General features: G+C 68.7%; 59 protein-coding genes (1 of these 59 cut by a window edge). 56 read left to right on the top strand and 3 right to left on the bottom strand.

The genetic code is table 11. The features are described 5' to 3' along the window. Nucleotides 1–531: 531 nt before the first annotated feature. The 10 genes from rplJ (at nt 532) to tuf (ending at nt 16758) form a co-directional block, all read left to right on the top strand. Nucleotides 532–1116 (top strand): 50S ribosomal protein L10, encoded by a 585-nt coding sequence (gene rplJ / locus VFA06_RS08495; protein WP_324839885.1) that lies wholly within the window; start codon nt 532–534, stop codon nt 1114–1116. Nucleotides 1117–1161: 45 nt separating this feature from the next. Then, on the top strand, nt 1162–1551 hold the full coding sequence (rplL, locus tag VFA06_RS08490; RefSeq protein WP_349260110.1) for a 50S ribosomal protein L7/L12: 390 nt from the start codon (nt 1162–1164) through the stop codon (nt 1549–1551). 807 nt (nt 1552–2358) lie between these two features. Beyond that, entirely contained in the window at nt 2359–5829 is a 3471-nt protein-coding gene (gene rpoB / locus VFA06_RS08485) for a DNA-directed RNA polymerase subunit beta (RefSeq protein ID WP_349260116.1), read from the top strand. A gap of 133 nt (nt 5830–5962) precedes the next feature. Further along, nucleotides 5963–9835, top strand: a complete 3873-nt coding sequence (locus VFA06_RS08480) for a DNA-directed RNA polymerase subunit beta' (RefSeq protein ID WP_324839883.1) — start codon at nt 5963–5965, stop codon at nt 9833–9835. 165 nt (nt 9836–10000) lie between these two features. Continuing rightward, nucleotides 10001–10438 carry a hypothetical protein gene (locus VFA06_RS08475; RefSeq protein WP_324839882.1) on the top strand — a complete coding sequence of 146 codons (438 nt, stop codon included), beginning with the start codon at nt 10001–10003 and terminating at the stop codon, nt 10436–10438. Nucleotides 10439–10537: 99 nt separating this feature from the next. Further along, entirely contained in the window at nt 10538–12040 is a 1503-nt protein-coding gene (locus VFA06_RS08470; RefSeq protein WP_324839881.1) for a protein kinase domain-containing protein, read from the top strand. 440 nt (nt 12041–12480) lie between these two features. Then, nucleotides 12481–12855, top strand: a complete 375-nt coding sequence (gene rpsL, locus VFA06_RS08465) for a 30S ribosomal protein S12 (RefSeq protein WP_211469825.1) — start codon at nt 12481–12483, stop codon at nt 12853–12855. Further along, nucleotides 12855–13325, top strand: coding sequence for a 30S ribosomal protein S7 (gene rpsG, locus VFA06_RS08460; RefSeq protein WP_324839880.1), 471 nt, complete (start codon nt 12855–12857; stop codon nt 13323–13325). The genes rpsL and rpsG overlap by 1 nt, the downstream gene beginning before the upstream one ends. 51 nt (nt 13326–13376) lie before the next feature. Further along, complete coding sequence (gene fusA / locus VFA06_RS08455; RefSeq protein WP_324839879.1) at nt 13377–15485, top strand: elongation factor G; 2109 nt, start codon at nt 13377–13379, stop codon at nt 15483–15485. Nucleotides 15486–15564: 79 nt separating this feature from the next. Further along, nucleotides 15565–16758, top strand: a complete 1194-nt coding sequence (tuf, locus tag VFA06_RS08450; protein WP_324839878.1) for an elongation factor Tu — start codon at nt 15565–15567, stop codon at nt 16756–16758. 190 nt (nt 16759–16948) lie between these two features. Here tuf and VFA06_RS08445 read toward each other — a convergent pair whose 3' ends face one another. Beyond that, on the bottom strand, nt 16949–18073 hold the full coding sequence (locus VFA06_RS08445; protein ID WP_324839877.1) for a cellulase family glycosylhydrolase: 1125 nt from the start codon (nt 18071–18073) through the stop codon (nt 16949–16951). A gap of 135 nt (nt 18074–18208) precedes the next feature. Between VFA06_RS08445 and VFA06_RS08440 the strand changes: the two genes are divergently transcribed. The 9 genes from VFA06_RS08440 to VFA06_RS08400 all read left to right on the top strand — a co-directional run bounded on the left by VFA06_RS08440 (nt 18209) and on the right by VFA06_RS08400 (nt 29590). Further along, on the top strand, nt 18209–20080 hold the full coding sequence (locus VFA06_RS08440; RefSeq protein ID WP_324839876.1) for a protein kinase domain-containing protein: 1872 nt from the start codon (nt 18209–18211) through the stop codon (nt 20078–20080). 246 nt (nt 20081–20326) lie between these two features. Then, a complete protein-coding gene (locus tag VFA06_RS08435) occupies nt 20327–21076 on the top strand; it encodes a glycosyltransferase family 2 protein (RefSeq protein ID WP_324839875.1) in 750 nt (249 codons plus the stop codon). Next, the gene (locus VFA06_RS08430) at nt 21076–21726 is read left to right on the top strand and encodes a hypothetical protein (RefSeq protein WP_324839874.1); all 651 of its coding nucleotides are present in this window, start codon (nt 21076–21078) and stop codon (nt 21724–21726) included. The genes VFA06_RS08435 and VFA06_RS08430 overlap by 1 nt, the downstream gene beginning before the upstream one ends. A gap of 31 nt (nt 21727–21757) precedes the next feature. Beyond that, the gene (locus tag VFA06_RS08425) at nt 21758–22873 is read left to right on the top strand and encodes a glycosyltransferase family 4 protein (protein WP_324839873.1); all 1116 of its coding nucleotides are present in this window, start codon (nt 21758–21760) and stop codon (nt 22871–22873) included. Continuing rightward, a complete protein-coding gene (locus tag VFA06_RS08420; RefSeq protein WP_324839872.1) occupies nt 22870–25221 on the top strand; it encodes a hypothetical protein in 2352 nt (783 codons plus the stop codon). Before VFA06_RS08425 ends, VFA06_RS08420 begins: the two co-directional genes overlap by 4 nt. After that, nucleotides 25218–26384, top strand: a complete 1167-nt coding sequence (locus VFA06_RS08415; RefSeq protein WP_324839871.1) for a glycosyltransferase family 4 protein — start codon at nt 25218–25220, stop codon at nt 26382–26384. The genes VFA06_RS08420 and VFA06_RS08415 overlap by 4 nt, the downstream gene beginning before the upstream one ends. Beyond that, complete coding sequence (locus VFA06_RS08410) at nt 26381–26857, top strand: hypothetical protein (RefSeq protein ID WP_324839870.1); 477 nt, start codon at nt 26381–26383, stop codon at nt 26855–26857. Before VFA06_RS08415 ends, VFA06_RS08410 begins: the two co-directional genes overlap by 4 nt. Beyond that, nucleotides 26850–28370 carry a lipopolysaccharide biosynthesis protein gene (locus tag VFA06_RS08405; RefSeq protein ID WP_324839869.1) on the top strand — a complete coding sequence of 507 codons (1521 nt, stop codon included), beginning with the start codon at nt 26850–26852 and terminating at the stop codon, nt 28368–28370. Before VFA06_RS08410 ends, VFA06_RS08405 begins: the two co-directional genes overlap by 8 nt. A gap of 23 nt (nt 28371–28393) precedes the next feature. Next, the gene (locus VFA06_RS08400; RefSeq protein WP_324839868.1) at nt 28394–29590 is read left to right on the top strand and encodes a glycosyltransferase family 4 protein; all 1197 of its coding nucleotides are present in this window, start codon (nt 28394–28396) and stop codon (nt 29588–29590) included. Here the strand turns inward: VFA06_RS08400 and VFA06_RS08395 are convergent. Together VFA06_RS08395 and VFA06_RS08390 are read right to left on the bottom strand one after the other, a co-directional pair. Beyond that, complete coding sequence (locus VFA06_RS08395; RefSeq protein WP_324839867.1) at nt 29533–30684, bottom strand: glycosyltransferase family 4 protein; 1152 nt, start codon at nt 30682–30684, stop codon at nt 29533–29535. The genes VFA06_RS08400 and VFA06_RS08395 overlap by 58 nt on opposite strands. A 25-nt stretch (nt 30685–30709) precedes the next feature. Further along, nucleotides 30710–31930: a cellulase family glycosylhydrolase gene (locus tag VFA06_RS08390; RefSeq protein ID WP_324839866.1), complete on the bottom strand. Its 1221-nt coding sequence runs from the start codon at nt 31928–31930 to the stop codon at nt 30710–30712. A gap of 405 nt (nt 31931–32335) precedes the next feature. Between VFA06_RS08390 and rpsJ the strand changes: the two genes are divergently transcribed. From rpsJ to VFA06_RS08205, 37 genes are all read left to right on the top strand, one after another. Next, nucleotides 32336–32644, top strand: a complete 309-nt coding sequence (gene rpsJ / locus VFA06_RS08385) for a 30S ribosomal protein S10 (protein WP_034266131.1) — start codon at nt 32336–32338, stop codon at nt 32642–32644. A gap of 14 nt (nt 32645–32658) precedes the next feature. Further along, complete coding sequence (rplC, locus tag VFA06_RS08380) at nt 32659–33300, top strand: 50S ribosomal protein L3 (RefSeq protein ID WP_349260109.1); 642 nt, start codon at nt 32659–32661, stop codon at nt 33298–33300. Nucleotides 33301–33306: 6 nt separating this feature from the next. Further along, complete coding sequence (rplD, locus tag VFA06_RS08375; RefSeq protein WP_324839865.1) at nt 33307–33936, top strand: 50S ribosomal protein L4; 630 nt, start codon at nt 33307–33309, stop codon at nt 33934–33936. Next, nucleotides 33936–34268: a 50S ribosomal protein L23 gene (rplW, locus tag VFA06_RS08370; RefSeq protein ID WP_324839864.1), complete on the top strand. Its 333-nt coding sequence runs from the start codon at nt 33936–33938 to the stop codon at nt 34266–34268. Before rplD ends, rplW begins: the two co-directional genes overlap by 1 nt. A gap of 43 nt (nt 34269–34311) precedes the next feature. Continuing rightward, on the top strand, nt 34312–35148 hold the full coding sequence (gene rplB / locus VFA06_RS08365) for a 50S ribosomal protein L2 (protein WP_324839863.1): 837 nt from the start codon (nt 34312–34314) through the stop codon (nt 35146–35148). 12 nt (nt 35149–35160) lie between these two features. Then, a complete protein-coding gene (rpsS, locus tag VFA06_RS08360) occupies nt 35161–35442 on the top strand; it encodes a 30S ribosomal protein S19 (RefSeq protein WP_324839862.1) in 282 nt (93 codons plus the stop codon). Then, nucleotides 35435–35836 carry a 50S ribosomal protein L22 gene (gene rplV, locus VFA06_RS08355; RefSeq protein ID WP_349260108.1) on the top strand — a complete coding sequence of 134 codons (402 nt, stop codon included), beginning with the start codon at nt 35435–35437 and terminating at the stop codon, nt 35834–35836. Before rpsS ends, rplV begins: the two co-directional genes overlap by 8 nt. Continuing rightward, the gene (rpsC, locus tag VFA06_RS08350) at nt 35836–36684 is read left to right on the top strand and encodes a 30S ribosomal protein S3 (protein ID WP_324839861.1); all 849 of its coding nucleotides are present in this window, start codon (nt 35836–35838) and stop codon (nt 36682–36684) included. Before rplV ends, rpsC begins: the two co-directional genes overlap by 1 nt. A 3-nt stretch (nt 36685–36687) precedes the next feature. After that, complete coding sequence (gene rplP, locus VFA06_RS08345) at nt 36688–37107, top strand: 50S ribosomal protein L16 (protein WP_211468862.1); 420 nt, start codon at nt 36688–36690, stop codon at nt 37105–37107. Beyond that, the gene (gene rpmC / locus VFA06_RS08340; protein WP_324839860.1) at nt 37107–37328 is read left to right on the top strand and encodes a 50S ribosomal protein L29; all 222 of its coding nucleotides are present in this window, start codon (nt 37107–37109) and stop codon (nt 37326–37328) included. The genes rplP and rpmC overlap by 1 nt, the downstream gene beginning before the upstream one ends. Continuing rightward, nucleotides 37325–37612, top strand: a complete 288-nt coding sequence (gene rpsQ, locus VFA06_RS08335) for a 30S ribosomal protein S17 (protein WP_324839859.1) — start codon at nt 37325–37327, stop codon at nt 37610–37612. Before rpmC ends, rpsQ begins: the two co-directional genes overlap by 4 nt. Before the next feature lie 59 nt (nt 37613–37671). Continuing rightward, the gene (gene rplN, locus VFA06_RS08330) at nt 37672–38040 is read left to right on the top strand and encodes a 50S ribosomal protein L14 (RefSeq protein WP_034266103.1); all 369 of its coding nucleotides are present in this window, start codon (nt 37672–37674) and stop codon (nt 38038–38040) included. A 14-nt stretch (nt 38041–38054) separates the two neighbouring features. Beyond that, nucleotides 38055–38414, top strand: coding sequence for a 50S ribosomal protein L24 (rplX, locus tag VFA06_RS08325; RefSeq protein WP_324839888.1), 360 nt, complete (start codon nt 38055–38057; stop codon nt 38412–38414). Continuing rightward, complete coding sequence (gene rplE / locus VFA06_RS08320) at nt 38414–38989, top strand: 50S ribosomal protein L5 (RefSeq protein WP_324839858.1); 576 nt, start codon at nt 38414–38416, stop codon at nt 38987–38989. Before rplX ends, rplE begins: the two co-directional genes overlap by 1 nt. 2 nt (nt 38990–38991) lie before the next feature. Further along, complete coding sequence (locus VFA06_RS08315) at nt 38992–39177, top strand: type Z 30S ribosomal protein S14 (protein WP_211468866.1); 186 nt, start codon at nt 38992–38994, stop codon at nt 39175–39177. A 352-nt stretch (nt 39178–39529) separates the two neighbouring features. After that, nucleotides 39530–39928 (top strand): 30S ribosomal protein S8, encoded by a 399-nt coding sequence (gene rpsH, locus VFA06_RS08310; RefSeq protein WP_324839857.1) that lies wholly within the window; start codon nt 39530–39532, stop codon nt 39926–39928. 22 nt (nt 39929–39950) lie between these two features. Continuing rightward, nucleotides 39951–40490 (top strand): 50S ribosomal protein L6, encoded by a 540-nt coding sequence (gene rplF / locus VFA06_RS08305; protein ID WP_324839856.1) that lies wholly within the window; start codon nt 39951–39953, stop codon nt 40488–40490. A 2-nt stretch (nt 40491–40492) separates the two neighbouring features. Then, on the top strand, nt 40493–40876 hold the full coding sequence (rplR, locus tag VFA06_RS08300; protein ID WP_324839855.1) for a 50S ribosomal protein L18: 384 nt from the start codon (nt 40493–40495) through the stop codon (nt 40874–40876). Nucleotides 40877–40913: 37 nt separating this feature from the next. After that, nucleotides 40914–41543, top strand: a complete 630-nt coding sequence (gene rpsE / locus VFA06_RS08295; RefSeq protein ID WP_324839854.1) for a 30S ribosomal protein S5 — start codon at nt 40914–40916, stop codon at nt 41541–41543. Between the two features lies 1 nt (nt 41544). Next, on the top strand, nt 41545–41730 hold the full coding sequence (gene rpmD / locus VFA06_RS08290; RefSeq protein WP_211468871.1) for a 50S ribosomal protein L30: 186 nt from the start codon (nt 41545–41547) through the stop codon (nt 41728–41730). Next, nucleotides 41730–42194 (top strand): 50S ribosomal protein L15, encoded by a 465-nt coding sequence (gene rplO / locus VFA06_RS08285; protein ID WP_324839853.1) that lies wholly within the window; start codon nt 41730–41732, stop codon nt 42192–42194. Before rpmD ends, rplO begins: the two co-directional genes overlap by 1 nt. 196 nt (nt 42195–42390) lie before the next feature. Beyond that, a complete protein-coding gene (gene secY, locus VFA06_RS08280) occupies nt 42391–43719 on the top strand; it encodes a preprotein translocase subunit SecY (RefSeq protein ID WP_324839852.1) in 1329 nt (442 codons plus the stop codon). Next, nucleotides 43720–44370, top strand: coding sequence for an adenylate kinase (locus VFA06_RS08275; RefSeq protein WP_324839851.1), 651 nt, complete (start codon nt 43720–43722; stop codon nt 44368–44370). A gap of 75 nt (nt 44371–44445) precedes the next feature. Next, a complete protein-coding gene (map, locus tag VFA06_RS08270) occupies nt 44446–45261 on the top strand; it encodes a type I methionyl aminopeptidase (protein WP_324839850.1) in 816 nt (271 codons plus the stop codon). A gap of 161 nt (nt 45262–45422) precedes the next feature. Further along, nucleotides 45423–46043, top strand: coding sequence for a DUF1707 SHOCT-like domain-containing protein (locus VFA06_RS26045; protein ID WP_324839849.1), 621 nt, complete (start codon nt 45423–45425; stop codon nt 46041–46043). A gap of 229 nt (nt 46044–46272) precedes the next feature. Then, on the top strand, nt 46273–46494 hold the full coding sequence (gene infA, locus VFA06_RS08260; protein ID WP_211468877.1) for a translation initiation factor IF-1: 222 nt from the start codon (nt 46273–46275) through the stop codon (nt 46492–46494). 41 nt (nt 46495–46535) lie between these two features. Then, a complete protein-coding gene (rpmJ, locus tag VFA06_RS08255; RefSeq protein WP_015883600.1) occupies nt 46536–46649 on the top strand; it encodes a 50S ribosomal protein L36 in 114 nt (37 codons plus the stop codon). A 268-nt stretch (nt 46650–46917) separates the two neighbouring features. Further along, complete coding sequence (gene rpsM / locus VFA06_RS08250) at nt 46918–47298, top strand: 30S ribosomal protein S13 (protein ID WP_324839848.1); 381 nt, start codon at nt 46918–46920, stop codon at nt 47296–47298. A gap of 57 nt (nt 47299–47355) precedes the next feature. Beyond that, nucleotides 47356–47769 (top strand): 30S ribosomal protein S11, encoded by a 414-nt coding sequence (rpsK, locus tag VFA06_RS08245; RefSeq protein ID WP_324839847.1) that lies wholly within the window; start codon nt 47356–47358, stop codon nt 47767–47769. Between the two features lie 20 nt (nt 47770–47789). Further along, a complete protein-coding gene (gene rpsD / locus VFA06_RS08240) occupies nt 47790–48416 on the top strand; it encodes a 30S ribosomal protein S4 (RefSeq protein WP_324839846.1) in 627 nt (208 codons plus the stop codon). A gap of 132 nt (nt 48417–48548) precedes the next feature. Beyond that, nucleotides 48549–49571, top strand: coding sequence for a DNA-directed RNA polymerase subunit alpha (locus VFA06_RS08235; protein WP_324839845.1), 1023 nt, complete (start codon nt 48549–48551; stop codon nt 49569–49571). A gap of 171 nt (nt 49572–49742) precedes the next feature. Further along, a complete protein-coding gene (gene rplQ / locus VFA06_RS08230; protein ID WP_349260107.1) occupies nt 49743–50351 on the top strand; it encodes a 50S ribosomal protein L17 in 609 nt (202 codons plus the stop codon). Nucleotides 50352–50485: 134 nt separating this feature from the next. Next, nucleotides 50486–51313 carry a tRNA pseudouridine(38-40) synthase TruA gene (gene truA / locus VFA06_RS08225; RefSeq protein WP_324839844.1) on the top strand — a complete coding sequence of 276 codons (828 nt, stop codon included), beginning with the start codon at nt 50486–50488 and terminating at the stop codon, nt 51311–51313. 273 nt (nt 51314–51586) lie between these two features. Continuing rightward, nucleotides 51587–52030: a 50S ribosomal protein L13 gene (gene rplM / locus VFA06_RS08220; protein ID WP_324839843.1), complete on the top strand. Its 444-nt coding sequence runs from the start codon at nt 51587–51589 to the stop codon at nt 52028–52030. A 46-nt stretch (nt 52031–52076) separates the two neighbouring features. Continuing rightward, the gene (rpsI, locus tag VFA06_RS08215; RefSeq protein ID WP_349260106.1) at nt 52077–52580 is read left to right on the top strand and encodes a 30S ribosomal protein S9; all 504 of its coding nucleotides are present in this window, start codon (nt 52077–52079) and stop codon (nt 52578–52580) included. Between the two features lie 135 nt (nt 52581–52715). Continuing rightward, nucleotides 52716–54059: a phosphoglucosamine mutase gene (glmM, locus tag VFA06_RS08210; RefSeq protein WP_324839842.1), complete on the top strand. Its 1344-nt coding sequence runs from the start codon at nt 52716–52718 to the stop codon at nt 54057–54059. Between the two features lie 118 nt (nt 54060–54177). Then, nucleotides 54178–54254: the start of a class I SAM-dependent methyltransferase gene (locus VFA06_RS08205; RefSeq protein ID WP_324839841.1), read on the top strand. Its footprint extends 574 nt past the window's final position; the window shows 77 of its 651 coding nt (coding positions 1–77); its start codon is at nt 54178–54180; its stop codon lies off the right edge, out of view.

The following is a 54254-nucleotide window of genomic DNA, read 5'->3' as shown; positions in this document are numbered from 1 at the left end:
GTGGACATGCACATGTCGGACTGGGGCAAGCCGGTGTCGATCACCGCGCCGCCCGCCGACCAGGTCACCGATATCAGCTCCATGATGGGCAGCGGCAGCACGAGCTGAGAGGGCTGACAGCGGGGACTCGCACGGTGCGCGCCGGCCGCCGGGCCGGGACCGAACCATCCGCTTCGTACGAAGCCGATTTGGTCCCGGACCGGCGGTCGCGTACATTGGGAGCAATCCGATGACCGCTGGTCGCGCCAGCCTGCCCGGTTCACGCCGGACGGACTGACCGCCGAAGGTCCTGCCGATGACCCGCTCTGCGGCGTCATCGAGCAGGCGGCCCGCGCAGGTGTGTGGAGTGGTTCCTCGCGTCCGACCGTGCCCGCTGGGCAGGCTGTGACGCGGTTCGCCCCGTGCGCTTGCGCCGGGGCTTTTCCGTTTCCCGGCAAGCCTTTCGCTGCTACGCGGCGATTCGCCCGACCGGCGCGACGGGCCTTCGCGGGGCCGGCGGTCGAGTAAACCGACCGTCCCGGAAGGAGGGCCATGGCGAAGGCTGAGCGTCAGGCCGCCGTCGAGGAGATCACGGAGCAGTTCCGTGGCTCCAACGCGGCGCTGCTGACCGAGTACCGCGGGCTCACCGTGAAGCAGCTCAAGGAGCTGCGTCGCTCCCTGGGCGCGGACACCCAGTACGCCGTCGTGAAGAACACCCTGACCAAGCGGGCCGCCGACGCGGCGGGCATCGCCGGTCTTGACGAGCTGCTCGCCGGCCCCTCCGCGATCGCCTTCATCAAGGGCGACCCGGTGGAGGCGGCCAAGGGGCTGCGTGACTTCGCGAAGGCGAACCCGCTGCTGGTGATCAAGGGCGGGGTGATGGACGGCAAGCCGCTGTCCGCCGCCGAGGTCACCAAGCTCGCCGATCTCGAGTCGCGCGAGGTTCTGCTGGCCAAGGCGGCCGGCGCGATGAAGGCGACGCTGGCTAACGCCGCGGCGCTGTTCCAGGCGCCGCTCTCGCAGTTCGCCCGCACCGCGGACGCGCTGCGCGCCAAGGTCGAGCAGGGTGGCTCCGCTGTGTCCGACGCGCCCGCTGAGCCGTCCGACGCGGCGCCGTCCGACGCGCCCGCCGAGTAGTCCCGCCCCACCCCCCGAAGCCGTATCACCGAAAGGAACGCCGTCATGGCGAAGCTGAGCAACGAAGAGCTCCTTGAGTCCTTCAAGGAGATGACGCTGATCGAGCTGTCCGAGTTCGTGAAGCTGTTCGAGGACACCTTCGACGTCAAGGCCGCCGCTCCGGTCGCGGTCGCCGCCACCGGTGGCGCCGGCGTCGCCGACTCGGCCCCCGCCGAGGAGGAGAAGGACGAGTTCGACGTCATCCTCGAGTCCGCGGGCGACAAGAAGATCCAGGTCATCAAGGTCGTGCGCGAGCTGACCTCGCTGGGCCTCAAGGAGGCCAAGGACCTGGTCGACGGCGCGCCCAAGCCGCTGCTCGAGAAGGTCAACAAGGAGGCCGCGGACAAGGCTGCCGCCGCCCTCAAGGAAGTCGGCGCCGGCGTCACGGTCAAGTAACGCTGTCAACGGTTTGGCTGGTCCGGCGAGCACGTTTCGCCGATCGTTAAACACCCCTGTGGGGGCGCGATCCATTTCGGATCGCGCCCCCACGGTTCTTTTTGTGCGCCCCCTCTCGCGTGCCGCACTTCATTTCCATACACTGATGGCTCTGTGCACCCGAAAGAGCCAAAATGTTCACTCACGCGAGTGAGTGTGCGCCGGGTCCGTCGTTCGGTCGATCATGCAGGTCGGCCCCTGACCGGCCGGTAGACACTCCTGGCGTCCGGTAACTCTTGACGAAAAGCCCTGGGCGCGCGATTCTTCGGACGTCTGGTTGCACCGCGACCGGCCCCCCAAGGCAGCGCAAAGCCGGGGTCGGCCGCGGGTCGAGTCGGACCGGGCGAGGACTTGCGTTCGAGTTCTTGTCGGCGGCGAGGAGTAACTTGCTCCCTGTGCGCGGCGGCCTTCCGAGGGCCCCGTTCGACGCACGCAAGTGGAGCGCCCGAGGCGGCTTAAGTCGCGCGGGAACGGGCACAGGGGCGTTGAGGACCGCCCCACTGCGGCCCGGTAGCCGCTGACCTGGGACTTTGAGAAGTCCCCGAGCCGGGCTCGACAGCAGTTGGCCTTTCGGCTACACTGCTCGTTTGCGCTGCCTTCTGTCCTCCCCGCACGCTCCGGAATCGGCCGGTTACTCCTCCACCGACCAAGCCGACCGACCTTCGAAGCGTCATTCCTGCGGGGCAGTGAACGACCCCCCGGCGGCGCGCAGTGAGTCCGAGCCCTCGGAAGGACCCCGTCACCTTGGCCACCGTCGCCTCGCACGCCGTGAACGGTAATAACCAGAACGCTTCAAGCACCGCCCCCCGCAGGGTCTCCTTCGCCAAGATCCGCGAGCCTCTAGAGGTTCCAAACCTCCTCGCACTGCAGACGGAGAGTTTCGACTGGCTGGTCGGTAACCAGGCCTGGAAGGACCGGGTCGCCTCGGCCCAGTCCCAGGGTCTCGACGTGCCCACCGCCTCGGGCCTTGAGGAGATCTTCGAGGAGATCTCGCCCATCGAGGACTTCTCCGGTTCGATGTCGCTGACCTTCCGCGACCACCGCTTCGAGCCGGCCAAGTACTCCATCGACGAGTGCAAGGAGCGCGACTTCACGTACGCCGCTCCGCTGTTCGTCACCGCGGAATTCACCAACAACGAGACCGGCGAGATCAAGTCCCAGACGGTCTTCATGGGCGACTTCCCGCTCATGACCAACAAGGGCACCTTCATCATCAACGGCACCGAGCGCGTCGTCGTCTCGCAGCTGGTCCGCTCGCCCGGCGTGTACTTCGAGCGCGCCGTCGACAAGACCAGCGACAAGGACGTCTTCAACGCGAAGGTGATCCCGTCCCGGGGCGCCTGGCTCGAGCTGGAGATCGACAAGCGCGACACCGTGGGCGTGCGCATCGACCGCAAGCGCAAGCAGAACGTCACCGTCCTGCTCAAGGCGCTCGGCTGGGACGACGCGAAGATCCTGGAGGAGTTCGGCGAGTACGAGTCGATGCGGCTGACCCTGGAGAAGGACCACACCGCCACCCAGGACGACGCGCTGCTCGACATCTACCGCAAGCTGCGCCCGGGCGAGCCGCCGACGCGTGAGGCCGCGCAGAACCTGCTGGAGAACCTGTACTTCAACTCCAAGCGCTACGACCTGGCCAAGGTCGGCCGCTACAAGATCAACAAGAAGCTCGGCGTGGACCAGGGCCTCGACCAGGGCGTGCTGACCGTGGACGACATCGTCGCCACGATCCGCTACATGGTGAAGCTGCACGCGGGCGAGACCGAGATGGCCCCGGCCCGCGAGGGCGCGCCGACCATCGTGGTCGAGGTGGACGACATCGACCACTTCGGCAACCGCCGCCTGCGCACCGTCGGCGAGCTGATCCAGAACCAGGTCCGCACCGGCCTCGCGCGCATGGAGCGCGTGGTGCGCGAGCGGATGACCACCCAGGACGTCGAGGCGATCACGCCGCAGACCCTGATCAACATCCGGCCGGTCGTCGCCTCCATCAAGGAGTTCTTCGGCACCAGCCAGCTGTCCCAGTTCATGGACCAGACCAACCCGCTCTCCGGCCTGACGCACAAGCGGCGTCTGTCCGCGCTGGGCCCCGGTGGTCTGTCCCGCGAGCGGGCCGGCTTCGAAGTGCGTGACGTGCACCCCTCGCACTACGGCCGCATGTGCCCCATCGAGACCCCGGAAGGCCCGAACATCGGCCTGATCGGCTCGCTCGCCTCCTACGGCCGGATCAACGCCTTCGGCTTCGTGGAGACCCCGTACCGCAAGGTCGTCGACGGCCGGGTCACCGACCAGGTCGACTACCTGACCGCGGACGAGGAGGACCGGTTCATCATCGCCCAGGCGAACTCGACGCTGACCGCGGACAACACCTTCGCGGACGACCGCGTCCTGGTGCGCCGCCGCGGCGGCGAGGTGGACTACCTGGCCGGTAGCGAGATCGACTACATGGACGTCTCGCCGCGGCAGATGGTCTCCGTGGCCACCGCGATGATCCCGTTCCTCGAGCACGACGACGCCAACCGGGCCCTGATGGGCGCGAACATGATGCGCCAGGCGGTCCCGCTGCTGCGCAGCGAGGCCCCGCTGGTCGGCACCGGCATGGAGTACCGCGCCGCGGTGGACGCCGCCGACGTGGTCGCCGCGCAGAAGCCGGGCGTCGTCACCGAGGTGACCGCCGACTACGTGACCACCGCCAACGACGACGGCACCCAGACCACCTACCGGGTGGCCAAGTTCCAGCGCTCGAACCAGGGCACCTCCTTCAACCAGAAGGTGATCGTGGACGAGGGCGCCCGGGTCGAGGCCGGCCAGGTGCTGGCCGACGGCCCGTGCACCCAGCAGGGCGAGATGGCGCTGGGCAAGAACCTCCTGGTGGCTTTCATGCCGTGGGAGGGCCACAACTACGAGGACGCGATCATCCTCTCCCAGCGCCTGGTGCAGGACGACGTCCTGTCCTCGATCCACATCGAGGAGCACGAGGTCGACGCCCGTGACACCAAGCTGGGCCCGGAGGAGATCACCCGGGACATCCCGAACGTCTCCGAGGAGGTGCTCGCAGACCTCGACGACCGCGGCATCATCCGGATCGGCGCGGACGTGGTGCCCGGCGACATCCTGGTCGGCAAGGTCACGCCCAAGGGCGAGACCGAGCTGACCCCGGAGGAGCGGCTGCTGCGCGCGATCTTCGGCGAGAAGGCCCGCGAGGTGCGTGACACCTCCCTCAAGGTGCCGCACGGCGAAGAGGGCAAGGTCATCGGCGTTCGCATCTTCGACCGCGACGAGGGCGACGAACTGCCCCCGGGCGTCAACCAGCTGGTCCGGGTGTACGTGGCGCAGAAGCGCAAGATCACCCACGGTGACAAGCTGGCCGGCCGGCACGGCAACAAGGGTGTCATCGCCAAGATCCTGCCGCAGGAGGACATGCCGTTCCTCGAGGACGGCACCCCGGTGGACATCATCCTCAACCCGCTGGGTGTCCCGTCCCGAATGAACCCCGGCCAGGTCATGGAGACCCACCTCGGGTGGGTGGCCAAGACCGGCTGGAAGGTCGAGGGCGACGACGAGCCGTGGAAGGCGCAGCTGCGCGCGATCGGCGCGGACGAGGCCGAGCCGGGCACCAACGTGGCCACCCCGGTCTTCGACGGCGCCCGCGAGGACGAGATCACCGGCCTGCTCGGCAGCACCCTGCCGAACCGGGACGGCGTCCAGATGGTCGGCAGCTCGGGCAAGGCGCGGCTGTTCGACGGCCGCTCCGGCGAGCCGTTCCCGTACCCGATCTCGGTCGGCTACATGTACATCCTCAAGCTGCACCACCTGGTGGACGACAAGCTGCACGCCCGCTCCACCGGCCCCTACTCGATGATCACGCAGCAGCCCCTGGGCGGTAAGGCCCAGTTCGGCGGTCAGCGGTTCGGCGAGATGGAGGTGTGGGCGCTTGAGGCCTACGGAGCCGCCTACGCGCTGCAGGAACTGCTGACCATCAAGTCGGACGACGTGCTCGGCCGCGTGAAGGTCTACGAGGCCATCGTCAAGGGCGAGAACATCCCCGAGCCGGGCATCCCCGAGTCCTTCAAGGTTCTGATCAAGGAAATGCAGTCGCTGTGCCTCAACGTCGAGGTGCTGTCCTCGGACGGCAACTCGATCGAGATGCGCGACACGGACGAGGACGTCTTCCGTGCCGCGGAAGAGCTGGGTATCGACCTGTCCCGGCGGGAGCCGAGCAGCGTCGAAGAAGTCTGAGTTTCGGCCGGCCCGGCCGCCTGCCCGCGAGGACGGGCGGCCCGCCGGCCCGAGGCTCCCGAATCATGGATTCACTTGTTCCCGCCGCGGGACTTCCTCCTCGAAGCGGGACGAACCATAAGGATTGACATACGTGCTTGACGTCAACTTCTTCGACGAGCTCCGCATTGGACTTGCCACTGCGGAGGACATCCGCCAGTGGTCCTTCGGCGAGGTGAAGAAGCCGGAGACCATCAACTACCGCACCCTGAAGCCCGAGAAGGACGGCCTCTTCTGCGAGAAGATCTTCGGTCCCACCCGGGACTGGGAGTGCTACTGCGGTAAGTACAAGCGGGTCCGGTTCAAGGGCATCATCTGCGAGCGCTGCGGCGTCGAGGTCACTCGCGCCAAGGTGCGCCGCGAGCGGATGGGCCACATCGAGCTGGCCGCCCCGGTCACGCACATCTGGTACTTCAAGGGCGTCCCCTCCCGCCTCGGCTACCTGCTCGACCTGGCGCCGAAGGACCTGGAGAAGGTCATCTACTTCGCCGCCTACATGATCACCTGGGTCGACGACGAGCGGCGCACCCGCGACCTGCCGTCCCTGGAGGCCAAGGTCTCGGTGGAGCGCCAGCAGCTCGAGCAGCGGCGCGACGCCGAGCTCGAGTCCCGGCAGAAGAAGCTGGAAGAGGACCTGGCCGCCCTCGAGGCCGAGGGCGCCAAGGCCGACCAGCGGCGCAAGGTGCGCGAGTCGGGCGAGCGGGAGATGAAGCAGATCCGCGACCGGGCGCAGCGCGAGCTCGACCGGCTCGAGGAGGTCTGGACCCGGTTCAAGAACCTCAAGGTCCAGGACCTTGAGGGCGACGAGATCCTGTACCGCGAGATGCGCGACCGCTTCGGCCTGTACTTCTCCGGAGGCATGGGCGCCGCGGCGCTGCAGAAGCGGCTTGAGACCTTCGACCTGGAGGCCGAGGCCGAGTCGCTGCGGGAGGTCATCCGCACCGGCAAGGGCCAGAAGAAGACCCGTGCGCTGAAGCGCCTCAAGGTCGTCTCGGCGTTCCTGCAGACCAACAACTCGCCCAACGGCATGGTGCTGGACTGCGTCCCGGTCATCCCGCCGGACCTGCGCCCGATGGTGCAGCTCGACGGTGGCCGGTTCGCCACCTCGGACCTGAACGACCTGTACCGCCGCGTGATCAACCGGAACAACCGGCTCAAGCGTCTGCTCGACCTCGGCGCGCCCGAGATCATCGTGAACAACGAGAAGCGGATGCTGCAGGAGGCCGTGGACGCGCTGTTCGACAACGGCCGCCGCGGACGTCCGGTCACCGGCCCCGGTAACCGGCCGCTCAAGTCGCTGTCCGACATGCTCAAGGGCAAGCAGGGCCGGTTCCGCCAGAACCTGCTCGGCAAGCGCGTCGACTACTCGGCCCGTTCGGTCATCGTGGTCGGCCCGCAGCTCAAGCTGCACCAGTGCGGCCTGCCCAAGGCGATGGCGCTCGAGCTGTTCAAGCCGTTCGTGATGAAGCGCCTGGTGGACCTGAACCACGCGCAGAACATCAAGTCGGCCAAGCGCATGGTCGAGCGGGCCCGCTCGGTCGTGTGGGACGTGCTGGAAGAGGTCATCACCGAGCACCCGGTGCTGCTCAACCGCGCGCCCACGCTGCACCGCCTGGGCATCCAGGCCTTCGAGCCGCAGCTGGTCGAGGGCAAGGCGATCCAGATCCACCCGCTGGTGTGCACCGCGTTCAACGCGGACTTCGACGGCGACCAGATGGCCGTGCACCTGCCGCTGTCCGCGGAGGCGCAGGCCGAGGCCCGCATCCTGATGCTGTCCTCGAACAACATCCTGTCGCCGGCCAACGGCCGCCCGATCACCGCGCCGACCCAGGACATGGTGCTGGGCCTGTTCTTCCTCACCATGGACCGCGAGGGCGTGGCCGGAGAGGGCCGGTCCTTCGGTTCCGTGGGCGAGGCGGTCATGGCCTTCGACGCCAAGGAGCTGGACCTGCAGGCGCCGATCGACCTGCGCCTGATCGAGGCCGTCCCGCCGCGCGGCTGGGTGGCCCCGGACGACTGGGAGTCGGGTCAGCCGTTCCGGCTGAAGACCACGCTGGGCCGGGCCCTGTTCAACGAGGCCCTGCCGCTGGACTACCCGTACGTCAACGAGCCGGTCTCCAAGAAGCAGCTGTCCGCCATCGTCAACGACCTGGCGGAGCGCTACCCGAAGGTCCAGGTCGCGATGACCCTGGACAACCTGAAGGCGGCGGGCTTCTACTGGGCGACCCGCTCGGGCGTCACGATCGCCATCGAGGACATCGTGGTGCCGCCGAGCAAGAGCCAGATCCTCGAGGGCTACGAGTCCAAGGCGGACAAGGTCCAGAAGCAGTACGAGCGCGGTCTGATCACCAAGGACGAGCGCCAGCAGGAGCTGATCTCCATCTGGACCGAGGCGACCAACGAGGTGGCCAAGGCGATGGAGGCCAACTTCCCGCGGGAGAACCCGATCTTCATGATGGTGGACTCGGGCGCCCGAGGAAACTTCATGCAGATGCGGCAGATCGCCGGTATGCGTGGCCTGGTGTCGAACGCCAAGAACGAGACCATCGCGCGTCCGATCAAGGCGTCCTTCCGTGAGGGCCTGACCGTGCTGGAGTACTTCATCTCCACGCACGGTGCCCGAAAGGGTCTGGCGGACACCGCCCTGCGTACCGCGGACTCGGGTTACCTGACCCGGCGTCTGGTGGACGTCTCGCAGGACGTCATCATCCGCGAAGAGGACTGCGGCACCGAGCGCGGCATCACCATGGCGATCGCGACCGTGGGCGCCGACGGCACGCTGCGCCGCGCTGAGGACGTCGAGTCCTCGGTGTACTCGCGCAACCTCGCCGAGGACGTGGTGCTCGAGGGCAAGACGCTGATCCAGGCGGGCGCCGACCTCGGCGACGTGGCGATCGGCGAGCTGATCAAGCACGGCGTCTCGGAGGTCAAGGTCCGCAGCGTCCTGACCTGCGAGTCGAAGGTCGGCACCTGCGCGATGTGCTACGGCCGCAGCCTGGCCACGGGCAAGCTGGTGGACGTCGGCGAGGCGGTCGGCATCATCGCCGCGCAGTCCATCGGCGAGCCCGGCACCCAGCTGACGATGCGTACCTTCCACACCGGTGGTGTGGCCGGCGACGACATCACCCAGGGTCTGCCGCGTGTCATCGAGCTGTTCGAGGCGCGCACCCCGCGCGGTGTCGCCCCGATCGCCGAGGCGGCGGGCGTGGTCAAGATCGAGGACACCGAGCGCACCCGCAAGATCGTGATCGTGCCGAGCGACGGTAGCGAGGAAGTCGCCTACCCGGTCTCCAAGCGGTCCCGGCTGCTGGTGAGCGAGGGCGAGGTCGTGACCGTGGGCCAGAAGCTGGTCCAGGGCGCGGCGAACCCGCACGACGTGCTGCGCGTCCTCGGCCAGCGGGCGGTGCAGGTGCACCTGGTCCAGGAGGTCCAGAGCGTCTACCGGTCGCAGGGTGTGTCGATCCACGACAAGCACATCGAGATCATCGTCCGGCAGATGCTGCGCCGGGTGACGATCATCGAGACCGGCGACTCGGAGCTGCTGGCCGGCGACCTGGTCGAGCGCGGCAAGTTCGAGGAGGAGAACCGCAGGGTCATCTCCGAGAGCGGCCAGCCGGCCTCGGGCCGTCCGCAGCTGATGGGCATCACGAAGGCGTCGCTGGCGACCGACTCGTGGCTGTCCGCGGCCTCCTTCCAGGAGACCACCCGGGTGCTGACCGACGCCGCGATCCACGGCAAGTCGGACTCGCTGGTCGGCCTGAAGGAGAACGTGATCATCGGCAAGCTGATCCCGGCCGGCACCGGCATGCACCGCTACCGCAACATCAAGGTGGAGCCGACCGAGGAGGCCAAGGCCCAGATGTACTCGCTGGCGGGCTACGACGACCTGGACTACGCGCCGTTCGGCGTGGGTTCCGGCCAGGCCGTCCCGCTGGAGGAGTACGACTTCGGCGGCTACGCCGGCTGACGCCTGCAGCGCGCTGACACGCGCCCCCGGCCACGGATCGCTCCGTGGCCGGGGGCGCGGCGTTTCAGGGGGCAGTTCACGCCCCGACGGGATCGGCGCCGCGCCAGGGCCGGCGACTGCTGATCCGGGACGTACAGCGCGGCTGGTTGGCGCTATGGTCACCTCATGAGCACCGAGGGCGATTACGAGCTGGGCCGCCCGCGTTATCAGGGTTCTGGAGCGCCGGGGGAGCAGGGGGCCGGCGGCCGGGGCCCGGCTCCGGGTGTCCTTCCGGGCGGCGCCGGTTTTCCCGGGCCCGGGCGGGGCACCGGATCCGCCTCGGACACGGTCGTGCGCAAGACCGCGCCGGCGGCGGTGGCGGCGATGGCCTTCGCGGCCGTGGGCTGGCTGCTGCCGGTCTTCGGCGGGGTGCTCGCGATCCGGCGGGCCAGGGTCGCGCTGCACCAGATCGAGGCCGCGGGCGGCGAGCTCGACGGAGTGCCGCTGGCGGTGTGGGCCAGGCGGCTCGGCTGGGTATACGTGGTCGGCTGGAGTGTGGCGCTGGCCTATATCGCGCTGCGGATCTACATCGACGTCACCAACGTGATGGTCACAGTGAAGTAGCAGAAACGCGCATCCGGGAGACCGGGGCGTTACTCACGCGTCACACGTGGCACGATGACTCGCGACACACGCTCGAACTTGGTCCTTGGAGGCGCGCGGATGACGCTCGGCCGGCCTGGTGATCTCCTGGCAGACCGGTACCGGCTGGACCGGTTCGTAGGCGGCGCGGGCTCCGTGGAGCGCTGGCGGGCATACGACGAGCGGCTGGCGCGGTCGGTCACCGCACGGCTTGCGCCCGCTCCCGGCGGCGCGGCGGAACAGGACGAGTCGACGGCGGCGGCGCAGGCGGCACTGACGCGCGTGGCGCAGCTCAACCATCCGGGAGTCGCGGCGGTCTACGACGTGGGCACCGCGGACGGTTTGCGTGACGGCGCGGTCAGCTACGCGATCTCCGAGTGGACCGAAGGCCGCACGCTCGGTCAGATCATGGCGAGCGGCCCGCAGCCGTGGCCGCGTACCGCGGACTGGGGCCGGCAGATCAGCGGCGCGCTGGCGGCGCTGCACGGGATCGGGATCGCGCACGGCGCGCTGAGCCCGGAGAGCGTGGCGATTCACGACGACCGTCAGGTCAAGATCCTCGATGCGGGCCTGGATTCGACGGAGACGCCGGAGCTCACGCAGGAGGATCTGCCGCCGCACGCGCCGGATGACGTGTACGCGCTCGGGTTTCTGCTGTGGGAAGCGACGGTCGGTGCTGCGCCGGAGTACGTGATTCCAGGCGCGGATGCCGAAACGGCCAACGGGGCGAAGACACACGCCACCGCGACGCAGGACATCGCAGCCCAGGCCGGTACGGCCCAGGACGGTACGACGGAGAGCCCTGAAGCGAAAAGCACTGCGGCAGAAGACACGGCAGACACGGCGGTAACGGAGCCTCGGGAAACCGGTACCGAGCCAGCCTCCGCCGGTATCGACCGGCAGCCGCTCCTCGACACCGGTGCGCCCGCAGAATTCGCCGCCCTGTTGTCGCAGATGCTCGCCGCCGACCCCGCGCTGCGTCCCACGGCGGCTGAGGCCGAGCAGCGGTTCGTCCCGTTCGCCGCCACCGAACGCGTCAGCGACACCCTTCCCGGTGTCGCCGCGGTCTCCGCTCCGACGCAAGTGCTCGGCCCACCCATCGCCGGTCCCGGAGCCGCGGTCGCTGCGGCCGCAGCTGAAGCGGCGCAGGAAGAACGGGATCGCAGGCGCGGGGCGATGCTCGGTCTAGTGCTTCTCGTTGCTCTCGTGCTCGCCGGGCTGGGTTTCCTGCTGGCGAATCTGGGCTCGCACTCCACTAACCCAAGCGTCGTGAACACCGCGATCCCGTCGAGCAGTCCGGGAATGGTGACGCTGCCGAACGGCTCGCTGAGCCCGGCGCCGAGCCACACGTCGAGCGGTGGCGGCCAGGCCAGCGGCTCCGCGCCGAGTACGTCGGCCAGCAGCAGCCCGACCGGTCAGGCGTCTACGTCGGCGCCCGCGTCTCCGAGCGCCCCCGCCAGCCCGAGCGCGCAGCCCTCGCCGAGCAACAGCGCGGGTGCGCCCAGCACTCCTTCCATCCCTGGAGGATCTAGCGCCAGTGCAGGTCCGACGGCGCATATCTCACCCCTCGCCATCGCGCAGTGACGGCAGCGGGAAACGAATTTGTCCACGCACTGCGGCATGCGAGAATAGAACGGGTGTGGGCGAAGCACCCGATGTGATGCCGGGCAGATGGTCGTTTTGACCGGAGGCACGGCGCGTCGGTACGCTCTCACCTTGTGCCTGGGGTGTCCCCGGCTGTCCGTGCGCGCAACTAGCTGTATGACGCTAGTGACTCGCGACCAGTCCCTCATGGACCGCACGGAGCTCTCACGGGAGGAACGACCCACGACGTACGGGTCGGGTCTCCGAGAGAGCAGCCACGACACACCCGACCGCGTGGGTCGGAGAATCCGGACATCGCGCCGAAAACCGGGTGCAGCGCAAACACAACAATTTCGCCAGAGGACCGCCTGGCCGCCGTCCTGTCCGAGAGGACATGACGCCCGGCCGAAGGCTTGGCACGAACGGAATACGGAGTAGCAGTGCCCACGATCCAGCAACTGGTCCGCAAGGGCCGGCAGGACAAGGTCACCAAGACCAAGACTCCTGCGCTCAAGGGCAGCCCGCAGCGGCGCGGTGTGTGCACCCGCGTCTACACGACCACGCCCAAGAAGCCGAACTCGGCCCTGCGGAAGGTCGCCCGCGTGCGCCTGTCCAGCGGCATCGAGGTCACCGCTTACATCCCCGGCGTCGGCCACAACCTGCAGGAGCACTCGATCGTGCTCGTGCGTGGCGGCCGAGTCAAGGACCTTCCCGGCGTCCGCTACAAGATCATTCGCGGTTCCCTCGACACCCAGGGTGTCAAGAACCGCAAGCAGGCTCGTAGCCGCTACGGCGCCAAGAAGGAGAAGAAGTAATGCCGCGCAAGGGCCCCGCGCCGAAGCACCCGGTCGTCGTCGACCCGGTCTACAACTCCCCGCTGGTCACCTCGCTGGTGAACAAGGTCCTGCTGGACGGCAAGCGCTCCACCGCCGAGCGTATCGTCTACGGCGCCCTGGAGGGGTGCCGTGAGAAGACCGGCACCGACCCGGTCATCACGCTCAAGCGCGCGCTGGAGAACGTCAAGCCGGCGATCGAGGTCAAGTCCCGCCGGGTCGGCGGCGCGACCTACCAGGTCCCGGTCGAGGTGCGTGCGGGCCGTTCGAACACGCTGGCGCTGCGCTGGCTGGTCACCTACTCCCGCGCCCGGCGCGAGAAGACGATGACCGAGCGCCTGATGAACGAGCTGCTGGACGCCTCCAACGGTCTGGGCGCCTCCGTCAAGCGACGCGAGGACACCCACAAGATGGCCGAGGCCAACAAGGCCTTTGCCCACTACCGCTGGTAGTCCGGGACCGGCAGCAACCCTTTACCGACTCGCGAAAGTAGCAGAGCCACCATGGCCACGAACGCCGCGCTCGACCTCGCCAAGGTCCGCAACATCGGCATCATGGCGCATATCGACGCCGGTAAGACCACGACGACCGAGCGCATCCTGTACTACACCGGGATGAGCTACAAGATCGGTGAGGTCCACGACGGCGCCGCCACCACCGACTGGATGGAGCAGGAGCAGGAGCGGGGGATCACCATCACCTCCGCCGCCGTCACCTGCCACTGGAAGACCGACGAGGTCGACCACACCATCAACATCATCGACACCCCCGGCCACGTGGACTTCACCATCGAGGTCGAGCGCTCGCTGCGCGTCCTCGACGGCGCGGTCGCGGTCTTCGACGGCGTGGCCGGCGTGGAGCCGCAGTCCGAGACGGTCTGGAACCAGGCCAACCGGTACGGCGTGCCCCGCATCTGCTTCGTCAACAAGCTGGACCGCACCGGCGCGGAGTTCCACCGCTGCGTCGACATGATCGTCTCGCGGCTCAACGCCGTGCCGCTGGTCATGCAGCTGCCGATCGGCGCCGAGGCGGACTTCAAGGGCGTCATCGACCTGGTGACGATGAAGGCCCTGGTCTGGAACGCCGAGGCGAAGCTGGGCGAGATGTACGACGTCGTCGACATCCCGGCCACGCACACCGAGGCGGCCGCCGAGTGGCGCGACCGGCTCGTCGAGACCTCCGCGGAGGCCGACGAGGAGCTGATGGAGCTGTACCTGGAGGGCAAGGAGCCCACCGTGGAGCAGCTCTACGCGGGCATCCGGCGGGCCACCCTGGCCTCGTCGCTGACCCCGGTCTTCTGCGGCACCGCGTTCAAGAACAAGGGCGTGCAGCCGCTGCTCGACGCGATCGTGCGCTACCTGCCGTCCCCGCTGGACGTCGAGGCGATCGAGGGCCACGCGGTGAATGACGAGGAGACCGTCATTCAGCGCAAGCCCTCGGACGCCGAGCCGCTCTCGGCGCTGGCGTTCAAGATCATGACCGACCAGCACCTGGGCAAGCTCACCTTCGTCCGGGTGTACTCCGGCCGGCTCGAGTCGGGCGCCTCGGTGCTCAACTCGGTCAAGGGCCGCAAGGAGCGCATCGGCAAGATCTACCGGATGCACGCCAACAAGCGCGAGGAGATCCCCTCGGTCGGCGCGGGCGACATCGTCGCGGTCATGGGCCTTAAGGACACCACGACCGGCGAGACGCTCAGCGACCCGGCGCACCCGGTGGTGCTCGAGTCGATGAACTTCCCGGCCCCGGTCATCTCGGTCGCCATCGAGCCGAAGACCAAGAGCGACCAGGAGAAGCTGGGCACCGCGATCCAGCGCCTCGCGGAGGAGGACCCCTCCTTCCAGGTGCGCACGGACGAGGAGACCGGCCAGACCATCATCGCCGGCATGGGCGAGCTCCACCTGGAGATCCTGGTGGACCGCATGCGCCGCGAGTTCAAGGTCGAGGCCAACGTCGGCAAGCCGCAGGTCGCCTACCGGGAGACCATCCGCAAGGCCGTGCCGAAGGTCGAGTACACGCACAAGAAGCAGACCGGCGGCTCCGGCCAGTACGCCCGCGTGATCATCGGCGTCGAGCCGATCGAGAGCGGCGAGGGCTACGAGTTCGTCAACGCGGTCACCGGCGGTCGCATCCCGCGGGAGTACATCCCGTCCGTGGACGCGGGCTGCCAGGAGGCCATGGAGTTCGGCGTGCTCGCGGGCTACCCGCTGGTCGGCGTCAAGGTCACCCTGCAGGACGGCGCGTACCACGAGGTCGACTCCTCCGAGCTCGCGTTCAAGATCGCCGGTTCGATGGCGTTCAAGGAGGCTGCCCGCCAGGCCAGCCCCGCGATCCTCGAGCCGATGATGTCGGTCGAGGTCACCACGCCGGAGGACTACCTCGGCGACGTGATCGGCGACCTGAACTCCCGCCGTGGCCAGATCCAGGCCATGGAGGAGCGGTTCGGCTCCCGGGTCGTCAAGGCCCTGGTGCCGCTGTCGGAGATGTTCGGCTACGTCGGCGACCTGCGGTCGAAGACCTCGGGCCGGGCCTCCTACAGCATGCAGTTCGACTCCTACGCCGAGGTTCCCAGGAACATCGCGGAGGAGATCGTGAAGAAGGCGCGCGGCGAGTAGCCCAAGCCGATACCACCGTTAAGCCGCCGGTCGCTCAGCCTGAGCGATCCGGCACCGCAACCGTCCACAGGAGGACATCGTGGCGAAGGCGAAGTTCGAGCGGACTAAGCCGCACGTCAACATCGGCACCATCGGTCACATCGACCACGGCAAGACGACGCTCACCGCGGCGATCACCAAGGTGCTGCACGACAAGTACCCGACGCTCAACCAGGCCTCTGCCTTCGACCAGATCGACAAGGCCCCCGAGGAGCGTCAGCGCGGTATCACCATCTCCATCGCGCACGTCGAGTACCAGACCGAGGCGCGGCACTACGCCCACGTCGACTGCCCCGGTCACGCGGACTACATCAAGAACATGATCACCGGTGCCGCGCAGATGGACGGCGCGATCCTGGTGGTGGCCGCGACCGACGGCCCGATGCCGCAGACCAAGGAGCACGTGCTGCTGGCCCGCCAGGTCGGCGTGCCGTACATCGTGGTCGCCCTGAACAAGGCCGACATGGTGGACGACGAGGAGATCCTCGAGCTCGTCGAGCTCGAGGTGCGCGAGCTGCTCTCCGAGTACGAGTTCCCGGGCGACGACGTGCCGGTCGTGCGCGTCTCCGCGCTCAAGGCGCTCGAGGGCGACCCCGAGTGGGCCGAGAAGCTGCTCGGTCTGCTGGACGCGGTCGACGAGGCCATCCCGCAGCCGGAGCGCGAGATCGACAAGCCGTTCCTGATGCCGATCGAGGACGTCTTCACGATCACCGGCCGCGGCACCGTGGTGACCGGCCGCATCGAGCGCGGTGTCATCAAGGTCAACGAGACCGTGGACATCGTGGGCATCCGCGAGCAGAAGCAGACCACGACGGTCACCGGCGTGGAGATGTTCCGCAAGCTGCTCGACGAGGGCCAGGCGGGCGAGAACGTCGGCCTGCTGCTGCGCGGCACCAAGCGCGACGACGTCGAGCGCGGCCAGGTCGTGGTCAAGCCCGGCTCGATCACCCCGCACACCGACTTCGAGGGCCAGGTCTACATCCTGTCCAAGGACGAGGGTGGCCGGCACACGCCGTTCTTCAACAACTACCGTCCGCAGTTCTACTTCCGGACGACCGACGTGACCGGCGTGGTGACCCTGCCCGAGGGCACCGAGATGGTCATGCCGGGTGACAACACCGAGATGTCGGTCCAGCTGATCCAGCCGATCGCCATGGAGGAGGGCCTGCGCTTCGCTATTCGCGAGGGCGGTCGCACCGTTGGCGCCGGCCGGGTCACGAAGATCGTCAAGTAGTACGCAAGCGCCGACGGGGCGGGCCGCCCTCCAGACAGCACAGTGCGGTCGCACCGTCGGCGCCGGCCGGGTCACGAAGATCGTCAAGTAGTCTCGGCGATCCGGGAGTAACCTCCGAGCGATAAGCGCGGCGGCCCGGGACTCGAAAGAGTCCCGGGCCGCTTCGTGTCTGCGCTCTGCTATGGCTTCGTCAGCCCACGTACGCCTTGATCGCGTCCCGGAACGCGGCGAGCGACGGCCGCGCGGTGCCGTCCGCGCGACGCAGCCCGAAGTACAGCCGCTGGTCCGGCAGATCGATGTCGGAGAACCAGAACAATGCTCTGACGTGTGAGTTCCGGGTGGCCGCGGTGACCAGTTCGGTCGCATAGACAGCCTGCTGCGACTCCTGGCTCCGCGTCGCCGGCATCGCTGCGTCCGGGTCGCTCGCGGCATCCGAGACGGGGGCTCCCGCCTCGGTCAGCCAGATCGGCATCGACGGCTGCTGATACTGATCGAGTATCGACGCCAGGCTGTCCGGCCCGGTGCTGATGTCGCCGAACGCCCTCGCGGCCGCGGGCGCGGCGGGGAAGCTGTACGGGTGATACCCGACGGCGCTCGCGTAAGGCAGGAAGTTCGAGCGCGCGAGGTCCAGCAGGAAGTCCCGAGCGGAGAGGTCCTTGCCGCCGGAATCGGCCACGGCCAAACCGCCGACCACGATGCGCACCCTGGGCTGCACCGCGCGCATCGCGATGGAGGTGGCCTTGAGCAGCGCGCCGTAACCCTCCGGATCGGGACCACCGGACCAGTACGAGCCCAGATTCTCCTCGTTCCAGACCTCCCAGGCGCCCACCACGTCCGCGGAGTACCGCTGTGCGGCCTGGGCGGCGAAGGCGGCGAACTGAGTGTCGTCCGCGGGCGGGCACCAGATCTGCTTGGCGCAGCCGTGGACGCGGGCCCAAGCCGGCGGCTGGTCCAGGATCGCCAGGACTTTCAGCCCCCTGGCTTTCGCGTAGCTGACCGTGCGGTCGAAGGAGCGCCAGTCCCACTGGGTGGGGCTCGGCTGGATCCGGTACCAAGCCAGATCGACCCTGATCCAGCCGGCTCCGACCGCGCCCGCGTCGTCCAGGCCGCTGCCGATCGCGGACTCCGACTCGTCCGGCAGCGCGTCCGCGTAGTCGACCCCGAACACGAAACCGCTGTCCGTCGACTGCACGATGTGCACGGCCTGCGGCTGCGGCCTGTCTGGCAGGGCCGAGACCGCCATCGCCACCGAGCCGACCGCGATGATGAAGGCGGCGACCAACCACGGAGCCAGCCGTCTGGCGGACAGGGACATGAGGGCCAGCCTAACGGGTGAGATCACGGCTGCGGCGTCGAGATCACAAGGCGGTACCGGGCCGCCTACAGGCAGGTCGGGGTACGGTACGCTACGCCCAGTGGCGGCCGGTTTGTGATATGGGGGAGGGGAAAAGTGAGCGGCGAGGTCGGCGCGGGATCCCGGCTGGGTAGTTTGTACGTGCTCGACCAGCGGCTCGGCGGCGGCTCGATGGGGACGGTCTGGTCCGCGCACAACACGGAGACCGGCGAGGCGGTCGCCGTGAAGATCCTGTCCGACACCATGGGTCAGAGCTCTGATCTGGTGGGGCGGTTCCTGCGCGAGCGAAGTGCACTGCTGAGCGTCCGTCACGCGCACCTGGTCGAGATCAGGGACGTGGTGATCGAGAACGAGCGCGTCGGTCTCGTGATGGAGCTGGTCGAGGGGATCGACTGCGCGCGGCTGCTCGAGCGGGACGGGCCGCTGTCGCTGTACCACGCGGCCCGGCTCGGCGACGAGGTCTCGCAGGCGCTGATCGCCGTGCACGCCGCGGGAATCGTGCACCGGGACCTCAAGCCGGCGAACATCCTGATGGAGAGCGCCACCTCCCGGGCCAAGCTGGTCGACTTCGGCATCGCCTGGATCGCCGGGAATCCCAGGCTGACCGCGTCGAACTCGGTCATCGGCACCCCGCACTACCTGGCGCCCGAACTGCTGACCGGCGGCGCCGTCAGCCCGGCAGCCGATGTCTACTCGCTGGCGATCTGCCTTTACCAGTTGCTCACCGGCGTGCTGCCCTTCGACGGGGAGCACTACGCGCAAATCCTCTACAAGCACCTGCACGAGGCGCCGCCTCCGCATCCCGCGATCCCGCCGACCATGTGGGGTCTGTTCGAGGCGATGCTCGCCAAGGATCCGGCGCAGCGCCCGAGTATGCAGTTCGTGGCCGGGCAGTTGGCGATGTTCGCGCGCAGTGAGGCGCCGCTCCAGCTGCCGCAGGAGCCTGTCGCGGTACCGGATCAGCAGGCCGCGCCGGAGGCTGTGCCGGTCCCGGCACCCTCGTATGAGAGTTCGCCGCTGTACAGCTCGGTACCGCCGCCGTTTGGGGAGTATCCGGCACCGGATGCATCAGGCTCATGGCACGGTGACGCCCCGGCGCCGCCGATCGATTACTCGGCCCAGCCCGGCTACTCGACGCCGCCGCCCTTCACCTACGCACCGCCCCAGGAAGAGCGCCGGCCGCGAAAGCGCCTTATCGTGATCGCGGCGGTGTGTGCGGTGGCCCTCGCCGGGATAGGGGTCGGAGCCTGGGCGCTGACCGGCGGTGGCGGCGGCAACAAGCCGGTGGCCGCGAGCAGCGCGAGCGCCACCGCGAGCGCGGTGGTTCCGGTGGCGCCACAGCCGGTGACCCATCACTGGAAGCTGTGCTGCGGCTGGCTCCAGGAGGACGCCGGAACGACCAGCGCGACGAACAACGGCGTGCTGCTCAACGACACCAAGAGCGGCGACGCGGTGTTCAACGGCAAGGCCGAGACCCAGATCGTCGTCGACGGCCCGGTGATCAACACCTCGCAGAGCTTCACGATCGCGTTCTGGATGCACCTGCAGGGCACGACCAGCACGCCGTCGGGCCGCGAGACCGTGGTGGAGCAGCGCGGCACCGAGGGCTGCGCCGCCTGCGTCGAGTTCGATCCCGGCACGAAGCGGCTGGCCTTCGAGATGCAGCGCGCTGATACGATCGGCGCCGCCACGACGAAGGTGGAGGCCATCGCCGAGACCACCGCGGCCAACTGGCACCGGGTCATCGCGTCCTACGACGCTCAGAAGCACTCCATCTCGTTCTATCTGGACGGCGCGCTCCAGGGGACGAAGCCTTTCGACGCGACCTGGATGCCGACCGGGCCGCTGAGCTTCGGCAGCGGACTTGAACAGGGCGTGACCACCAACTGGTACGCCGGCAATCTGGCGGACATGTGGATCTGGAACCGGGCGATGACTCCCGGACAGGTCGATCAGGCCGCGAAGTAAACGAGAAGGGCTTCCGAGTAACGAGTCTGCTACAGCAGGACGTTGATGATCTTCGCGCCGGTGTGATGCGATAAGGTGACTTCCGTCGACGCCGTTGTCGGCACCGGAATCGGGGCGATCCCGGGGAAGCGCGCGGCGGGGTCGGGTGGCTTCGCGCACCCGACGGGGTCTCGCCGCGGTACGCATCAACAGCAGATCATACGGCGGTTCTGGATCGCAGCGCGCTTTCGCACGCCTGCTCGATCGATGGATGGCAACACGGTGGGGACACTTTCGATCGTCATTCCCGCGCTCAACGAGGCGGACAACATCGGACCGGTGCTCGGCTCGATACCCTTCGAGCGCTTGGACCAGGCGGGCTGGGCCGCCGAGGTCGTGGTCGTGGACAACGGTTCCACCGACGGCACGGGGCAGCGAGCGGCCGCGCTCGGCGCCAAGGTGGTCCACGAGCCGCAACGCGGCTACGGCAACGCCTACCGGGCCGGGTTCCAAGCGGCCACCGGCGACGTGATCGCCACCGGTGACGCCGACTGCACCTATCCCTTCGACATGCTGCCCGAACTGCTCACCGTCCTGGTCGAGCGCGATGTCGAATTCATCACCACCGATCGGCTGCACCCGGCCAACCGGGAGGCGATGAAGAACTCTCATTTCGTCGGCAACCACATCCTGAGCGCGGTCAGCAGGCTGCTGTTCGGGCACGGATTCCGCGACTCGCAGTCCGGAATGTGGGTGTTCCGCCGTTATGTCTGGGGCGGGCTCGACGTGCGTTCGCCGGGTATGGCATTCTCCCAGGAGATAAAGAACGACGCGGCGCGCGCCGGCTACCGCGTCCTCGAGGTGCCGATCGAGTACCGGATGCGCGGGGGCGAAGTAAAGCTCAACGCGGTGGTGGACGGTGTGGCCAATCTGGCCGGCCTATTCGCGCACCGCTTCCGCAGGCCGGTACGGGGCCTGGCGACGGGTGAAGAGCTAGCGGAATCGATGAAGGTGTAGTGGAGTCCAGAACCAGCCCCTCCTCCGGCCGGCAAGCCGTGGCGCGCTCAGAGAACGAGGAGCCGCCATCGGTCCGGGCGCGGGAAGAGGCCGGGGTCTGGACGCCGGAAGCCGAGCACGAAGCGGAAACCGAAGCGGACGCCACCGCTGAAGAGGTCGAGACCGGCGCCGCCGGCGAGCCTCCGGCGCCGTGGTTCCTGCGCAGTCGCGGCCGTTCCACCGCGGCGGTGGCCGCGGTCCTCGCCGTCGTCGCAGCCCTCCTCGGCATCAGCAGGCTCGCTCCAGTGCATACCGTGCTGAGGCAGTCGTTCACCGAGATCAGCTCGCCCAACACGCAGTTTTACCTTAATGGCAACCCGTGGATCTCAGGCCAGTTCTTGAACGTGCCGCTCGGCGTCATCGTGCAGAACGACCCGAGCGTCACGAACTACCGGATCCACGTGTGGACAGTCGACGGCTCGGGAAAAGCCGACGCCTCGACCACGGTGACGCTGCCGATCCGGGACGGAAGGGGCACGGCCAACTACCAGTTGCCGATTCCGGTGGAGGCGCAGCTGGTGTGGGCCGCGGTGGAGGGCACGCCGTACTCGCTGCACTACCGCTTCGCGGGGAGCGCCTTGCCGAGTGCGCACGCGAGCAGCACCCGCTGAGCGGGGACCGGAGCCGGTGGGGAGGTGGCAGATGACTGAGGCAGTGACCCGGGGCACCGGGCGGGGCGTGGTGCAGATCACTCCTTACTACCCTCCCGCGCTCGGCGGTCTTGAGCGGGTCGCGCAGGCATTGGCCGAGACGCTCGCCGAACGCCGCGAAGTCGAGGTGCTCACGACGGTGACGCGCGCGCAGCCCTCCGCCGATCGCGAACGCGGCCCGGTGCGGGTGCGCAGATTCCGCGCCGTTGAAGTGGCGCACACCCCGGTCTCCCCGGGTCTTTTTCTCGCGCTGCTGCGCAGGAAGGGCGCAGCGGTTTGGCACGTGCACTGCGCCCAGGCTCTGATCGCCGAGCAGGTCATGATCGCCGCACGGCTGCGACGGCAGAAGTACGTGCTGCACTTCCATCTCGACGTCGGCAGTTCGGGCCCGCTCGGGAGACTGCTGCCCCTTTACAAGCGGCACGTTTTCGCGCGGGCGATACGCGGCGCGGCCGCGGTCATCGCGCTCACCTCGGCCCAGGCCACGTTCGTCAAGGAAACCTACGGCGTTCCAGCCGACCGCATTCACGTCGTGCCCAACGGCGTCGACAGCCGGTACTTCCTCCCGCCGCGCCGGCCCACGGACTGCGGACCGCTGCGTCTGCTGTTCGTCGGCCGGCTGGAGGCGCAGAAGAACGTGGCCCGGCTGATCGACGCGCTCACCCTGGTGAAGGAGAAGGTGCAGCTGCGGGTCGTCGGTGACGGTGCGCTGCGTGCGCAGCTCGAACAGCGCGCCGCGCAGTGCGGGCTGCCGGCCGAATTCGCCGGTCCGCTCTTCGGCGATGACCTGCTGCGCGCTTACGCCGAGGCCGACGCGTTCGCGCTGCCGTCAGACCGCGAAGGCATGCCGTTGGTCGCGCTCGAGGCGATGGCGGCGGGGCTGCCGGTGATCGCGACCGAGGTGCCGGGCAACATCGAGCTGATCGCGGGGCGCGGACTGCTGGCCGCCGCGGAACCCGGCGCGCTCGCGGCGGCGATCGACGCGGTGGCCGCCGATCCCGGGCTGCGCGCCGAACTGGCCCGGCGGTGCGCGGACGCGGCCCGCGAGTACTCGTGGGACGTGGTCACCGATCGCGTTGAGCTGATCTACGACGAGGTCTACCGATGACCGCCTTGCGCGGTCGGCGAGTAGTGCTGCTCTCCACCGCCGTGTGCGCCCTGGTGATCCTGCTCGCTCCAGCCGTGCGGATCGTCCAGGACGCCGCGGGGCTGTGGCTGATGATCGGTGCGCCGGCCTGCGTCTACTTCGGCACTGCGCGGCGCGTCGTGTCCACCGCGGACGGCGCCGCGCTGCTGGCCGTCGGCTTCGCGATCCTGCACGACCTGTTCGTGCTGCTCGCCCTCGATCTGGCGCTGCCGCTGCTCGGCGACCACCGTCCGTTGGAACTGGTGCCGATCACCCTCGCGCTCGCCGCCGCGGCGATCATCGTCGGCGCGTTCGCGCCGGAGGCCGAGCCGGTGCCGCGGGAGCGCTACTGGTGGCACCGCCGCGGCTTCGGCCCGGTGCTGGCGCTCGGTGCCCTCGTGCTCGTGTTGTCCGTGGCCGGTCCGATCAGGCTGAATAACGGCCTCGGCTCCGGCGTGAGCATGACCGCGATGGTGGTCATCGTCGCGTTCCTGTTGCTGCTGCTGTACCGGAGCGGCTACGCGATCGAAGCGATCGAGCTGGGCATCTACTTCGCGGCGGCTGGAATCCTGCTGCTCACCTCGCTGCGCGGGTGGCTGATCACCGGCCACGACATCCAGACCGAATACGCGTATTTCTCCGACGTGCTGGCCAGCGGCCATTGGCAGCCCGGGGGAATTCGCAACGCCTATTACGCCTGTCTGAGCGTGACGCTGCTGCCAGTCGCCTTCGCGCATCTGACCGCGGTCTCGGGTGTGGACATCTTCAAGGTCGTCGAGCCGCTGCTCTTCGCGGTGACGCCGGTGCTGCTGTTCCGGGGCGTGCGCAACGTCGCGTCGCACCGATTGGCAGTGCTCAGCGCGATCTTCTTCATCATCTTCCCGACCTTCTCCACGGACCTGCCGTATATGTCCCGGCAGGAGATCGCGTTCCTCCTGGTCGGCTGCGCCGTACTGCTCATCACGGATCAGCGGGGACCGCTGCCGGGCCGGCGGATCGCTTTCGGCGCGCTCACCCTCGGTGCGGTGGTCTCGCACTACTCCACCGCGTACATCATCGTCATGATTTGCTTCATCGCGGTGGCCGCCGAGGCAGCGTTGCGGCTCTGGTCGACACTGCGCTCGAACGTGCGGTCCGCACGCGGCGCAGAGCGCGAGCGTCCGACCGCGGCACGGCGCAGCAGCCGGCAGCGGCGCGCCGCACGGGTGACCGGACGGCGACACGGTCTGTTCGCGCCCTGGTGGCTCGTGCTGTTCGCGGGAGCCGCCGCGTTCATCTGGGCCGGGCCGGTCACCCACACCGACAGCCAGGTCCAATCCACCTTGTCGTCCGCGATCTCGCAGCTAGAGGGCCATGCGTCGTCAGGCCTGCTCGCCGCAAAGCAATCCGACGCGCAGCTGCTCGCCGGGTACAAGCAGTCCGCCGTCGACATCACCGCGGCAGACCGCGCCAAGTCGGCGTACTGGCCGCTCTCACTCGTCGATCAATATCAGACCCCGGTCGTGGGTACCCAATACCAGCCGCTCACCGCGGCGGGGCGGCGGATCCAGTCCGCGAGTATCAACGTGACGACCGCGAACGTGATCGCGCGCAGCATCGACGATCGCGCGTACGAGCTGTTCATCGTCGTCGGGCTGCTCGGCGTGTGGTTCGCCGGGCGCCGGCTGTTCACCCCGACCAGGGATCAGGTGCTGCTCGCGGTCGGCGCGATCGGCATGCTCGGCGTCTTGACCGTGGTGCCGCAGCTGTCGATCGACTACGGCGTGCTGCGCGCGTTCGCGGAGGGCATGTTCTTTCTCGGGCCGTTCATGGCGGCCGGCCTAGTGTGGATCTGCCGCGCGCTCAGACGCTGGTCGAGGCCGGCTGTCGGCGCCGTCGTGGCCGTGATCGCGTCGACCATGACGGGTGTGGTCCCGCAGTTGACCGGCGGGTACTACGGCATCCTGTCGATGGCGAACGAGGGACAGTACTACGACATCCACTACCCGACCCGGGCGCAGCTCGCCGGTGCTCAGTGGCTCAACGCCCTCGTGACCTCGACGGGCCAGCGCACCGGAACCGAGCCGATGGTCCAGGCGGACTACTTCGCCGCCGACAACCTGCGCACCGCCTTCACCGGCCCGGTGCTGCCGGACATCCTGCCGCAGTGGCTGCGCCCGGGCAGCTACGTGTTCGTCGGCCCGACCATGATCCGCTCGGACGAGGTCTCGAATCGGATCAACGGGCAGATCGTCACCTACCGGTATCCGGATCAGCTGCTCGATACGCAATACAACAAGATCTACGCCAGCGACGGTGCGCAGATCTACGGCGCGGAGATGAACAATTGACCGACGAGCTCTTGGCCGCGCCTGCCTTCCCCGGACGAATACTGCTCGTCTGCCACTACTACGCGCCGCACGTCGGCGGGATCGAGAGCGTGGTGCAGGCCGAGGCGCAGCGCCTCGCCGCGCTCGGTCATGACGTCACCGTGCTCACCAGCGCCGACCGCAGCAGCGTCCGCGACGAGGGCGGCGTGCGCGTGGTGCGTGTCAGAGCATGGAACGGCTTCGAGCACCGCGTCGGCGTGCCGTTCCCGGTGTTCTCCCCGCGTCTGCTCGCCGTGGCCGTCAGGCTCGCGCGCCGCGCGGACATCGTGCACGTACACGACTGCTTCTACCTCAGCTCGTGGAGCGCCGGCCTCGCGGCTCGGCTCGCGGGCAGGCCGCTCGTGCTCAGCCAGCACGTCGCCGTGGTCGAGCACACTTCCATCCTGGTCCGCGCGATCCAGAACCTCGTGTACGGCACGATGGGGCGCCTGCTCGTCCGGCGTGCCCGGAGAGTCTTCGTCATCAACGAATACGTGGCCAGATTCGTCGCGGGACTTGGCGCCGGCCCGCAGAAGGTCGTCGTCCTGGCCAACGGCGTGGACCAGGAGCGCTACCGGCCGGCGGGCGACGAGGCCGAGCGGGAACTGCTGCGGAAAGAGCACAACCTGCCGCTCGACCGGCCGCTCGCGCTGTTCGTCGGCCGGCTCGTGCCGAAGAAGGGCATAGACATCGCGCTCGCCGCGCGCACCGGCGAGTTCGACCTCGTGGTCGTCGGCTCCGGAGACGCGGCGGCGCTCTCCGGGCTTCCGGGCGTGCACGTTCTCGGTGCCCTGCAGCCGGACCGGGTGGCGGAACTCTTCCGTGCCTGCGACGTATTCGTGCTGCCGACGACCGGCGAGGTGTTCCCGCTCGTGGTGAAGGAGGCGATGAGCAGCGGGCTGCCGGTGGTCACCACCGACGAGCCGGACTACCGGGCACCCGGCATCGAACACGCCGCGCTGGCGCTGGTGCCGCGCGATGCGGCGGCGGTCGGCGCCGCGATCCGCCGGACGATCGCCGACGAGCAGGTGCGCAACCGGATGAGCGAGTGCTCCCGAGCGTATGCGCAGGCGCACTTCTCCTGGAGCGAGCACCTGGAACTGCTGCGCGAGCACTACCGCGCGGCCGCGGAGAGCTCGCCGTGAACCCCAGAATGCGCGCCGCCGCCGAAGTCGCGCTGGTCCACGGCCTCCTCGGCTGGATCTACATCGCCGCTTACGCCGCCGCCTTCCCGCAAGAGCTCAGCAGACACGTCGCAGACCTCGTGCCGCTGCGCCGCGACACCTTCGGCGCGCTCGCTTTCGCCGCCTCGGCGCTGGCGGCGATCACGCTGCAGGCACGGACCGGACGGCTCTGGATCCGCCGGAGCGAACCGGTGCGCGGCCTGTGGCACGCGGTGCTCAACGCGGTGGCCGGATACGGCCTGCTGGTCTGGGTCTATCTGTGTGTCAACTCGATGACGCATCCGTGGACGCTGTCCAAGCGGTTAACGCATTTCTTCCCCTGGCCGAGCGAAGGCGGCACCGCGGTGGCGAGCTACGCGGCCTCCGCGGTCGCGCTCTTCCTGGTGCGCCGTGCCCAGCCCCTCGACCACGCCCGAGGCGACGGCCATGTCTAGGCACTCACGCGCCTCGTTGCAGATCACCGAGAACTCACTGTTCCTCATGGCCTCGACCGGGGTCACCGCGGCGCTCGGCTATTGCTTCTGGATCCTGGTCGGCCGGGAGTACAGCCCCGAGCGCGTCGGCCTTGCCACCTCGCTGATCAACACCATCTCGCTGATCTCCTACCTGTCGCTGTTCGGATTCAACTCCGTGCTGATCCGCCATCAGGCCGCCGGCCGGGCCCGCAACCGGCAGGTCACGCTCAGCCTGCTGATCTCGGGCGGCGGCGGCTGGGCGCTCGGCGGCGCCTTCCTGCTGCTGCTGCCCTGGATCAGCCCGAAGCTGCTGTTCATCCGGGAAAACCCGTGGTATGCGCTGTGCTTCGTCGCGTTCTGCGCCTTCGCCGCGGTCAACCTGCTGACCGACTCGGTGTTCATGGCGGCGCGGCTGCCGCAGTACAACCTGCTCGTCGACGGCTTCGTGCAGAGCCTGTCCAAGCTGGCGATGCCGATCTTCCTGGTGTCCCTCGGCGCGGCGGGGATCGTCGCGTCCACCGGGGTCGGCTTCGCCGCGGCCGTGCTGGCCTCGCTCATCGCCATGTGGGTGCGGCTCGGCTTCCGACCCGATTTCGGCTTCGGCGGCACCCGGCTGCGTGAGCACGCGCGCTACTCGCTGGCCAGCTACGGCTCGTCGCTGCTCAACCTGCTGCCGCAACTGGTCTTGCCGCTGCTCGCGCTCCAGCGGCTCGGCAGCGGGGCCGAGGCGTACTACTTCATGGCTTTCCAGATCGCGAACATGCTGTACACCGTGTCCCACTCGATCGGGGACGCCACCTTCTCCGAGGCGTCGCACGATATCTCGCTGCTGGGCGAATGCCTCAAGCGCTCCGCTCGCCTCAACGTGGCCGTGCTGATTCCCGCCGTCGTCGTGGTCATCCTCGGTGCCGACCTGATCCTGGGCCTGTTCGGACAGGCGTACGCCGACCACGCCCGGGGCCTTCTGACGCTGCTCGCCGCCGGTGCGCTCGCGGTCGCCCTGAACAACTGGAGCAGCAACGCCCTGCGGGTCGTCGGCCGCATGCGCCCGTTCGTGGTCAGCAACCTGTTCTTCGCGGTCGTCTCGATCGGCATGGCCGCGGCCCTGGCCTCGCGCGGCCTGCTCTGGGTCGGCGCGGCCTGGGTCTGCGGAAACCTCATCTGTGGGCTCGTCGCCCTCGCCTATGTGCCGTGGGGCGGCGCACAGTCCGCGGCCAGTCCCGCAGCGGACGGCGTAGACACGCGCGAGGCGGAGTCCTTCGGCGTGTTCGAGGACACCGTGCCGCTCGTGCTTCCGTGGGTCACGGCGGACACCCGCCGGATAAGCGGCGCGCGTGCCGCGCGGTCGGCGACCACGGCGCAGGACACGGGCGCAGTCGCGACCGCGGTCGGCACCCGGCCGGGGACACGGCTGCTCCTGGGTGGCGATATGGCGGTACGTCCGCCGATCGCCGTGCCCAGCGCAGACGAGCGATCCGGATCGAGCTGGTAGGTCAAGGGAGCGGTTGAACCGGAATGCGCATCGTGCACACCGTCAACGTCGGGTTCTGCGCCGGCGGCGCGGAGAAGTTCGTCAGCCTCGTCGCCGCCGAGCAGGCCCGGCGAGGCCACCAGGTTCGCGTCGTGGCGACCGATGTGCTCGAACCCGGATCCGATCAACCGCTGTTCGCGGACGCCTTGCTGCCCGCACCGAGCGGCGGGCCGGGCCGCCTGCTCGGCTACTTCTGGAACCGCGCTGTGTACCGCGCGATGCGTGAGCTCGTCGGCCAGTTCCAGCCGGACGTCGTGCATCACCACACGATCGGGGAATTCAGCCCGTCGGTCCTCGCCGCCTGCCGGGGACGCGCGCAGGTCATGTCCGCCCACGGACCGGAGGATTGGACGCTGGGCCTGCTCAAGTGGAACCTCGCCACGGCCACGCGGCCTGAAGGCCTCAGCGGCGCGGATCGGCTGCGCTATGCGCGGCTGCGCTGGATCCAGCGCCCGGCATACCGCGCGCAATGGCGGCACCTCAGCGCATTCCTCGCCGTCAGCCGCTTCATGGCGGAGACGATCGCGCCGGACGCCGGTGCGATCCCGGTTCGGGTGGTGCCCAATTGCACCGAACCAGGCTTCGAGCCAACGCAGATCACTGATGCGTATCGAGTTCTGTACAGCGGACGCCTGGAACAGGTCAAAGGCGTGCACTGCCTCTTGGACGCATTCCGCAAGACGCTGGCCGATCACCCCTCCGCCCAGCTGGTCATCGCGGGTGACGGGACCCGGCGCGCACAGCTCGAACAGGCGGCGAGCGATCTGGTGGCCGCAGGCGCCGTCCGCTTTGTCGGCTGGCTGTCCCAGGCTTCGCTGGCTAAGGAGATCGCGCTCAGTTCGTTTGTCGTCGTGCCCTCGCTGTGGCCCGAGGTGTTCGGGCGCGCAGTCCTCGACGCTTTCGCAGCCGCCCGGCCGGTGATCGCCTCCAGCGTCGGCGGCCTACCCGAACTGGTCGACGCGAGCCGGGGCGCCCTGGTCGCCCCCGGGGACGTCGACGCGCTGGCCGCCGCGATGAGCGCGCTGATCGGCGACCAGCCGGCGCTTGAGCGCTTGGGTGAGGCGGCCCGCAGTTTCACGCAGCGGTTCAGCGTCGAGGCAGTCGTGGCGGAACTCGACGAGAACTACGCGCGGGCGATCGGCTCCCGGTCCTCGGCCAGCCCGGCGAACAGCTCGCGGTAGCGGTCGATCTGCAGCGGCCAGGCGAACACCGCCTCGGCGCGCGCCCGACCCGCCGCGCCGAACTGCGCCGCGAGCGGTGGATCCGTCAGAATCTTGCGACAGGCCGCGGCGAGCGCCGGAACGTCTCCAGGCGGGACCACGAGCCCTGCCTCGCCGTTCACGACGTAGCCGATGCTTCCGACGTCCGAGGCCACCACCGGGGTCGCGCAGGCCATCGCCTCCATGAGGACCATCCCGGTCAGCTCGGCATCAGTCAGCGAGGGCAGCACCAGCACTGCCGCGCCCTGCACCGCGCGCACGAGTTCCTCTCCGGCCAGCGCTCCGGTCGCCTCGACCCGTTCGCGCACCCCGAGCCGTTGCGCCAGCGCGAGGTGATCCGCGACCGCGTCGCCCGAGCCCACCAGCTTCAGGCGAAGATCTGGCAGGTCCGTCAGCGAGGCGAACGCCTCGACCAGCACGTCGACGCCCTTCCACGCGGAGGTGCGATCCATCCGGCCGACATAAATCAGCTCGCGGCGCCGCGCGTCGGCGGGGCCGGGGGTGAACCGCTCGACGTCGACACCGGGGACGATCATCCGCGCCCCGGGCAGCCCGGCGGCGAGCGAGGTGGGACCGGCCGGCACCGGGACATCGCAGCGCGCGAAGACGCGGGGGAGCACCCGGCGCTCGTAAACCGCGATGACCCGGTTGGCCAGACCGGAACCGGTGGCGCCCTTATGCATGGTGCCGGCGTGGTAGGTGAACGCCACCGGCCGTTCGCCGCTCACGAACACCGCGACATCGCCAAGGCCGGGCACCGGCGCGTGCGCGTTCACGACCGCGGCGCCGGTTCGCCGCAGCCACCGCCGCACCTGGAACGGCCACAACGGGCTCAGCGGAGTGTTAGATACGCGCACCCAGACGCCGAGCCGAATGACGCGGACGCCGTTCTCCAAGGCGACCTGTGTCCGCTTCCCGCGGTGCCGGGTGGTGATCACCACCGGCTCGAAGTCCGCATCAGCCGCCAACGCCTCGGCGAGTCGTGCTACATAGCGCTCCACGCCGCCGATCCTGGGCGGATAGTGGGGCGTGACCAGGGCGACCGTCGTCGTCACGTGAACCGCCTGAACCGTAGCCGCATCAGCTGACACTGCACCCGCAGGCCGCGATGGCCGCCTTGAGCGTGTTGAACACCGGCCGGGCCTTGCCAGTCTCGTCCCGCAGCCCCCAGTACAGATGCGCCGGCAGGATGTCCTGGTCGGCGAACCAGAAGTCGGCCGCCACGTTCGGGTTGGTGGAGACCGTTTTGATCAGGTCGGTGGCGTAGGCGGCCTGGCCCTGCAGTTGAGCCGCCGTGGCCTTGGTCCCGAACGGCAGCAGGGCGCCGTCGTACTCGGTGTCGCCGGACTCCGTGATCCAGATCTGCACCTTCGGATTGCCGCTGGTCTGCAGAATGCGCAGCAGGTTGTCCGGGCTGCCGGAGATGTCCGCGAAGTCGCCGGCCAGGCTCGGCGGGGTCGGCGCCGAGAACGGGTGGTAGCTGATGGCGTTCACGTTCGCCAGGCTTCCGCCGATACCGACCACGCCGCTGAGGAACCTGTTCTGCGACTCATAGCCCGTCGCCGGGTCGTCCGGCACGGCCGCGAGGCCTCCCATGAGAATGAGAGCGCCGGGGTCCGCGCCGCGGATGGCACTCGACACGGTGGTGAGCATCTGCGCGTAGGCGGCCGCGTTCGGTGTAGGCCACCAGTTGCCGGCGATGTTCGGTTCGTTCCAGATCTCCCAGGCGCCGACGCCGCGGGCCTTGTAGCGTCGCACGGCCGCCGTGGCGAACTTCGCGAAGTCGGTGTTGCTGGACGGTGGGCAGATGGTGGTGTCGTGGCTGCCCCTCTTACAGGCCGCGGTGGTGTCCCAGTACGCGGTGGCGTCGAGGATCGCGTCGATCTTCAGGCCGAGCGACTGCGCCGTGTCCGCGACGACGTCGAACTTGCCCCACTTATATGTCTGGGCGTTGTTCGGCTGAATCGTCTCCCACGGAAGGTCCACGCGGATCCACTTGGTGCCCTCCGTCACGGCGTCCTGAAGACTGGTCCTGACGGCGCTCGGGCTCTCGTTCATCAGCGTCGAGCCGTAGTCGAGCCCGAACTTCATCGGATGCGCGCCGGCGGCCAGCGGCGCGCCCGTCGCTCCGCTGCCGGTCGGCGTGCCGGGCGCAGTGCCGGACGCCCCGGTGGCCGGCTTGAGGCTGGAGTTGGCGGTCAGCCCGAACTCGCCCGCGGCGCCGGCGCCTAGTGTGACGGCGAGGGCCGCCGCGGCGACGAGCCAGTGCCGGCGACCGCGCTGGAGGAGGGCTTTCGACACGGCGGCCATACTATGGCGGATGCCGGTGCCCGCGCGCTCGCGGCCGCGGCGGGGCGGCCCGCGTGGCCGGTGCCGATTTGGCCTCGGGCAGGGCACTCCGGCATACTGTTTCAGTTGCTCGGCGAGGGTTGCCCTTTCGCCGGGCGCCCGGAGTGAAGTACCAGCCACTCGCGAAGTCTCGCCAGAAGGCGTGCCAGCTGCGCGGTGGACCTCCAGGGCCCGCGCTCATCAGCAATGGTGGCCGGCAGGGTTGTGCCCTGCTGCCGCGCCCTCGTGTGCGGCAGCAGCGCGACACGCCCGACCGCGTGGGTCGGAGAAAACCGGACAGACGGCTCCGAACAGAGGCATCCCCGCCCCCGCGGGGAGGTCGAAGCGGTTTACGAAGAGAAGGAATTCGAAGCAGCCATGGCGGGACAGAAGATCCGCATCAGGCTCAAGGCCTACGACCACGAGGTCATCGACTCCTCGGCGCGCAAGATCGTCGAGACGGTGAGCCGCACTGGTGCGCAGGTCGCGGGCCCGGTGCCGCTGCCGACCGAGAAGAACGTGTACTGCGTCATCCGCTCGCCGCACAAGTACAAGGACTCGCGCGAGCACTTCGAGATGCGCACCCACAAGCGGCTCATCGACATCCTCGACCCGACCCCCAAGACCGTCGACTCGCTCATGCGGCTCGACCTGCCGGCCGGCGTCGACATCGAGATCAAGCTCTAAGGAACCTGCCGATCATGAGTAAGCAGATCAAGGGCCTCCTGGGCGAGAAGCTCGGCATGACGCAGGTCTGGGACGCGGACAACCGGGTGGTCCCGGTGACCGTCGTCAAGGCCGGGCCGTGCGTCGTGACCCAGGTGCGCGACACCGAGAAGGACGGCTACGCCGCGGTCCAGATCGCCTTCGGCGAGATCGACCCGCGCAAGGTGAACAAGCCGCGCAAGGGCCACTTCGACAAGGCCGGCGTCACCCCGCGCCGCCACCTGGTCGAGCTGCGCACGGACGACGCCGCCGACTACGCGCTCGGCCAGGAGCTCACCACCGAGGTGTTCGAGGTCGGTCAGCGCATCGACGTCGTGGGCACCTCCAAGGGCAAGGGCACCGCGGGTGTCATGAAGCGGCACAACTTCCGCGGTCTGGGCGCCGCCCACGGCACCCAGCGCAAGCACCGCTCCCCGGGTTCGATCGGCGCCTGCGCCACCCCGGGCCGCGTTTTCAAGGGCGTGCGGATGGCCGGCCGGATGGGCAACGCGCGGGTGACCGTGCAGAACCTGACCGTTCACGCCATCGACGCCGAGAAGGGCCTGCTGCTGATCAAGGGCGCCATCCCGGGCCCCAACGGCGGCGTCGTGCTCGTGAAGACGGCTGCTAAGGGCTGATAAGAGATGACGACTACTCTGACTGTCGATCTCCCCGCGGAGATCTTCGACGTCCCGGCGAACGTGCCGCTGATCCACCAGGTCGTGGTGGCCCAGCTGGCCGCGGCGCGTCAGGGCACGCACAAGACCAAGACCCGTGGCGAGGTCTCCGGCGGCGGCAAGAAGCCGTACCGGCAGAAGGGCACCGGCCGCGCCCGCCAGGGCTCGACCCGTGCGCCGCAGTTCGCCGGCGGTGGCGTGGTGCACGGTCCGGTCCCGCGTGACTACTCGCAGCGCACCCCGAAGAAGATGAAGGCCGCCGCCCTGCGCGGTGCCCTCTCCGACCGGGCCCGCAACGGCCGGGTGCACGTGATCGACGCGTTCGACGTGGCCGAGAAGCCGCACACCAAGACCGCGCTCGGCGCCATCAGGGAGCTGACCGACCGCAAGCACGTGCTCGTCGTGCTCGGCCGCGAGGAGCTCAACGCCTGGAAGTCGCTGCGCAACCTGCCCGAGGTGCACCTGCTGCACGCCGACCAGCTCAACACGTACGACGTGATGGTCAGCGACGACGTGGTGTTCACCAAGGCCGGATACGACGCGTTCGTGGCCGGCCCGGCGAAGAAGACCGACGCCGCGGAAGGAGACGAGGCCTGATGCCCGCGTACGACCGCTACAACGCCGCGCGCGACCTGCTGATCCGGCCGGTGGTCTCGGAGAAGAGCTACGCGCTGCTCGACGAGAACAAGTACACGTTCATCGTGCAGAAGGACGCCAACAAGACGCAGATCCGCCAAGCGGTCGAGCTGCTCTTCGACGTCGAGGTCACGGGCGTGAACACGATCAACCGCAAGGGCAAGCGCAAGCGCACCCGCGCCGGTTGGGGCAAGCGCCCCGACACCCGTCGCGCCATCGTCTCGGTCGATCCGAATCCGAGGGACGCGAGCAAGAAGAGCCGGATCGACATCTTCGGAGGCCCGGTCTCCTAAGGGAGATCGGACACCGAGGACACGCAGAGGAATCTGAGAAGCCATGGGCATCCGCAAGTACAAGCCGACGACCCCCGGTCGCCGCGGCGCCAGCGTTGCCGACTTCGCCGAGATCACCCGGGACTTCCCCGAGAAGTCCCTGGTGCGCCCGCTGCACTCGAAGGGCGGCCGTAACGCGCAGGGGCGCGTGACGGTCCGTCACCAGGGTGGCGGCCACAAGCGCGCTTACCGCGTCATCGACTTCCGTCGGGACGACAAGGACGGCGTGCCGGCGAAGGTCGCGCACATCGAGTACGACCCGAACCGCACCGCGCGCATCGCGCTGCTGCACTACGCCGACGGCGCCAAGCGCTACATCATCGCGCCGGCCCGGCTCAAGCAGGGCGACCGGGTCGAGTCGGGTCCTGACGCCGACATCAAGCCGGGCAACAACCTGCCGCTGCGCAACATCCCGACCGGTACGGTCATCCACGCCATCGAGCTGCGGCCCGGCGGCGGCGCGAAGATCGCCCGCTCGGCCGGCGCCAGCGTGCAGCTGGTCGCCAAGGACGGCCCCTACGCGCAGCTGCGCATGCCGTCCGGCGAGATCCGCAACGTCGACGCGCGCTGCCGCGCCACCGTCGGCGAGGTCGGCAACGCCGAGCAGAGCAACATCAACTGGGGCAAGGCCGGCCGCATGCGGTGGAAGGGCAAGCGCCCGACCGTCCGCGGTGTCGCGATGAACCCGATCGACCACCCGCACGGCGGTGGCGAGGGCAAGACCTCCGGTGGCCGCCACCCGGTCTCGCCCTGGGGCAAGCAGGAGGGCCGCACCCGCCAGCCGGGCAAGGCCAGCGACAAACTCATCGTCCGCCGTCGCAAGACGAACAAGAAGCGCTAGGAGGAGGTCTAGATGCCGCGCAGTCTCAAGAAGGGTCCCTTCGTGGACGACCACCTGCAGAAGAAGGTGGACGCCCAGAACGAGAAGGGCACGCACAACGTCATCAAGACGTGGTCCCGGCGCTCCATGATCGTCCCGGACATGCTGGGCCACACGATCGCCGTGCACGACGGCCGCAAGCACGTCCCGGTGTTCGTCACCGAGTCGATGGTCGGCCACAAGCTCGGCGAGTTCGCCCCGACCCGCACGTTCAAGGGTCACGTGAAGGAAGACCGGAGGTCCCGCCGTGGCTGAGAACAAGGCCAAGGACCTGCCCGAGAACCAGGCACTGGCCCAGGCCCGGCACGTCCCGATGACCCCGATGAAGGTGCGTCGCGTGGTCAACGAGGTGCGCGGGCTGCCGGTGGACAAGGCGCTGGACTACCTGAAGTTCGCGCCCTGGGCCGCCGCCGGTCCCGTGGCCAAGTGCGTCGCGTCGGCCGCGGCCAACGCGCGCCACAACAAGAACCTGTTCGGCGACCTGTACATCGCCGCGGCCTACGTGGACGAGGGCCCCACCCTCAAGCGGTTCCAGCCGCGCGCGCAGGGCCGGGCGTACCGGATCCGCAAGCGCAGCAGCCACATCACGGTCGTGGTCGAGGAGTTCGTCCCGGCGAACGTCGGCGGCAAGAAGGGCAGGACCCGGTAATGGGCCAGAAAGTCAACCCGCACGGGTTCCGCCTGGGCATCACCACCGACTTCAAGTCGCGCTGGTACGCCGACAAGCTGTACAAGGCGTACGTCAAGGAAGACGTCGCCATCCGCAAGCTGATGACCACCGGCATGGAGCGCGCCGGCATCTCGAAGGTGGAGATCGAGCGCACCCGTGACCGCGTGCGCGTCGACATCCACACCGCGCGTCCGGGCATCGTGATCGGCCGCCGCGGCGCGGAGGCCGAGCGAATCCGCGGCGAGCTGGAGAAGCTGACCGGCAAGCAGGTGCAGCTGAACATCCTCGAGGTCAAGAACCCCGAGATCGACGCGCAGCTGGTCGCCCAGGGCGTGGCCGAGCAGCTCTCCAGCCGTGTCGCGTTCCGTCGCGCCATGCGCAAGGCGATCCAGTCGACCATGAAGGCGGGCGCCAAGGGCATCAAGGTGCAGGTCTCCGGCCGTCTCGGCGGCGCGGAGATGAGCCGGTCCGAGCAGTACCGCGAGGGCCGCGTTCCGCTGCACACGCTGCGCGCGAACATCGACTACGGCTTCTACGAGGCCCGCACCACCTTCGGCCGGATCGGCGTGAAGGTGTGGATCTACAAGGGCGACGTGGCCAACCTGCGTGCCGCTCGCGAGGCCGAGGCCGCCGCGCAGCGCCAGGGCCGTCCGGCCGGCGGCCGCGACGAGCGGCGCGGCGGCGACCGTCCCCGCGGCGGGCGTCCCGGCGGCCGCGGCGAGCGCCCGGCCCGCGGCGGCGAGCGTCGTCCCGAGACCGCCCAGCCCGCGTCCGAGGCTCCGGTTGCCGAGGCCGCGGTCGCTGTAGAAGCTCCGAAGGAGGGCTGACCCATGCTGATCCCTCGCAGGGTCAAGCACCGCAAGCAGCACCACCCGTCCCGCTCCGGCGCGTCCAAGGGCGGCAACGAGCTGGCGTTCGGCGAGTACGGCATCCAGGCTCTGACGCCGGCGTACGTGACCAACCGTCAGATCGAGTCCGCGCGTATCGCGATCAACCGGCACATCCGCCGTGGCGGCAAGGTCTGGATCAACATCTACCCGGACCGCCCGCTGACCAAGAAGCCCGCCGAGACCCGGATGGGTTCCGGCAAGGGCTCCCCGGAGTGGTGGGTGGCCAACGTGAAGCCGGGCCGCGTCCTGTTCGAGCTGTCCTTCCCGAACGAGAAGGTCGCTCGTGAGGCGCTGCTGCGGGCCACGCACAAGCTGCCGCTGAAGTGCCGCATCATCAAGCGCGAGGCAGGCGAGGTCTGATGGCGATCGGGACGAAGACGCACGAGCTGCGCGAGCTGAACGACGAGGCGCTCGCCGGCAAGCTGCGCGAGGCCAAGGAGGAGCTGTTCAACCTCCGCTTCCAGCAGGCCACCGGCCAGCTGGAGAACCACGGCCGGATGAAGGCCGTCAAGGCCGACATCGCGCGGATCTACACGATCCAGCGCGAGCGGGAGCTCGGTATCACGGACGGTGCCGAATGAGCGACGAGGTAACGAACGTGGAGAGCGCCGAGGAGCGCAACCGCCGCAAGGTCCGCGAGGGCCTGGTGGTCAGCGACAAGATGGACAAGACCGTCGTGGTGGCGGTCGAGGACCGCGTCAAGCACGCGCTGTACGGCAAGGTCATGCGCCGTACCAGCAAGCTGAAGGCGCACGACGAGCAGAACGCCTGTGGTATCGGCGACCGGGTCCTGCTGATGGAGACCCGGCCGCTGTCCGCGACCAAGCGCTGGCGCGTGGTCGAGATCCTCGAGAAGGCGAAGTAGTTCGAACCCGCACATCTCTGCGAAGAGACAGGGACTGTGTTTCCAGTCAGGAGTAGAACGTGATTCAGCAGGAATCGCGGCTGCGGGTCGCCGACAACACCGGTGCTAAGGAAATCCTCTGCATTCGGGTTCTCGGTGGATCCAGCCGCCGCTACGCCGGGATCGGCGACGTGATCGTCGCCACCGTCAAGGACGCGCTGCCCGGCGCCGGCGTCAAGAAGGGCGACGTCGTCAAGGCGGTCGTCGTGCGCACCGTCAAGGAGCGCCGCCGGCCGGACGGCTCGTACATCCGCTTCGACGAGAACGCGGCCGTCCTGATCAAGGACGGTGGCGACCCGCGCGGCACCCGCATCTTCGGCCCGGTGGGCCGCGAGCTGCGCGACAAGCGGTACATGCGCATCATCTCGCTGGCCCCGGAGGTGCTGTAGCCATGGCGCACAAGATGAACATCCGCAAGGGCGACCTGGTCCAGGTCATCACGGGCAAGGACAAGGGCCTGCAGGGCAAGGTCGTCCAGGCCTTCCCGGCGACCCAGAAGGTCATCGTCGAGGGCGTGAACCGGGTCAAGAAGCACGAGAAGGTCGGCCAGACCTCCCGCGGCGCCAAGACCGGCGGCATCGTCACCGTCGAGGCGCCGATCCACGTCAGCAACGTGATGCTGGTGGTGGAGCACGAGGGCAAGAAGGTCGTCACCCGGGTCGGCTACCGGCGCGAGGAGCAGGAGCGCCGCCTGCCCGACGGCACCACCAAGACGGTCACCCGGTCCGTGCGGTACTCGAAGAAGACCGGTGAGGAGATCTGATGACTACTGTCGAAGAGACCCCCACCAAGGTCGCGCCCCGGCTCAAGGAGCGCTACCGCGCCGAGATCATCGGCGAGCTGCGCAAGCAGTTCGACTACGCGAACGTCATGCAGGTGCCCGGCGTCACCAAGGTGGTCGTGAACATGGGCGTCGGCGACGCCGCCCGCGACTCCAAGCTGATCGAGGGCGCGGTGAAGGACCTGACCGCGATCACCGGTCAGAAGCCGACCGTCACCAAGGCCCGCAAGTCCATCGCGCAGTTCAAGCTGCGCGAGGGCCAGCCGATCGGGGCGCACGTCACGCTGCGCGGCGACCGGATGTGGGAGTTCCTTGACCGGCTGGTCAGCATCGCGCTCCCGCGTATCCGCGACTTCCGCGGCCTGTCGCCGAAGCAGTTCGACGGCAACGGCAACTACACCTTCGGTCTGACCGAGCAGTCGATGTTCCACGAGATCGACCAGGACCGGATCGACCGGGTCCGCGGCATGGACATCACCGTGGTCACCACCGCCAAGAACGACGACGAGGGCCGGACGCTGCTCAAGCTGCTCGGCTTCCCCTTCAAGGAGGCGTGATCATGGCGAAGACCGCTCTGATCAACAAGGCCAACCGCAAGCCGAAGTTCAAGGTGCGGGGCTACACCCGGTGCCAGAAGTGCGGCCGTCCGCACTCGGTGTACCGCAAGTTCGGCCTCTGCCGCATCTGCCTGCGGACCATGGCGCACGCCGGCGAGCTGCCCGGCGTCACCAAGTCCAGCTGGTAGACACCAAGCTCCGCGGTGACTGGTCGGGACCATGCGTCCCGACCGGTTACCATGGATGAAAGACGTGGACGCGGCGCCGGATGACGGTGTGAATCACCGGCCCGGCGCTTCGTCACGATGGGCGCTCTAGCGAAAGCGAGTCCGTCGGCACCTCCGCGTTCCCGCTCAGCCGGGCCGGGCGCGGAAAGGACCGGCTGCTGGTATCCCAACCAGGCGCCTTTGCAATGTCACTACGACGCCGTAGGTCCCCTCGGCGAATCCAAAGGCACCTGGTTGCCGTGTTTTCACGGAACTTAGTGCCCTGCGATGCGCGCGAGCCGGAAACCGCGGTGGGAAGGCCGAAGGCCCACCTATGACCATGACCGACCCGATCGCAGACATGCTCACCCGTCTGCGCAACGGCAACGCGGCGTACCACGACCAGGTCACCATGCCCTACTCCAAGCTCAAGGCCAGGATCGCCGAGATCCTGCAGCAGGAGGGCTACATCGCCTCCTACAAGGCCGAGGAGCTGCAGGTCGGCAAGAACCTGATCATCACGCTGAAGTACGGCCCGAACCGCGAGCGGTCGATCGCCGGCATCAAGCGCATCTCCAAGCCGGGTCTGCGCGTGTACGCGAAGTCCACCAGCCTGCCGAAGGTTCTCGGCGGCCTGGGCATCGCCATCATCTCCTCGTCCTCCGGTCTGCTCACGGACCGTCAGGCCGCCAAGAAGGGTGTGGGCGGGGAAGTCCTCGCCTACGTCTGGTAAGTCCGGAAGGGAGGCAACAGCCATGTCACGTATCGGACGGCTGCCCATCCCGGTTCCGGCCGGCGTTGAGGTCAGCATCAACGGACGCGAGGTCACGGTGAAGGGCCCCAAGGGCACCCTGAGCCACACGATCGTCGCGCCGATCGAGATCGAGAAGGCGGAGGACGGCACCCTGCAGGTGACCCGTCCCAACGACGAGCGCGCCGCCAAGGAGCGGCACGGTCTGACCCGCACCCTCGTCAACAACATGATCGTCGGAGTGACCGACGGGTACTCCAAGACCCTGGAGATCTCCGGAGTCGGTTACCGCGTGCAGGCCAAGGGCTCGGACCTGGAGTTCGCCCTCGGCTACTCGCACCCGATCACGGTCGCCGCGCCGGAGGGCATCACCTTCCGGGTGGAGGCCCCGACCCGCTTCGTGGTCTCGGGCATCGACAAGCAGAAGGTCGGCGAGGTCGCGGCCAACATCCGCAAGCTGCGCAAGCCGGACCCGTACAAGGCCAAGGGCGTGCGGTACCAGGGCGAGGTCATCCGCCGCAAGGTCGGAAAGGCCGGTAAGTAGCCATGCCGTACAGCGTGAAGATCGCCAAGGGCGACGCGAAGAAGGCCGTCGCGCGCAAGCGCCGGCACATCCGCGTGCGCAAGCGGGTCAACGGCACCGCGGAGCGTCCGCGTCTCGTCGTCACCCGGTCCAACCGGCACATCGTGGCGCAGGTCGTCAACGACAAGCTCGGCCACACGCTCGCCTCCGCCTCCACCCTGGAGGCCGGGCTGCGCAGCGCCGACGGCACCAAGACGGACCTGTCCCGTCAGGTCGGCAAGCTGGTCGGCGAGCGGGCCAAGGCGGCCGGGGTCGACACGGTCGTCTTCGACCGGGCCGGCTACAAGTACCACGGCCGGGTCGCCGCGGTCGCCGAGGGCGCCCGCGAGGCCGGACTGGAGTTCTGATGCACCGAATCGACAGCAGCGAAAAGAGGGATTCCTGATGCCTCCCCAGCAGCGTCGCGGAGGCGGCGCCGGCGGCGGCCGCGGCGGTGAGGGCGGCGAGCGTCGGGAACGCCGCGACCGCCGTAACCAGGACGCCGCGCCCGCCGCGGAGAAGACCGCGTACGTAGAGCGCGTCGTGACCATCAACCGGGTCGCCAAGGTCGTCAAGGGCGGCCGGCGGTTCAGCTTCACCGCCCTGGTCGTCGTCGGCGACGGCGACGGCACGGTCGGTGTCGGCTACGGCAAGGCCAAGGAGGTGCCCGCGGCGATCGCCAAGGGCGTCGAGGAGGCCAAGAAGCACTTCTTCAAGGTGCCGCGGATCCAGGGCACCATCCCGCACCCCGTCACCGGCGAGGACGCCGCGGGCGTCGTGCTGCTCAAGCCCGCCTCGGCCGGTACCGGCGTCATCGCCGGCGGACCGGTGCGCGCGGTGCTCGAGTGCGCCGGTGTGCACGACGTGCTGTCCAAGTCGCTCGGCTCGGACAACCCGATCAACATCGTGCACGCCACGGTGGCCGCGCTCAAGGGCCTGGTACGGCCCGAGGAGATCGCCGCCCGCCGCGGCCTGCCGCTCGAGGACGTGGCCCCGGCCGCCCTGCTGCGCGCCCGCGCGGGAGTGGGGGCGTGACATGGCGAAGCTGAAGGTCACGCAGGTGCGCTCCAAGATCGGCACCAAGCAGAACCACCGCGAGACGCTGCGGTCCCTGGGCCTCAAGCGGATCAACCACTCGGTCATCAAGGAGGACCGGCCGGAGATCCGCGGCATGGTCCACACCGTGCGCCACCTCGTCGTGGTCGAGGAGGTTGAGGACTGATGCCCGAAGAGACGCAGAAGACGCACGTCCTCAAGGTCCACCACCTCAAGCCGGCCCCTGGCGCGAAGACCGCCAAGACCCGGGTCGGCCGCGGTGAGGGCTCGAAGGGTAAGACCGCGGGCCGCGGTACCAAGGGCACCAAGGCGCGCTACCAGGTTCCGGACCGCTTCGAGGGCGGCCAGATGCCGCTGCACATGCGGCTTCCGAAGCTCAAGGGCTTCAAGAACCGGTTCCGCGTCGAGTACCAGGTGGTCAACCTGGCCAAGCTCGCCGAGCTGTACCCGCAGGGTGGCGAGGTCACCAAGGACGACCTGGTCGCCAAGGGCGCGGTGCGCAAGAACGAGCTGGTCAAGGTGCTCGGCACCGGCGACATCTCGGTGGCGCTGAACGTCAAGGTGGACGCCTACTCGGCCTCCGCCAAGGCGAAGATCGCCGCCGCCGGCGGCTCCACCGAGGAGCTGTAGCAGGGTTCGAAGGCCCGTTTCCGGACGCCCGGAAACGGGCCTTCGCCCATCGAGTATCGCCTTGCCGCGCACTTCATGCGTAAGATGTCGCGAGCCGAGGCGATGCCCGGTTGTTCAGCCTTGTCCCTGAACAGACTCAAACCGTCACGCAACCGCCGGGCGCCGCACGGCCCGACGGGGTAGCGCAGGAGGAACTGTGCTCACTGCCTTTGCCCGGGCCTTCCGGACTCCGGACCTGCGCAAGAAGCTGCTTTTCACGCTCGGGATCATGTTCCTGTTCCGGCTGGGGTCGCACATCCCGACGCCGGGCGTGGACACCGCCGCGATCCGCTCCTGCGTCTCCGGCGCCGGAACGACCGGCGGCCTCGGCCTGATCAACCTGTTCTCCGGTGGCGCGCTGCTGCAACTTTCGGTCTTCGCGCTCGGGATCATGCCGTACATCACGGCGTCGATCATCCTGCAGCTGCTGACCGTGGTGATCCCCCGGCTCGAGACCCTCAAGAAGGAGGGCCAGGCCGGCCAGACGAAGATCACCCAGTACACCAGGTACCTGACCGTGGGCCTGGCGATCCTGCAGTCCACCGGTCTGCTGGCCACCGCGAAGTACTCGCCGAGCAACCTGATCTCCGGCTGCACCCAGCAGATCATCTACCCCTCGGTGGACACCAAGGCCATGGTGTTCATGGTCATGGTGATGGTGGCGGGCACCTCGATCATCATGTGGCTGGGCGAGCTGATCACCGACCGGGGCATCGGCAACGGCATGTCGCTGCTGATCTTCACCTCGATCGCCTCCGGCTTCCCCGGCTCGCTGTGGGCCATCAAGGAGACCTCCAAGCTCGGCGGCGGCTGGGTGGTCTTCCTCGGCATCATCGCGATGGGCTGCATCCTGGTCGGCTTCGTGGTCTTCATCGAGCAGGGCCAGCGGCGCATCCCGGTCCAGTACGCGAAGAAGCAGGTCGGCCGGCGCATGTACGGCGGCTCCTCGACCTACATCCCGATCAAGGTGAACCAGGCCGGCGTCATCCCGGTCATCTTCGCCTCCTCGCTGCTGCAGCTACCCGTGCTGGTCGCCCAGTTCGCCGACCCCAACGGAAAGCACCACTGGTCCGTGTGGGTCCGCAACGAGCTTGGACTGACGAACAACGGCTACTCGCTGTACTACTCGGTCGCCTACTTCCTGCTGATCCTGTTCTTCGCCTTCTTCTACGTCGCGATCACGTTTAACCCGGACGAGGTTGCGGACAATATGAAGAAGTACGGCGGCTTCATTCCGGGCATCCGCGCGGGCAAGCCGACCGCCGAATACCTGAACTACATCCTGACCCGGATCACCTGGCCCGGCGCGCTCTACCTGGCGCTGATCTCGATCATTCCGATGATCGCCCTGGCCGAGTTCCACACAGGCAGCAAGTTCCCCTTCGGCGGTACCTCGATCCTGATCATCGTGGGCGTGGGCCTGGAGACGGTCAAGCAGATCGAGAGCCAGTTGCAGCAGCACAACTACGAAGGGTTCCTGCGCTAGATGCGTATCGTGCTGGTCGGCCCCCCCGGTGCGGGAAAGGGGACCCAGGCCAAGATCATCGCCGGGAGGCTGGCCATCCCGGCGATCTCCACCGGGGACATTTTCCGCGCCAACGTCGGGGCCGGCACGCCGCTCGGCCTCGAGGCGAAGGGGTACATGGACAAGGGGCTGCTGGTCCCGGACTCCATCACGATCGGCATGGTGCGCGACCGGCTGGCCGACCCGGACGTGGCGGGCGGCTTCCTGCTCGACGGCTTCCCGCGCAACGTGGCGCAGGCCGAGGAGCTCGAGTCGATCCTGGTCGGGCTCGGCACGAAGCTCGATGTGGTGCTGGAACTGGTCGTGGACAACGACGAGGTGGTCAAGCGGATCGCCGGGCGCCGGCTGTGCCGCAACGACTCCACGCACATCTTCCACGTGGACTTCCAGCAGCCGAAGGTGCCGGGCGTGTGCGACGTGTGCGGCGGCGAGCTGTACCAGCGCGACGACGACAAGGAGGAGACGGTCCGCGAGCGGCTGGCCGTCTACGAGCGGGAGACCGCGCCGATCGTCGGCTTCTACGCGGAGCACGGCCTGCTGTCCACCATCGACGCGATGGGCTCCCTGGACGAGGTCACCGAGCGCGCGCTGGCCGCATTGGCCGACCGCTGAGCCCGAGCCCCCGAACCTGGCCACCCCCCGAATCCGGCAGCACTGCCGCGCTAACGAACGCCGAGCACCCGAACCATGGTTGAACTCAAGACTGAAGAGCAGTTCGCGCTGATGCGCGAGGCCGGCCTGGTGGTGGCACGCACCCTTGAGCTGCTGCGCGGCGAGGTCAAGGACGGGGTCACCACCGCCAAGCTGGACGCGCTGGCCGAGGAGTCGATCCGCTCGCAGGACGCGGTGCCCTCGTTCAAGGGCTACGGCGGCGGGCACGGCGCCCCGGCCTTCCCCGGCGTCATCTGCGCCTCGATCAACCACGAGATCGTGCACGGCATCCCCGGCGACCAGGTGGTGCGCGACGGCGACATCATCTCCATCGACTGCGGGGCCATCTACGAGGGCTGGCACGGCGACTCGGCGATCACCGTGGCCTGCGGCGAGGTCGACCCCGCGCTGACCGAGCTGATGCGGGTCACCGAGGAGTCGATGTGGCAGGGCATCGCCGCGATCAAGGCCGGTGAGCGGCTCAACAACATCGGCCGCGCGATCCAGGGCTACGTGCGCAAGCAGGGCCTCTACGGCATCGTGGAGGGCTACGGCGGGCACGGGATCGGCTCGCAGATGCACATGGACCCGCTGGTCTTCAACCACCGCACCATGGACCGCGGCCCGCGCATGCAGGTCGGCATGGCCCTGGCGATCGAGCCGATGCTGACGCTCGGCCACAAGCAGACCATGGAGCTCTCCGACGGCTGGACCGTGGTGACCAGGGACGGCTCGAGCGCGGCGCACTTCGAGCACACGGTGGCGATCACCGCGCAGGGCCTGTGGGTGACCACCGCCTTCGACGGCGGCAAGGAGAAGCTCACCGAGCTCGGCGTTCCGGTTCACCCGTAGCGCGCGAGCTTCGAGGCTCAAGGCCCGGCGGGCCTGATTACCTGGGCGGTTCGCTCGTTGAACTCGGGCCCCGCGCCCGCGCCTAAATGGGACGCTGCGCCCATACAAGACGATGCCAGCCGCCCGTCGCACAGTCCGATTTCCCGCGCTACACTCGCGATATGTCGCAAGGTGGGGTGCCGGACCCGAACCTCCGGGCGTCGGATGCCGACCGCGAGCGGATCGTGGAGCAGCTCAGGCAGCACACGGCCGACGGCCGGCTCACCATGGACGAGTTCGAGCAGCGGATGAGCGCGGCCTACGCCGCCAAGACCTACGGGGAACTCGCCCAGCTGACCCGGGATCTCCCGGTGGACCTCGGCGCCCGCTCTCGCGGCGCCGGCTTCGGCCCGCCGCCCCCGCAGGACGCGCCGCCCTGGTCCGGCTCGTGGCCGCGAACCGGCAGCACCGATCGGTCCGGCTCGGGCAACGAGATCGTCGACGCGCTGGTCGGCGCCGCGATGAACTGGAAGATGCAGAAGGTCGCGGCGCGCGAGCAGCTGCGCCAGCAGCGGCACCAGGCCCGCCTGGAGCGCCGGGCGAACGCCCCGATCGCCTCCGGCTTCGTCGGCTGGGCCGTGCTGTCCGCGCTGCTGACCGGGATCTGGTTCATGGCCGGGGTCACCAGCAGCGGCGGCTTCGGCGACTTCTGGCCGATCTGGCCGATCGGGATCCTCGGCTTCCTCACGGTGCTCAAGGCGATCAAGACCGCGACCCTGCGCCGCACGCTGACCCGCCGCTGACCCAGCGCCCCCTCAACCCCGCGCCGCCTCAACCCCGAGCCCTGATGAGCCCGCCGGAATACGGCGGCCGGACGTCGCGTTCCACCTGCGGTTGCGAGCCCGAGGCCGCGTCGGCCTGCGCCCGTTCAGCTGCTGATCCGCCGATTGGTGTTTTGCGCGGGCCGCGGCGTAAACTGGCTCGTCGGTCCTGCGACCGCCGCACGAAGTCGTCTACTGAAGAAGCGAGGACATGCCCAAGAAAGAAGGGGCCATCGAGATCGAGGGCACCGTCGTCGAGTCTCTGCCCAACGCCATGTTCCGGGTTGAGCTGCAGAACGGGCACAAGGTTCTCGCGCACATCAGCGGGAAGATGCGGATGCACTACATCCGGATCCTCCCGGACGACCGGGTCGTCGTCGAGCTCAGCCCGTACGACCTGACCCGCGGCCGGATCGTGTACCGGTACAAGTAACCAATATCGTCCGCGATCTCGATCGCTCGAAGGGGCCTGATATGAAGGTCAAGCCGAGCGTCAAGCCGATCTGCGACAAGTGCAAGGTGATCCGCCGTCACGGCCGGGTCATGGTGATCTGCGAGAACCTGCGGCACAAGCAGCGCCAGGGCTGAACTCGGCCCGGTGCGCGCTGTGCGTAGCAGAACTCTGGTGAGTCCACGCGCGCTTGCTCGTCGTCTGCGATGACGTCCAGCACCCGTAAGAGCGCGGCATCCCGACCCCGGGCGATGGTGTCCTACCCCGCGTAGGGCTCCGTCAACCCGGACGCCACCCCCGGTACGGAGGCCGGGGACCTTTCTGTGCGGTGCTGAATCAATCGGCACAGGACAGGAACGGTGCCGCGCCAGACCTCCGCGATAGAACCTGAAGGAGCCTGCCGAGATGGCACGCCTCGTCGGAGTCGACCTCCCCCGCGAGAAGCGGCTGGAGATCGCCCTGACCTACATCTACGGCATCGGCCGTACCCGCGCGCAGGCCACCTGCGCCGGAGCCGGTGTCTCCCCGGATGTCCGGGTGAAGGACCTGTCCGAAGACGACCTGATCAAGCTGCGCGACTGGATCGACGGCAACTACAAGATCGAGGGTGACCTCCGCCGCGAGGTCGCCGCCGACATCCGCCGGAAGATGGAGATCGGCTGCTACCAGGGTCTGCGCCACCGCCGCGGACTCCCGGTGCGCGGCCAGCGCACGCACACCAACGCGCGCACCCGCAAGGGCCCGCGCCGCGCCATCGCCGGCAAGAAGAAGCCGGGCAAGAAGTAGTCCGCCGCGGTCCCCCGAGACAGCGTGGACCGATCACCTCACTTGGAGTACTGCTAGATGCCTCCCAAGAGCCGTCAGGCCGCGGGCGCCGCGAAGACCAAGGTGCGCCGCAAGGAGAAGAAGAACGTCGCCCACGGGCACGCGCACATCAAGAGCACGTTCAACAACACGATCGTCTCGATCACGGACCCGCAGGGCAACGTGATCTCCTGGGCCAGCTCCGGCCAGGTCGGCTTCAAGGGCTCGCGCAAGTCGACGCCCTTCGCCGCGCAGATGACCGCAGAGGCCGCCGCCCGCCGCGCCATGGAGCACGGCATGCGCAAGGTCGACGTGTTCGTCAAGGGTCCGGGCTCCGGCCGCGAGACCGCGATCCGTTCGCTGCAGCAGACCGGCCTTGAGGTCGGGTCCATCAACGATGTGACCCCGTCCCCGCACAACGGCTGCCGTCCGCCGAAGCGCCGCCGCGTCTGAGACCCAGGAGATAGAAGGAAATGGCCCGTTACATCGGACCCGACTGCAAGCGGTGCCGCCGCGAGAAGACCAAGCTCTTCCTCAAGGGCGCCAAGTGTGAGTCGGCCAAGTGCCCCATCGAGATCCGTCCCTACCCGCCGGGTGAGCACGGCCGCGGCCGGACCAAGGACAGCGAGTACCTGCTGCAGATGCGCGAGAAGCAGAAGTGCGCGCGTATCTACGGCGTCCTGGAGAAGCAGTTCCGCGGCTACTACGAGGAAGCCAACCGCAAGCAGGGCAAGACCGGCGAGAACCTGCTGCGCATCCTCGAGTCCCGGCTGGACAACGTGGTGTACCGCGCGGGCTTCGCCAAGTCCCGCGACCACGCCCGCCAGCTGGTGCGGCACGGCCACATCCTGCTCAACGGCCACAAGGCGGACATCCCGTCGATGCGGGTCAAGGAGAACGACATCGTCGAGGTCCGCAAGGACTCGCAGGAGCTGACCCCGTTCGTGGTCGCGCGCGCCGAGGCCGGCGAGCGGATCGTGCCGGCGTGGCTCGAGGTCGTCCCGTCCCGCATGCGCATCCTGGTGCACTCGCTGCCGGCCCGTCAGGTGATCGACACGCAGGTCCAGGAGCAGCTGATCGTCGAGCTCTACTCCAAGTAAGGCGTAGCGCACGATTTGCACGGTCGGGGTGCCGTTTTCCGGGTTATCCTGGGACGGCACCCCAGCGGCACGTCCGTAGGGGCGTGCATGGAGGGCGTCAAATAGCGGGCGCCCACTATCACGGAGGTTCCATTGCTCATCGCTCAGCGTCCCACGCTGACCGAGGAAGTCGTCGACGAGTTCCGCTCCCGGTTCACCATCGAACCGCTTGAGCCGGGCTTCGGTTACACCCTCGGCAACTCCCTGCGCCGCACCCTGCTCTCCTCGATCCCGGGCGCGGCCGTCACCAGCATCCGCATCGACGGGGTGCTGCACGAGTTCCAGACCATCCCGGGCGTCAAGGAGGACGTCACCGACCTGATCCTGAACATCAAGGGACTGGTCGTCTCCTCCGAGCACGACGAGCCGGTGGTCATGTACCTGCGCAAGCAGGGCCCCGGCATCGTCACCGCCGCGGACATCGCCCCGCCGGCCGGCGTCGAGGTGCACAACCCCGAGCTGGTCCTGGCCACGCTCAACGGCAAGGGCAAGCTGGAGATGGAGCTGACGGTCGAGCGCGGCCGCGGCTACGTCTCGGCCGTGCAGAACAAGCAGGCCGGGCAGGAGATCGGCCGCATCCCGGTCGACTCGATCTACTCCCCGGTGCTGATCGTCAAGTACGAGGTGCAGGCCACCCGAGTCGAGCAGCGCACCGACTTCGACAAGCTGGTCGTCGACGTCGAGACCAAGCCGTGCCTGCGTCCGCGCGACGCTGTCGCCTCGGCCGGTAAGACCCTGGTCGAGCTGTTCGGCCTGGCCCGCGAGCTGAACGTCGAGGCCGAGGGCATCGACATGGGCCCGTCCCCGACGGACGCCGCGCTGGCCGCCGACCTGGCGCTGCCGATCGAGGAGCTGGAGCTGACCGTCCGCTCCTACAACTGCCTCAAGCGCGAAGGCATCCACACCGTGGGCGAGCTGGTCGCACGCTCCGAGGCGGACCTGCTGGACATCCGCAACTTCGGCGCCAAGTCCATCGACGAGGTCAAGGCCAAGCTGCACACCATGGGCCTGGCCCTGAAGGACTCCCCGCCCGGATTCGACCCCTCGCTGGCCCTGGCCGAGGCCTACGGTGGCGAGGACGACGACCTCGGCTACGCCGAGACCGAGCAGTACTAGTCCCACCGAGCACCACGCTGTACTAGGCACCACGCTGTATTAGGCACTACCCAACGCGTCCGGGGCCCGATCCGAGGGCCCCGGGACTGCGTCGGTACCACGGTTCGCCGCTCGTGAAGAGCACACGCGCAACGCAGTCGGCCGGCGCAGGAACCACAAGGAGAATGAGAAATGCCCACCCCGAAGAAGGGACCCCGCCTCGGCGGGTCCGGCTCGCACCAGAAGCACATGCTGGCGAACCTGGCCAAGTCCCTGATCGAGCACGGCGGGATCACCACGACCCAGGCGAAGGCGCGCGAGCTGCGCCCGTTCGTGGAGCCGCTGATCACCAAGGCCCGCAAGGGCGGCCTGCACAACCGCCGCCAGGTGATGGCCGCGCTGGAGATCCGCAACTCCGCGTTCTACGACGGCGGCCACGTGATCGCCAAGCTGTTCGAGGAGCTCGGCCCGCAGTACGCGGAGCGCCCCGGCGGCTACACCCGGATCATCAAGCTCGGCCCGCGTCGCGGCGACAACGCCCCGATGGCCCGGATCGAGCTGGTCGAGGCCCGCACGGTCGCGCAGCAGGCGACCGACGAGGCCACCGCGGCCACCCGTCGCGCGGTCAAGGAGGCGCAGGCCAAGCCGGCGGCTCCGGTCGCCGACGAGATCGAGGACGCCGAGGTCGAGGAAGAGACGACCGAGGACACCGAGGTCGAGGCTTCCGCGGACGACACCGAGGCTGAGGCCGAGGAGACCGAGGCTGCCGCCGCGGAGTCCGACGCCGAGAAGTCCGAGTAACGAGCAATACTGACTTCGAGCCAGTAACGGCCCCGGGGCGCTACCGATCCGGAGCCGGCCGAGCGGGCGGGAGCATCACGCTCTCGCCCGCTTCGCATTGTTCCCCGCCGACCGCATCCGGAGAGCACCGAGCAGTGACCGCCGCCACGACCCGCATCCGCCTGGACCTGTCCTACGACGGCACCGAGTTCGCCGGCTGGGCCCGGCAGCGCTCCGGGGTACGCACGGTCCAGAGCACCGTGGAAGAGGCGCTGACGGCCGTTTTACGCCTGGCCGAACCCGCGCAGCTCACCGTCGCCGGCCGCACCGACGCCGGCGTGCACGCGTCAGGCCAGGTCGCTCACGTCGACCTGCCGACCGGCACGTGGAAGGTGCACGCGGACAAACTGCTCTACCGCCTGTCCGGCAAGCTGCCGATGGACGTTCGCGTCTGGCGCGCCACTGAGGCACCCGCCGACTTCGACGCACGCTTCGCCGCCCTCTCGCGCCGGTACGTGTACCGCGTTGGCGACTCGCGGTACGGCGTCGAGCCCGTGCGTCGCCGCTTCGTGCTCTGGCACGCGCACCAGTTGGATGTCGAGGCCATGAACGCCGCTGCCGCCCTCATGCTCGGCGAGCACGACTTCGCCGCGTACTGCAAGAAGCGCGAGGGCGCGACCACCATCAGGCGTCTGCTGAACCTGCGCTGGGAACGCACCCGGCCCGACGAGGTGGAGGCCACGGTCGAGGCCGACGCCTTCTGTCACTCGATGGTCCGGGCGCTGGTCGCCGCCCTGCTCATGGTCGGCGACGGGCGCCGGCCCGCCGAATTCCCCGCCGAGGTCCTGGGCAGCCTCGCCCGCCACCCGGGCGTGAACGTGGTGCCTCCGCACGGCCTGTCCCTTGAGGAAGTCCGCTATCCCGCCGACGCCGAACTCGCCGCCCGGGCTCTCGAAGCCCGCCGCATGCGCAGCCTGTGCTGACCCGAAGACCGATCCCGGACCCATCGGCTGACCTGGACCGACGGGCCGCCGTCGCCCGTTTTGGCCGGTCGTCGAGTCTCGGGTAGAATCCTTTCTCGTTGTGTGTTCCGCGTTTCGCCGCCTTCTCGCGGCGCGCGCCCGGACTTCGGAAGCCGTCAGCGACGGCGCCACCGAAGAAACCGGGAGGGCACGGTGCCTGATGCCGTAGGTGTCGGTCGTGCCGTCCCTACGGAAACTCATCCCAGGCATTCATCATCGAGCGAAGGCGATCCCGTGCCCACGTACACCCCCAAGCCCGGCGAGGTCGAGCAGAAGTGGTACGTCATCGACGCCGCTGACGTCGTTCTCGGCCGGCTTGCCAGCCAGACGGCCACCCTGCTGCGCGGCAAGCACAAGCCGCAGTTCGCGCCGCACGTGGACACCGGCGACTTCGTCATCATCGTCAACGCCGACAAGGTCCACCTGTCCGGGAACAAGCGCGAGGACAAGATGGCCTACCGGCACTCCGGCTACCCGGGCGGTCTGCGCGCCGTCAAGTACGGCGACCTGATCGACAAGGACTCCCGCAAGGCCGTCGAGAAGGCCGTGCGCGGCATGCTTCCGAAGAACAGCCTCGGCCGTCAGATGCTCAAGAAGCTGAAGGTCTACGGCGGCCCCGAGCACCCGCACGCGGCGCAGAAGCCCGAGCCCTACGCCCTGTCCCAGGTCGCGCAGTAACCACTGCCGCTAACAATCTTTCCGATCGAAAAAGGAGTTCGCGGCTGTGTCTGAACTGACCGCCGACATCGAGGCCGAGGTCTTCGACGAGGACGACGCCCCCGAGAGCTACACCACCGAGAGCGCCCCGGCCTCCGCGCCGGCCCGCCAGATCTCGGCCACCGTCGCCGCGGCCGGCACCGGCCGCCGCAAGGAGGCCGTGGCCCGCGTCCGGATCATCCCGGGCACCGGCCAGTGGAAGATCAACGGTCGCTCGCTCGACTCGTACTTCCCGAACAAGGTGCACCAGCAGGAGGTCAACGAGCCCTTCCACGTGCTGGAGCTCGACGGCCGCTACGACGTGATCGCCCGCATCGACGGCGGCGGCATCTCCGGCCAGGCCGGTGCGCTGCGCCTGGGCATCGCCCGCGCCCTGAACGAGGCCGACACCGAGACCAACCGCCCGGTCCTGAAGAAGGCCGGCTTCCTGACTCGGGACGCCCGGGTGAAGGAACGCAAGAAGGCCGGTCTCAAGAAGGCCCGCAAGGCCCCGCAGTACAGCAAGCGCTAGTCGCCACCCTGGCGCGGCTTTGCTGACGGCTTCACGTGCAACCCCGCCGTGCGCGTCTCGCGTACGGTGGGGTTGTTCGTTTTTCGCGCCGGTAACTGGAATTTCCCACACGTCCATCTCTTGGGGGTTCGGACCATGGCCCGACTTTTCGGCACCGACGGCGTGCGCGGCCTCGCCAATCGCGAGCTGACCGCGGAGCTGGCGCTCGACCTGTCGATCGCCGCGGCGCACGTGCTGGCCGAACTGGGCACCTTCGCGGGGCACCGGCCGCGGGCCGTGGTCGGCCGCGACCCGCGGGCCTCCGGCGAATTCCTCGAGGCCGCGGTGTCCGCCGGCCTGGCCTCGGCCGGCGTCGACGTGATCCGGGTCGGGATCCTTCCCACCCCCGCCGTCGCCCATCTCACCGAATCCCTGGGCGTGGACCTCGGCGTGATGCTCTCGGCCAGCCACAATCCCGCGCCGGACAACGGGATCAAGTTCTTCTCCCGCGGTGGCCTGAAGCTGGCCGACGAGGTGGAGGAGGCGATCGAGGCGCGGATCGGCGAGCAGTGGGACCGGCCGGTGGGCGCCGGAGTGGGCCGGATCACCGACCTGCCGGACGGCGAGCAGCGGTACGTCGACTACCTGCTTTCCACCGTGCCCAACCGCCTCGACGGCCTCAAGGTCGTCGTCGACGAAGCACACGGCGCCGCCTTCCGCGTTTCCCCCGAGGCGCTGCGCCGCCTGGGCGCCGAAGTCGTGGAGATCGGCGTGCAGCCGGACGGCCTCAACATCAACGACGGCTGTGGCAGTACTCACCTGGATCCGCTGCGCGCGGCAGTGCTCGAACACCACGCGGACGCCGGTATCGCGCACGACGGCGACGCGGACCGCTGCCTCGCCGTCGACGCGTCGGGCGAGATCGTGGACGGCGATCAGATCATTGCGATCCTCGCCCTCACCCTGCGCGAGCACGGCAATCTGGCCAAGGACACCGTGGTCGCGACCGTGATGGCCAACCTCGGCTTCAAGATCGCCATGGAGCGCGAGGGCGTGCACGTGGTCGAGACGGCCGTCGGCGACCGTTACGTGCTCGAAGCGATGCGCTCAGCCGGCCTGTCGATCGGCGGCGAGCAGTCCGGCCACGTCATCCTGCTCGACCACGCGAACACCGGTGACGGCGTGCTCACCGGCCTGCATCTGCTGGCCCGGGTCGCGGAGACCGGCAAGCCGCTCGGCGAACTCGCCGCCGTCATGCGCCGCCTCCCTCAGGTCCTGGTCAACGTGAAGGGTGTGGACAAGTCCCGCGTCCACTCCGCTGCGCGGATCAGCGAGGCCGTCAGCGCGGCGGAGGCCGAACTCGGCGAGTCGGGCCGCGTGCTCCTGCGCCCCTCCGGCACCGAGCCGATGGTTCGCGTGATGGTCGAGGCCGAGTCGCACGACCTGGCCGAATCTATCGCGCACCGGCTCGCCGGCGTCGTGCGCGAGGAGCTGTCCTAGGCCCAGGCGCCACTTTCCAACCAGGGCCTAACGCGCGTCGCCGCCAACTTCGCCGAAATATCTCTGCGCGGTTGCTTCTTGTGGCAGTGTTTCCCCGGAGGGGGTCACCATGGTGGGGATGCGCGGTGTGCGCGAACGGTTCGTGGACTCGCCGACGTCGCTCGGCGCGAAGGCCAGAGCGCGGCGCTGGGAGTG

Origin of the sequence: Actinocrinis sp., assembly GCF_035653575.1 — a bacterium.
GTDB lineage: Bacteria > Actinomycetota > Actinomycetes > Streptomycetales > Catenulisporaceae > Actinocrinis.
This window is presented reverse-complemented; position numbering and strand designations above follow the sequence as displayed.

What these genes read in the sequence shown, in the direction of transcription:
- VFA06_RS08445 (WP_324839877.1), bottom strand. Translation starts at nt 18,073, where the DNA reads ATGTCCCTGTCCGCCAGACGGCTGGCTCCGTGGTTGGTCGCCGCCTTC.
- rpsQ (WP_324839859.1), top strand. Translation starts at nt 37,325, where the DNA reads ATGAGCGACGAGGTAACGAACGTGGAGAGCGCCGAGGAGCGCAACCGC.
- rplD (WP_324839865.1), top strand. Translation starts at nt 33,307, where the DNA reads ATGACGACTACTCTGACTGTCGATCTCCCCGCGGAGATCTTCGACGTC.
- VFA06_RS08275 (WP_324839851.1), top strand. Translation starts at nt 43,720, where the DNA reads ATGCGTATCGTGCTGGTCGGCCCCCCCGGTGCGGGAAAGGGGACCCAG.
- rpsG (WP_324839880.1), top strand. Translation starts at nt 12,855, where the DNA reads ATGCCGCGCAAGGGCCCCGCGCCGAAGCACCCGGTCGTCGTCGACCCG.
- rpmJ (WP_015883600.1), top strand. Translation starts at nt 46,536, where the DNA reads ATGAAGGTCAAGCCGAGCGTCAAGCCGATCTGCGACAAGTGCAAGGTG.
- rplW (WP_324839864.1), top strand. Translation starts at nt 33,936, where the DNA reads ATGCCCGCGTACGACCGCTACAACGCCGCGCGCGACCTGCTGATCCGG.
- rplP (WP_211468862.1), top strand. Translation starts at nt 36,688, where the DNA reads ATGCTGATCCCTCGCAGGGTCAAGCACCGCAAGCAGCACCACCCGTCC.
- rpsD (WP_324839846.1), top strand. Translation starts at nt 47,790, where the DNA reads ATGGCCCGTTACATCGGACCCGACTGCAAGCGGTGCCGCCGCGAGAAG.
- rplE (WP_324839858.1), top strand. Translation starts at nt 38,414, where the DNA reads ATGACTACTGTCGAAGAGACCCCCACCAAGGTCGCGCCCCGGCTCAAG.
- rplC (WP_349260109.1), top strand. Translation starts at nt 32,659, where the DNA reads ATGAGTAAGCAGATCAAGGGCCTCCTGGGCGAGAAGCTCGGCATGACG.
- rpmC (WP_324839860.1), top strand. Translation starts at nt 37,107, where the DNA reads ATGGCGATCGGGACGAAGACGCACGAGCTGCGCGAGCTGAACGACGAG.
- rpsK (WP_324839847.1), top strand. Translation starts at nt 47,356, where the DNA reads ATGCCTCCCAAGAGCCGTCAGGCCGCGGGCGCCGCGAAGACCAAGGTG.
- glmM (WP_324839842.1), top strand. Translation starts at nt 52,716, where the DNA reads ATGGCCCGACTTTTCGGCACCGACGGCGTGCGCGGCCTCGCCAATCGC.
- VFA06_RS08405 (WP_324839869.1), top strand. Translation starts at nt 26,850, where the DNA reads ATGTCTAGGCACTCACGCGCCTCGTTGCAGATCACCGAGAACTCACTG.
- rpsM (WP_324839848.1), top strand. Translation starts at nt 46,918, where the DNA reads ATGGCACGCCTCGTCGGAGTCGACCTCCCCCGCGAGAAGCGGCTGGAG.
- rplF (WP_324839856.1), top strand. Translation starts at nt 39,951, where the DNA reads ATGTCACGTATCGGACGGCTGCCCATCCCGGTTCCGGCCGGCGTTGAG.
- rpsJ (WP_034266131.1), top strand. Translation starts at nt 32,336, where the DNA reads ATGGCGGGACAGAAGATCCGCATCAGGCTCAAGGCCTACGACCACGAG.
- infA (WP_211468877.1), top strand. Translation starts at nt 46,273, where the DNA reads ATGCCCAAGAAAGAAGGGGCCATCGAGATCGAGGGCACCGTCGTCGAG.
- rplL (WP_349260110.1), top strand. Translation starts at nt 1,162, where the DNA reads ATGGCGAAGCTGAGCAACGAAGAGCTCCTTGAGTCCTTCAAGGAGATG.
- VFA06_RS08435 (WP_324839875.1), top strand. Translation starts at nt 20,327, where the DNA reads ATGGATGGCAACACGGTGGGGACACTTTCGATCGTCATTCCCGCGCTC.
- VFA06_RS08420 (WP_324839872.1), top strand. Translation starts at nt 22,870, where the DNA reads ATGACCGCCTTGCGCGGTCGGCGAGTAGTGCTGCTCTCCACCGCCGTG.
- rpsE (WP_324839854.1), top strand. Translation starts at nt 40,914, where the DNA reads ATGCCTCCCCAGCAGCGTCGCGGAGGCGGCGCCGGCGGCGGCCGCGGC.
- rplQ (WP_349260107.1), top strand. Translation starts at nt 49,743, where the DNA reads ATGCCCACCCCGAAGAAGGGACCCCGCCTCGGCGGGTCCGGCTCGCAC.
- rpsH (WP_324839857.1), top strand. Translation starts at nt 39,530, where the DNA reads ATGACCATGACCGACCCGATCGCAGACATGCTCACCCGTCTGCGCAAC.
- map (WP_324839850.1), top strand. Translation starts at nt 44,446, where the DNA reads ATGGTTGAACTCAAGACTGAAGAGCAGTTCGCGCTGATGCGCGAGGCC.
- VFA06_RS08315 (WP_211468866.1), top strand. Translation starts at nt 38,992, where the DNA reads ATGGCGAAGACCGCTCTGATCAACAAGGCCAACCGCAAGCCGAAGTTC.
- VFA06_RS08470 (WP_324839881.1), top strand. Translation starts at nt 10,538, where the DNA reads ATGACGCTCGGCCGGCCTGGTGATCTCCTGGCAGACCGGTACCGGCTG.
- rplX (WP_324839888.1), top strand. Translation starts at nt 38,055, where the DNA reads ATGAACATCCGCAAGGGCGACCTGGTCCAGGTCATCACGGGCAAGGAC.
- rpmD (WP_211468871.1), top strand. Translation starts at nt 41,545, where the DNA reads ATGGCGAAGCTGAAGGTCACGCAGGTGCGCTCCAAGATCGGCACCAAG.
- VFA06_RS08425 (WP_324839873.1), top strand. Translation starts at nt 21,758, where the DNA reads ATGACTGAGGCAGTGACCCGGGGCACCGGGCGGGGCGTGGTGCAGATC.
- VFA06_RS08475 (WP_324839882.1), top strand. Translation starts at nt 10,001, where the DNA reads ATGAGCACCGAGGGCGATTACGAGCTGGGCCGCCCGCGTTATCAGGGT.
- rplR (WP_324839855.1), top strand. Translation starts at nt 40,493, where the DNA reads ATGCCGTACAGCGTGAAGATCGCCAAGGGCGACGCGAAGAAGGCCGTC.
- rplO (WP_324839853.1), top strand. Translation starts at nt 41,730, where the DNA reads ATGCCCGAAGAGACGCAGAAGACGCACGTCCTCAAGGTCCACCACCTC.
- rplJ (WP_324839885.1), top strand. Translation starts at nt 532, where the DNA reads ATGGCGAAGGCTGAGCGTCAGGCCGCCGTCGAGGAGATCACGGAGCAG.
- VFA06_RS08400 (WP_324839868.1), top strand. Translation starts at nt 28,394, where the DNA reads ATGCGCATCGTGCACACCGTCAACGTCGGGTTCTGCGCCGGCGGCGCG.
- VFA06_RS26045 (WP_324839849.1), top strand. Translation starts at nt 45,423, where the DNA reads ATGTCGCAAGGTGGGGTGCCGGACCCGAACCTCCGGGCGTCGGATGCC.
- rpsS (WP_324839862.1), top strand. Translation starts at nt 35,161, where the DNA reads ATGCCGCGCAGTCTCAAGAAGGGTCCCTTCGTGGACGACCACCTGCAG.
- rplB (WP_324839863.1), top strand. Translation starts at nt 34,312, where the DNA reads ATGGGCATCCGCAAGTACAAGCCGACGACCCCCGGTCGCCGCGGCGCC.
- fusA (WP_324839879.1), top strand. Translation starts at nt 13,377, where the DNA reads ATGGCCACGAACGCCGCGCTCGACCTCGCCAAGGTCCGCAACATCGGC.
- rpsC (WP_324839861.1), top strand. Translation starts at nt 35,836, where the DNA reads ATGGGCCAGAAAGTCAACCCGCACGGGTTCCGCCTGGGCATCACCACC.